Origin of the sequence: Streptomyces sp. NPDC091371, from assembly GCF_040684275.1 — a bacterium.
Classification (GTDB): Bacteria; Actinomycetota; Actinomycetes; order Streptomycetales; family Streptomycetaceae; genus Streptomyces.
Genome location: NZ_JBFBFP010000026.1, coordinates 62,369 through 116,315, shown reverse-complemented (window position 1 = coordinate 116,315; position 53,947 = coordinate 62,369). Strand labels below are relative to the sequence as shown.

Annotated in this window: 25 protein-coding genes (1 of these 25 only partly in view); 18 read left to right on the top strand and 7 right to left on the bottom strand. The window is 74.6% G+C overall.

Annotated elements, in window-relative coordinates:
* Positions 1-194: 194 nt before the first annotated feature.
* The 3 genes from AB0O21_RS25630 (at position 195) to AB0O21_RS25620 (ending at position 3,865) form a co-directional block, all read left to right on the top strand.
* On the top strand, positions 195-1,202 hold the full coding sequence (locus AB0O21_RS25630; RefSeq protein WP_365174391.1) for an ArsR family transcriptional regulator: 1,008 nt from the start codon (positions 195-197) through the stop codon (positions 1,200-1,202).
* A gap of 59 nt (positions 1,203-1,261) precedes the next feature.
* Positions 1,262-2,194, top strand: a complete 933-nt coding sequence (locus tag AB0O21_RS25625) for an oxidoreductase (RefSeq protein ID WP_365174389.1) — start codon at positions 1,262-1,264, stop codon at positions 2,192-2,194.
* A gap of 264 nt (positions 2,195-2,458) precedes the next feature.
* Positions 2,459-3,865 (top strand): FAD-dependent monooxygenase, encoded by a 1,407-nt coding sequence (locus AB0O21_RS25620; protein ID WP_365174386.1) that lies wholly within the window; start codon positions 2,459-2,461, stop codon positions 3,863-3,865.
* Here the strand turns inward: AB0O21_RS25620 and AB0O21_RS25615 are convergent.
* On the bottom strand, positions 3,862-4,377 hold the full coding sequence (locus AB0O21_RS25615) for a proline dehydrogenase (RefSeq protein WP_365174385.1): 516 nt from the start codon (positions 4,375-4,377) through the stop codon (positions 3,862-3,864). The two genes, AB0O21_RS25620 and AB0O21_RS25615, sit on opposite strands and share 4 nt — an antisense overlap.
* A gap of 51 nt (positions 4,378-4,428) precedes the next feature.
* Positions 4,429-5,403: a serine protease gene (locus AB0O21_RS25610; protein WP_365174382.1), complete on the bottom strand. Its 975-nt coding sequence runs from the start codon at positions 5,401-5,403 to the stop codon at positions 4,429-4,431.
* Between the two features lie 194 nt (positions 5,404-5,597).
* Between AB0O21_RS25610 and AB0O21_RS25605 the strand changes: the two genes are divergently transcribed.
* The 6 genes from AB0O21_RS25605 to AB0O21_RS25580 all read left to right on the top strand — a co-directional run bounded on the left by AB0O21_RS25605 (position 5,598) and on the right by AB0O21_RS25580 (position 15,288).
* The gene (locus AB0O21_RS25605) at positions 5,598-6,194 is read left to right on the top strand and encodes a TetR-like C-terminal domain-containing protein (protein WP_365174380.1); all 597 of its coding nucleotides are present in this window, start codon (positions 5,598-5,600) and stop codon (positions 6,192-6,194) included.
* Positions 6,194-7,036 carry an alpha/beta hydrolase gene (locus AB0O21_RS25600; protein WP_365174378.1) on the top strand — a complete coding sequence of 281 codons (843 nt, stop codon included), beginning with the start codon at positions 6,194-6,196 and terminating at the stop codon, positions 7,034-7,036. Before AB0O21_RS25605 ends, AB0O21_RS25600 begins: the two co-directional genes overlap by 1 nt.
* A 91-nt stretch (positions 7,037-7,127) precedes the next feature.
* Positions 7,128-8,366: a hypothetical protein gene (locus AB0O21_RS25595; protein WP_365174375.1), complete on the top strand. Its 1,239-nt coding sequence runs from the start codon at positions 7,128-7,130 to the stop codon at positions 8,364-8,366.
* Positions 8,363-10,510 carry a hypothetical protein gene (locus AB0O21_RS25590; protein ID WP_365174373.1) on the top strand — a complete coding sequence of 716 codons (2,148 nt, stop codon included), beginning with the start codon at positions 8,363-8,365 and terminating at the stop codon, positions 10,508-10,510. Before AB0O21_RS25595 ends, AB0O21_RS25590 begins: the two co-directional genes overlap by 4 nt.
* Positions 10,511-10,576: 66 nt before the next feature.
* Positions 10,577-11,668: a MoxR family ATPase gene (locus AB0O21_RS25585; protein WP_365174370.1), complete on the top strand. Its 1,092-nt coding sequence runs from the start codon at positions 10,577-10,579 to the stop codon at positions 11,666-11,668.
* Positions 11,665-15,288, top strand: coding sequence for a pentapeptide repeat-containing protein (locus AB0O21_RS25580; RefSeq protein ID WP_365174368.1), 3,624 nt, complete (start codon positions 11,665-11,667; stop codon positions 15,286-15,288). The genes AB0O21_RS25585 and AB0O21_RS25580 overlap by 4 nt, the downstream gene beginning before the upstream one ends.
* On the opposite strand, the gene AB0O21_RS25575 is transcribed toward AB0O21_RS25580, so the two are convergent.
* Entirely contained in the window at positions 15,271-16,179 is a 909-nt protein-coding gene (locus AB0O21_RS25575; protein WP_365174366.1) for an ion transporter, read from the bottom strand. The two genes, AB0O21_RS25580 and AB0O21_RS25575, sit on opposite strands and share 18 nt — an antisense overlap.
* A 207-nt stretch (positions 16,180-16,386) precedes the next feature.
* Here AB0O21_RS25575 and pqqA point away from each other — a divergent pair, with 207 nt between their 5' ends.
* The 5 genes from pqqA to pqqB are packed head-to-tail and all read left to right on the top strand — an operon-like array spanning position 16,387 to position 19,553.
* Entirely contained in the window at positions 16,387-16,494 is a 108-nt protein-coding gene (pqqA, locus tag AB0O21_RS25570; RefSeq protein ID WP_329377791.1) for a pyrroloquinoline quinone precursor peptide PqqA, read from the top strand.
* Positions 16,495-16,552: 58 nt separating this feature from the next.
* Positions 16,553-17,272 (top strand): pyrroloquinoline-quinone synthase PqqC, encoded by a 720-nt coding sequence (gene pqqC, locus AB0O21_RS25565; RefSeq protein ID WP_365174364.1) that lies wholly within the window; start codon positions 16,553-16,555, stop codon positions 17,270-17,272.
* A gap of 30 nt (positions 17,273-17,302) precedes the next feature.
* Positions 17,303-17,557, top strand: a complete 255-nt coding sequence (gene pqqD, locus AB0O21_RS25560; RefSeq protein ID WP_365174362.1) for a pyrroloquinoline quinone biosynthesis peptide chaperone PqqD — start codon at positions 17,303-17,305, stop codon at positions 17,555-17,557.
* Positions 17,548-18,660: a pyrroloquinoline quinone biosynthesis protein PqqE gene (gene pqqE, locus AB0O21_RS25555; protein ID WP_365174360.1), complete on the top strand. Its 1,113-nt coding sequence runs from the start codon at positions 17,548-17,550 to the stop codon at positions 18,658-18,660. The genes pqqD and pqqE overlap by 10 nt, the downstream gene beginning before the upstream one ends.
* Positions 18,657-19,553, top strand: a complete 897-nt coding sequence (gene pqqB, locus AB0O21_RS25550; RefSeq protein WP_365174358.1) for a pyrroloquinoline quinone biosynthesis protein PqqB — start codon at positions 18,657-18,659, stop codon at positions 19,551-19,553. Before pqqE ends, pqqB begins: the two co-directional genes overlap by 4 nt.
* Here the strand turns inward: pqqB and AB0O21_RS25545 are convergent.
* The gene (locus AB0O21_RS25545; RefSeq protein WP_365174393.1) at positions 19,543-20,325 is read right to left on the bottom strand and encodes a helix-turn-helix domain-containing protein; all 783 of its coding nucleotides are present in this window, start codon (positions 20,323-20,325) and stop codon (positions 19,543-19,545) included. The genes pqqB and AB0O21_RS25545 overlap by 11 nt on opposite strands.
* Positions 20,326-20,717: 392 nt before the next feature.
* Between AB0O21_RS25545 and AB0O21_RS25540 the strand changes: the two genes are divergently transcribed.
* Positions 20,718-22,592: a hypothetical protein gene (locus tag AB0O21_RS25540; RefSeq protein WP_365174356.1), complete on the top strand. Its 1,875-nt coding sequence runs from the start codon at positions 20,718-20,720 to the stop codon at positions 22,590-22,592.
* A gap of 52 nt (positions 22,593-22,644) precedes the next feature.
* On the opposite strand, the gene AB0O21_RS25535 is transcribed toward AB0O21_RS25540, so the two are convergent.
* From AB0O21_RS25535 to AB0O21_RS25525, 3 genes are read right to left on the bottom strand one after another with little or no spacing between them, the layout of a single operon-like run.
* A complete protein-coding gene (locus AB0O21_RS25535) occupies positions 22,645-23,403 on the bottom strand; it encodes an alpha/beta fold hydrolase (protein WP_365174354.1) in 759 nt (252 codons plus the stop codon).
* A 28-nt stretch (positions 23,404-23,431) separates the two neighbouring features.
* Positions 23,432-23,629 carry an acyl-CoA carboxylase epsilon subunit gene (locus AB0O21_RS25530; RefSeq protein ID WP_365174351.1) on the bottom strand — a complete coding sequence of 66 codons (198 nt, stop codon included), beginning with the start codon at positions 23,627-23,629 and terminating at the stop codon, positions 23,432-23,434.
* Positions 23,630-23,660: 31 nt separating this feature from the next.
* The gene (locus AB0O21_RS25525; RefSeq protein WP_365174349.1) at positions 23,661-25,220 is read right to left on the bottom strand and encodes an acyl-CoA carboxylase subunit beta; all 1,560 of its coding nucleotides are present in this window, start codon (positions 25,218-25,220) and stop codon (positions 23,661-23,663) included.
* A 413-nt stretch (positions 25,221-25,633) separates the two neighbouring features.
* Here AB0O21_RS25525 and AB0O21_RS25520 point away from each other — a divergent pair, with 413 nt between their 5' ends.
* The 3 genes from AB0O21_RS25520 to AB0O21_RS25510 form a co-directional block, all read left to right on the top strand.
* Positions 25,634-42,169 carry a type I polyketide synthase gene (locus AB0O21_RS25520; protein WP_365174346.1) on the top strand — a complete coding sequence of 5,512 codons (16,536 nt, stop codon included), beginning with the start codon at positions 25,634-25,636 and terminating at the stop codon, positions 42,167-42,169.
* Positions 42,170-42,194: 25 nt separating this feature from the next.
* Entirely contained in the window at positions 42,195-52,559 is a 10,365-nt protein-coding gene (locus AB0O21_RS25515; RefSeq protein WP_365174344.1) for an SDR family NAD(P)-dependent oxidoreductase, read from the top strand.
* 238 nt (positions 52,560-52,797) lie between these two features.
* Positions 52,798-53,947 carry the 5' end (the start) of a type I polyketide synthase gene (locus AB0O21_RS25510; RefSeq protein WP_365174342.1) on the top strand. Its footprint extends 2,168 nt past the window's final position, so 1,150 of the gene's 3,318 nt are visible here — the first part of the coding sequence; it begins with the start codon at positions 52,798-52,800; the stop codon falls past the right edge of the window.

Sequence of the window (53,947 nt, the reverse complement as noted above, 5' to 3'; positions counted from 1 at the left end):
CGCCTGGTCCGCCGGGGCTGGGGGGGGGGGGGTGTCGGGGTGGGGGCGCGCGGCCCGGGCCCCGCCCCAACACGCCCGGCGGGGGTTGTTTTTCGGGGGGGGGGGGGGGGGGGGGTCAGGGATTCGGGGCTCTGTCCCGGGGCCCGCGCGTCAAGCGTGGGCGACGGTCGGGTGGCCCGAACGGGGAGGCAGGCGTGGGGTACTGGCGGATTGATGCCGACGCTCTCGCGGGGAGCCGGTTCGTGGTGTCCGCGCTCGCCGAGACCACGGCCGCGCTGATGGCGCTGGATCGGCGGACCGCCCCGCATCCGGGCGATCGGGCCTGGCTCGCCGACCGGCTCCCGCACTACCGGGCGTACCTCGCCGCCGAACCGCTCTCCGCGGCGCTCGTACGGGCGGCCCTCGGCCGGCTGTGGATCGCCGGCTTCCTCACCCCGCCCCCGGACGGGCGCCCCTTCGAGGAGGAGCTGGCCGTCGTGCGCGCCACCCCGGACGCGGTGGTCCGCACCGACCTGCGCGCCGCGTCGGCACTCCCCGACGGGCTGGCCCGGGCCCGGGGGCTCGGGCCGCGGGCCGCGGACCTGCTGGAGTGGGTCTGGGCGGAGGCCGTGCGACCGGACTGGGAGCGCCGCCGCCGGGTCATCGAGGCCGATGTCCTGGTCCGTACCCGGCAGTTGAGCCTGGGCGGGTGGTCGGCCGCGCTGTCCGGGATGCGGCCGGGAATGGCCTGGCTCGGCGAGGGGCGGCTGCGGATCAACCTCCAGCAGCGGCCGCCGCGCGAGCTGTCGGGCCGGGCCGGGCTGGTCTTCGTACCCGTGACGCCGGGGCACGGGTGGGTCGCCTGGTCCGGACCGCACCGGCACGCGCTGGTCTATCCCTGCGAGGGGCAGCTCGCACAGTCCGGCGGCGCGGGGGCGGGCGCGGGGGCGGGGGCCGGGGCGGTCGCGGGCGCCGAGGCACCGCCCGCGCTGGTCCGGCTGCTGGGCCCGGTCCGGGCGCGGGTGCTGGTGCTGCTGGAGAGCCCGAAGTCCACGACCCAGCTGGTGGCGCTGACGGGCCTCAGCCTGGGGGCGGTGGCCGGGCAGTTGAAGGTGCTGCTCGGTGCCGGGCTGGTCCTGCGGCGCCGCACGGGCCGCAGTGTCCTCTACAGCCGGGTCGCGGCCGGGGACGTACTGGTGTCGGCGGCGACCGGGTCCGAGTAGGGTGGCTGGTATTACCGCAGGTAACACTGGGAGTCCACCCGTGTCGCGAAGGAGCTGACATGCCCGGCTGGAACGCCACGCACATCCCCGACCAGCGCGGCCGGACCGCGGTCGTGACCGGGGGGAACAGCGGGATCGGCTACATCACCGCCCGCGAGCTCGCCCGGCGCGGGGCCGTGGTGGTGCTGGCCTGCCGCAGCGCCGCGCGGGGGCGGGCCGCCGTGATCCGGCTGCGCACCGAAGTGCCGGGCGCGGAGGTGGAGTTCGCCGAGCTCGACCTCGCCGAGCTGGCGTCCGTACGGGAGTTCGCCACGGCGTACGGGAAGCGGCACGGGTGCCTGGACCTGCTGGTCAACAACGCCGGAGTGATGGCACTGCCGTTCGGGCGCACCGCCGACGGGTTCGAGACCCAGTTCGGGGTCAACCACCTCGGCCACTTCGCCCTGACCGGGCTGCTGCTGCCGAAGCTGCGGGCCGCGCCGCCCGGTGCCCGGATCGTCAACGTGTCCAGCGGCTTCCACGCGCTCTCCGACATAGCCCTCGACGACCTGGGCGACGAGCACGGCTACCGGCGCTGGGTCGCCTACGGCCGCTCCAAGACCGCCAACCTGATCTTCACCCACGAGCTGGCCCGGCGCTTCACCGCCGCCGGTTCCACGATCACCGCCGCCGCGTCCCACCCCGGCTACGCCTCCAGCAACCTGCACTCCGGCGCCTCGAAGCTGGAGGGCCCGAGCCTCATGTCGCGGATGTCGGCCGTCGGCAACGCCGTCATCGCGCAGCCCACCGCCTCCGGGGCGCTGCCCACCCTCTACGCGGCCACCGCGCCCGGGGTGCGCTCCGACGACTTCATCGGCCCGCGGTTCGGCTGGCGCGGGGCGCCGATGCGGTCCTGGCGGGCGAAGTGGACCCTCGACAACGCGTCCGGCGAAGTGCTCTGGGCCGCCTCCGAGAAGCTGACGGGAGTCTCGTACGCATCCCTACCGCGCTGAACCTCCGGGGGTCAACTTGCTCCCCACCGGTTGCTACCGGTAGGTCACTTGCTCAGGCCGTGGAGTCGCAGCCCCTAGGAGAGCCATGCGTCGAGCCGCTCCGCCCGTGCCCCTGCGCCTGCGCCTGCCCCTGAGCGCCGCCGGCCGAGGGCGTCCGCGCACACGCCCGGGCGCCCCGCCGTGATCCCGTCCGCCCCCGGGGCGCCCCCGGGCGCCCCGGGCGGCGCCTGACCTGCCCGCCCCCTCCCAAGGAGACTCTGCGGCATGAGCGACGACGACACGGACAACCACCCAGAAGCCCACGACCACGCGGTGGTCCTCGGGGCGGGCATCGCCGGGATGCTGGCGGCGCGGGTCCTCGCGGAACGGTTCGCCCGGGTGACCCTGGTCGAACGGGACGAACTGGCCGAGGCGGCCCCGGCCTTCCGGCCGGGCGTCCCGCAGTCCCGGCACGTGCACGTGCTGTGGTCCCGGGGTGTGCGGCTGATCGAGGAACTGCTGCCCGGGATCACGGAGAAGCTGCGGGCCCGCGGAGCCGCCCTGCTGAACAGCCCCAGGGACTTCCTCTGGCTGAGCCCCGCCGACTGGTTCCACCAGGTGCACGGCTCGGAGATCCTCCTCGCCAGCCGGGAGCTGCTCGACTGGACCGTGCGCCGCGAGGTGCTGCGGCACGAACGGATCCGGCTGCGCGCCGGCAGCCAGGCCACCGGGCTCGTCGGCGGACCGGACGGCCGCTCGGTGACCGGCGTGGAGTTCCGCGACGGTGACCCGCTGGCCGCGCGGTTCGTGGTCGACGCGACCGGGCGCACCTCCAGGGCCCCGGCCTGGCTGGCCGCGCTCGGCCATCCGACCCCCGCGGTCACCCGCTACGACTCCCACCTCGGCTACTCCAGCCGGTACTTCGACCTCCCGCCGGACCCGGCACGGCGCTGGCGCGGCCTGTACGTCCAGGGCCGCCCGGACGTCCCGCGCGGGGCCGTGCTCATCCCGCAGGACGGCGAGGAGCGGTGGCTGGCGACCCTCATCGGCAACGGCGAGCACGCCCCGCCCACCAAGGACGACGAGTTCCTCGAGTTCGCCCGCAGCCTGCGCAGTCCGGCGCTCTACGACGCCCTGCGCGAGGCGAAGCCGCTGTCCTCGGCGACCGCGTTCCGCTCCACCGCGAACGAATGGCGCCACTACGAGCGGCTGGACCGCTGGCCGGCCGGATTCGTCGTGCTCGGCGACGCGGCCTGCCGGTTCAACCCGGTGTACGGGCACGGGATGACGGTGGCGGCGCTGGCGGCGGACGCGCTGCGCAGGGAGATCGCGCCGCTGGGCCCGCGGGACATCCCGGCGGCCGCCCGCCGGATCCAGCGCCGGACGGTGGCCGAGGCGGAGGTGGCCTGGCAGATCGCCACCAGCGAGGACCTGCGCTACCCCGGTACGGAGGGACCGCCGGCGGACCGGGCCACCAAGTTCCTGCAGGGCTACATGGCGCGGGTGATGGCCGGCGCCAACTCCGACCCGGCCATCGCGGACCGGTTCTTCGGGGTGCTTTCCCTGTCGGCCCCGCCGAACACCCTGCTCAGCCCGGGCACGGTGGTCCGCGTCCTGTCCAAGTGGCGCCTGCCGACCTCCCCGACGGCCACCCCGTACCCACCGCACCACGCCCCGCCGGACACCCCCTAGCCGCGGCCGAGGGTCCTGCCCGCGGTCCGGCGGAAGCCGTTCACCGCCTGGTACAGCAGGTGCTCCCGCTCGGCGGCGAGGGCGGTGTCGGCCGCCTTGCCGGTGGTGTCTCCCGCGTGAGCGCGTTCGACCATCCGCCGCATGACCTCGGAGAGGCCCTCGGAGGCGAGGGCCACGTCGTCGGCCGCCGCAACGGCGGCCGGCGGCCCTTCGAGATGGACGATCTCGGCGGCCCGGTGGACCCCGCGGGCCAACGCGACGAAGCGTTCCACCTTTTCGTCGAGGTCGTGCAGGTCCGGGCTCTGCGGCCGCAGGGCGGCCAGTACGGCGTCCATCGCCACGTCGCGGTCGTGGAGGGCACCCAGGTAGTTCGCGTACGCGTCTCGGCGGTGCTGTCTGCGCCACTGTTCGTGCTGGGTGCGTGCCGTCGTGCGCCCGGTGAGCAACGCCGTGCCGAGGGTGGTGAGCGAGCCTACGGCGGCGCCGAGCAGCGCGGTGAGTCCTGCGTCCATGGGGTGATTCTCTCCGGCGCCCCGCGGGGACTGCCCTGGCCGGCGCCGGGCCTACGGCTTGGTGGCGCGTTCGTACAGGGCGCGGACGCCGTCGCCGAAGTAGCTGCTGTACGAGGTCTCCTCGTCGCCGCCGCCGTCGCGGCCGCCGATCACCCCGATGAGGGTGGTGCCGTCGGTCAGCACCGGGCCGCCGCTCGTTCCGTTCGGGACGTCCGCGCAGTCCAGCCGCAGCTGCGTCGGCCCGGACGCGACCGCCGTGTTGCGGCAGTCCAGCGGCTCCTCGGAGTCGTTCGGATACCCCACGACGCGTGCGGGGGCGGGGAGCGCGGGCCGGAAGGCGATGGTTTCGGCGCCGGTGACGTCCTCCAGCCGCTGGCCGGGGTAGCCGGGGCGGCGCAGCCGGAGGAAGGCCACGTCGAGGTCCGGGTCCCGGTCGTCGATCCACCGCGGGTCCACGTCGATGCGCGTCGGAACCCAGATGCCGTACGGGGCCACGCCGTCGCGGTATCCGGGGGCGAAGGCCAGGTTCGTACGGAAGCCGGCCATGTACACGCAGTGGGCGGCGGTGACGATCAGGTCGCCGCCGGGGGAGTGGACCACCGCGCCCGAGCAGTGGTGGTCGGGGTCGCCGTCGTCACCGGGCGAGAACAGCGCGCCGATCTCCGGCTCGGCCGCGGCCGGCCGGGCCTCCAGCGGCTCGGAGGGCCGCCAGCCCCCGGACCGCCAGCTCACGAGCGGGCCGCCGCCACCGCCGAAGGCCTTGCCGTCCATGGGCGGCTCCGGGGCCTCCCGGACGATCCCGTCGAGGGTGTCGGACGCCGTCCGGTCCGCGCGCTCGGGGTCCTGCTGGTACACGCCCCGCACCGGATCGCCGTCCGCGAGGTGGCCGGCGATGGCGCGCAGCTCCCAGACGTACCAGCCGCCCGCGAGGAGCAGCGAGCACAGGACGGCGAGGAGCGCGGAGCCCCGTACGAGCCGCGCGCGCCGCGCCTGGTGCTCCTGGTGCGCGTGAACACTGCTGGACATCCCGTACTCCCACCCCGCAGACACAATCGACTCTCCGTCAGATGGGGCGGCACCGGCTCGGGTTCCGCGTCCGGGACGTGTTCGTTCTCACAGCCGGGGCCCGTCCGGGCGGCCCCGCCGTCGCGCCGCTCCACCTGTTTCCTAGGCGTGCTAGGTTTCTTCCTAGAGGGTCTAGGAACGGGAGTTGATGACACATGGCCGGGCGTGCGGGGCTGACGGCGGAGCGGATCGCGCTGGCCGCGGCCGATCTCGCCGACGAGGCCGGCTTCGACCACATCACCGTGTCCGCGCTCGCGCGCGGCTTCGGAGTCAAGGACGCGAGCCTGTACTCGCACATCAAGAACGTCCAGGACCTGCGCGCCCGCGTCGCGGTGCTCGCCACCGCCGAGCTGGCCGACCGGATCGGCGCCGCCGTCGCCGGCCGCTCCGGGAAGGCGGCCCTGTCCGCCTTCGCGGACGCCTACCGGAACTTCGCGCTGAGCCGCCCCGGGCGGTACGCGGCCACCCAGATCCAGCTCGACCCCGAGCGGGTCGCCGCGTCCCCCGGGCACCTGCGGAGCGTGGAGCTGACGTACGGGATGCTGCGCGGCTACGGCCTCGCCGAACCCGACCTCACGGACGCGGTCCGGCTGCTGCGCAGCACGTTCCACGGCTACAGCAGCCTCGAAGCCGCCGACGGGTTCGGGCACTCACGGGACCTCGACGCCTCCTGGGCGCGGGTCGTCGACGCCCTGCACGTCGCCCTCAGCGCATGGCCCGACAGCGAACGAAGCGAAGGAGACGCACAGTGATGAAGACCGGAACCCTTCCGGTGCCCGGAGCGAGCCTGTACTACGAGACGCGCGGCCAGGGCCCCGTCCTGCTGCTGCTCCCGGGCGGCGGCGGCGACGCCGGCGTCTTCGACGGCATCGCCGACGCGCTCGCCGAGCGGTTCACCGTCGTGGCCTTCGACCCCCGCGGCTACTCCCGCAGCCGCCTCGACACCCCCGGTCCGGTCGACCAGCGGGTCGAGGTGCAGAGCGAGGACGCCCGGCTCCTCCTCGAGCACCTCGCGCAACCCGGCGAAGCCGCGTACGCCTTCGGCAGCAGCTCGGGCGCGCTCGTCGCGCTCGACCTGCTCGCCCGCCACCCCGGGCGGCTGCGGCTGGCGGTCGCGCACGAGCCCCCGTGCTTCGGGATCCTGCCGGACGCCGCCGAACAGCGGGCGTTCATCACCGAGGTCCACCGGCTCTCCCGCGCGGAAGGGCTCGGCGCGGCGGCCGCGCACTTCATGGCCGGCGTCGGCGGCACCCTGAAACCCCTGCCGGACCCGGCCGGACTGCCGCCGCGCGCGGCCGGGACGATCGGCCGGCTCGGCGCGAACTTCCCGCTCTTCATGGAGCACGAACTGCGCCAGTTCACCGCGTACGCACCGGACGTCGCCGCGCTGGCCGCCGTACGGGACCGCGTCCGCCTGGCGGCGGGCCGGGAGTCCCGGAGCCACCTCCCGTACCGCCCGGCCGCCACCCTCGCGGAGCGACTGGGCACCGAGCTCGTGGAGTTCCCCGGCGGACACAGCGGATACACCGACGCCCCGGAGGAGTTCGGCCGCCGGCTGGCGGAGCTGCTGGGATCCCACCCGTCACCCCGCTAGCGGATTCCCGAACCCGCCGATTCCTGCCCCCGGTTGGCCGCTCGGCGCTATGGTGCCGGGCGGGGGCGACCGGTCGAGGGGCGGGGTGGGGATGCGGTTTCTCTTCGTGCACGGTACGGGGGTGCGGCGGGAGCGGCACGATGCGCTGTTCGCGCTGGTGCGGGAGCGGCTGGTGGAGCGGTTCCCCGGGGCGGGCGTCGACTCCTGCTACTGGGGAGACCGCTTCGGCGCGAGCCTCGGTGCGGGCGGACGGTCCGTGCCCGGGCTGCGGATCGCGGCGGACGCCGTGCCCGATCCCGTCGACGCCGAGACGGCCGAGTGGGGGCTGCTGCTCGCCGACCCCCTGTGCGAGGTGCGGGTGCTCGCCGAGGCCGGATGGGACGGCCACGGCGACGGCGACGACGGGTTCGGGATGCCCGGCGTACGGTCCGAAGGGGACCGGGTGCTCGCTCTGCTGGCCGGCCTGCCGGAGGTGCCCGAGGACGCCGACGAGCTCGCCGGGCTGCTGCGCGGCACCGGGCTCGCCGCGCACTACGCCGCCGCCCTGCGATCCGTGGCCGGTTCGCAGGAGGCCGCGCGGGCCGGGGCGCGGGCCGACGAGATCGCGCGGGCGCGGGAGCTGGCCACCGCCCTCGCGCGGGCCGTGACCGCCGCCGCGCTCGCCTCCGCCGGAGCCGAGGCCGACTGCACCGGCACCGAACGCGACCGGCTCGTCGAGCTGCTCACCGCCCGCCTCGGCGGGGACGCCCGGGTGCCCGGCGCCCGCGCGGCCGCCGTACTGGGCCGGCTCGCGATGCGCGTCACCACCCAGCCGCTGCTCAACGCCTGGCGCGGCTCCCTCACCGTCGGCGCCACCCCCGCACTCGGCGACATCCTGCGCTACCAGGCCCGCGGCCACGAACTGCGCGCGTTCCTGCACGCCGGGATCGCCGCCGGGCCGGGCCCGACCGTACTGATCGGCCACAGCCTCGGCGGGATCGCCCTCGTCGACCTCCTCGCCCTCGCCGCCGCCCGCGGCGAACCGGTCCCCGGCGCCGAACTCCTGGTCACCGTCGGCTCCCAGGCCCCCTTCCTCTACGAACTCGGCGCGCTGACCGCCCTGGAGCCCGGCGCGAAACTCCCGCACGGCTTCCCGCCCTGGCTCAACGTGTACGACCGCCAGGACGTGCTCTCGTACCTCGCGGGCCCCGTCTTTCCCGGCGACACCCGCATCAGCGACCACGAGGTGGGCAGCCGGCAGCCCTTCCCGGCCTGCCACAGCGCGTACTGGAAGCAGGACACCCTCTACGAGCGCATCGAACGGGCGGTGGCCGAGGCGGGGATCGGGTGACCACCGCCGAGCGGACGGGGTCCGGCTTCCTGCCGCCGGACCTCGAACCCCGGCGCACCTTCGCGCTGGTCGCCGGGGTCGAGCGCTACGACATCAACCGCCGCTGGAACCTGCGCGGCCCGGCCCGCGACGCCCTGCGCTTCGCCCGCTGGCTGACCGGGCCCGCCCAGGTGCCGGCCGGCAACGTGCGGCTGCTGCTCTCCCCGATCGACGCGCCGGACACCCTCGACTGGTCGGGCCCCCCGGCCATGGCCGCCCTGCGCACCGCGCACCGGCCCGCCACCGAGCACAACGTGAAATCGGCCCTGCTCAAGGAACTCCCGCAGTGCGACGGCGACCTGCTGTGGATCTTCTGGGCCGGACACGGCTACCTCGGGCCCCGCGGCGAGCTGATGCTCCCCTACACCGACGCCCACCCCGGCGAGATCCGCCACCTCAACCTCGACTCCGCGCTGCGCTGGTGGCGCACCGACCTCGTCGCCCACCGCCGGTTCCCGCTCCAGGCCGCACTCGTCGACGCCTGCCGGGTCGACGCGCCCCGGGACACCCGCTGGAACTTCACCAGCATCGACTACGGCGGCGGGAGTTCGGTCCCCGGCCGGCGCCAGTTCCGGCTCTACGCCTCCAGCGAGGGCGAGACCGCCGAGAACAACGCCGAACGCGAGGCCGGCCGCTTCACCGAAGCCCTGCTCACGGAACTCGGCCAGCGGTCCGTACGGGAGGGCGTCGCCGGGCTCGCCGCCTCCGCGCGCACCATCCAGCGCACCTTCCGGGAGCAGCGGGAGCGCGGCGAGGGCTCGCAGCTGCCGCAGTTCCTCGTCGACCGGGACTGGGACGCCTGCTCCTTCCTCGACGAGGACCTGCCCGGAGCCGCCCCGCCCCGGCCCGCCCCGCCCCGGGCGACCCGCCTCGACCAGGCCGCGTGGGACGGGCTCGGCGCCCTCTTCGCGGGCCGGAGCCTGCCGCGCCACGCCTACGAGGCCTACGCGTGGGCGTTCAAAGCGGGCGGCTGCACCACCCCCGTCGGCGGCGGCCTGCCCGGGGACGGCCTGCTCGACGTGGCCCAGGACCTCGACGAGCGCCAGGGCGGCAGCACCGGCATGCCGCTGGCCGTGCCCTTCGTACGGTTCCTCGCCGACCGGGCCGCGGCGCGCGACGAGGCGTGGGCGGCCGCGCTGCTGGACTGGGTGCGCGAGACCCGCGCGCGCCTGGCCCTGCCCGTGCTGCCGCCGCCCCCGAGCCCGGCACCCCGGACCGCCCTGGACGTCCGGCTGGACGTGCCGCCGGGCGGCGAGGACGGGTTCCTGGTGCGGATGTGGCTGCGCGGGGACGGGACGCGGCAGGTGTGGGAGTCGCAGGGCCGGCCGGTCGGGCTGGACGCCGTACGCGGGGAACTCGTCCGGCAGCTCGCCCTGCTCGGCGCGGCGCGCGCGGGCGACCCCGCGGCCGGGCAGCCGTACGTGGCGGTGGACCGGATCGAGTTCCACGTCCCGTACGAGCTGCTGGACGCCGACTTCGACCAGTGGCCGGTGCCGCGCGGCCCGGCGGGGCGCCGCCGGGCCCTCGGCCTGCTCTACCAGGTCGTGGTGCGCTGCCCGGAGGAACGGGCCGACACCCGGGCCGAGTGGCACGCCAAGTGGCGCCGGCTGTGCATCCGCGGCGGCCGGGACCCCGAAGCCGTCCGCGTGGTGGGGGACGCCGAGGCGGCCTCGGACACGCTCGGACTCGAACTGGCGGCGGGCCCGGCGCCCGCCTGCGTCCTCGCGCACACCACGGCCGCCCCGCACGACGGACTGCTGGAGGCCGTGCTCGAAGGGGGCGTCCCGGTGGCCGTCTGGCGGCGCGGCGGCGGGACACCGGCGCCCGCACTCCTCGGCCTGCTCGCCCCCGCCGGGCCCGACGGCGGCCCCGACGCCGGGGCGCTCGACGTGCTCGACCTGCCCGCGCGGATACGGGACGTGCGCCGGGCGGCCGCCGGAGTGGGCGGGGGAGCGGCCGGGGCAGCGGCCGGGGCAGCGGTCCAACGGGGCGCACACCCCGGACAACGGGCGCCAGGGGGAGACCAGTTGGTTCTCTTGTGGGACGATCCCGACGACGTGCCGGGCCTCCGGCCGCTGGCCTGCCCGCCTGACGCCGACCCCTGAGTCCTGACCCCTGACCTCGAATCCCCCGACCCCTACCCCGACCACGGACAGACGGCGACACCGACGATGGAGGCAGAGGCAGTGGTGAAGGACTGGTGGCTGTACCACGGGACCGGTGAGGGCGCGGACCGGCGTGCCCGCCTGGAGGCCGGATCCCCGCCGCCCTGGCGGAACTTCACCGGCGTCCCGGACCCGCACTACGTGCCGCCCGGCTGCGCGGGGCCGGCCTGGGAGCGGACCCGGGGGCGCGGGGAGGGCTACGTGCCCGACGGACCCGAGAAGGACGTCGTCAACACGGCACTGCACCTGCGCAGGCCCCTGCTCATCACCGGGAAGCCGGGCGTCGGCAAGTCCACGCTCGCCTACAGCATCGCCACCGACCTGGGTCTGGGGCCCGTACTCCACTGGCCGATCACCAGCCGGACCGTGCTGCGCGACGGGCTGTACCTGTACGACGCCATCGGACGGCTCCAAGAGGCCGGACTGGAACAGCTCCGCCCGCCGGGCACCGCCGAGGTCGCCGACGTCCCCGGGGCCGCTCCCGCCACCGCCCCCGCCACCGCCCCCTCCATCTCCCGCTACCTGCGCCTCGGCCCGCTCGGCACCGCGCTGCTGCCACAGGACCGGCCCCGCGTGCTGCTCGTCGACGAGATCGACAAGAGCGACATCGACCTCCCAGGCGACCTCCTCACCGTCTTCGAGGACGGAGGCTTCGTCATCCCCGAACTCGCCCGCCTCAAGAAGCAGGAGCCCGCCGTTGTCATCGGCACCGACGACGAGGGCGACGACTCCGCCGTACGCGTCACGGCGGGCCGCGTCCAGTGCCGCTACTTCCCCGTGGTCGTCCTCACCAGCAACGGCGAACGCGACTTCCCGCCCGCCTTCCTGCGCCGCTGCGTCCGCCTGCACCTGGACGCGCCCGGACCGGACAAACTCGCCCGCATCGTGCGCCGCCGCCTCGGTGTCGACATCGAGGGCAACGAGGAGTACCGCGAACTCGTCCGGTCCTTCCTCGACCGCGCCGAGGACGGCGACCTGGCCACCGACCAGCTCCTCAACGCCATCCAGCTCCGGCTCGCCGGAGCCTGGTCGGCCCCCGACGACCGCGACCGCTTCCTCGCCACCGTCATGCAGCACCTGACCGGGCCGACGGCGTGATCGAGAGGCTGCTCGCCGCCTTCGCCGAGGGCGCGGCCGACGGCGGGGGCACCGGTCCGCGCCCGGGCGCCGGCGTCGAGGAGATCGCCGACATCCTGTGGCTGGCCGCCCGGGTCGACCCGGCGGGCGCCCGCCCGCCCGGCGCGCCCGCGGCCGAACCCGGAGACGGGCAGCCGCCGGCCGCCGAACCCGCGCCGCCCGAGGAGGCCCCGCCGGACCCCGTCGGCGGCCCTGCCGCGGCGGACCCGGGCGTGCAGCTCTACCCGGCCGCCGTCCCGGTCCGCGCGGGGACCGCGAAGCCCGCCGACGCGGCCACGGGCCGGCGCGGCACGCCCCTGCGGCTGCCCCGGGCCGGCTCCCTCGACGACCCGCTCGGCCTGATGCGCTCCCTGCGCCCCGTCGGCCGGCGCTCCATCGGCGGGCCGGGGGAGGAACTGGACGAGCAGCTCAGTGTGGAAACCAGCATCGAGCGGATGGTGCCCACCCCGGTCCTGCGGCCCGCCGAGAGCCGCTGGCTGGACCTGGCCCTGGTCGTCGACACCCACCACTCGATGCTGCTCTGGGCGGACCTCGTGGACGAGCTGCGCCGCGTCCTGACCCGCAGCGGGGTCTTCCGCGACGTGCGCACCTGGCAGCTGACCGGCACCGGCTCCGGCGCCACCCCGATGGTCACCCGCGGCCGCGGCGGCCCGCCCCGCAACCCCCTCGAACTGGCCGACCCGGCGGGCCGCCGCCTGCTCCTCGTGCTCTCCGACACGGTGGCCGGCGGCTGGTGCGAAGCCCCGCTCCAGGCGGTGCTGCGGCAGTGGAGCGCGCACAACGCCGTGGCCGTGCTGAACGTGCTGCCCGAGCGGCTCTGGAGCCGCGGCGCCGTCCGGCCCGCCCCCTACGCCGTCCGCGCGGACCGGCCGGCCGCCGCCACCCGCAGCTGGCAGCGGCTACCGGCCGCCCGGCGCGCCCGGCGCCGGCGCGCCTCCAGAAGCATCGTCCCCGTCGTCGGCCTCGCCTCCGCGAGCCTGGCCCGGCTGCTGCGCGTGGTGTCCGGGGACGGCCGGTGGCGGCGGCTGGCCTGCCTGAGCCTGGACGCGCAACCCGGTGTCCCGGCGCCGCCGGACGATCCCGCTCCGCCCGTGGTCGGCCTGGAGGCCGTGGAACGCTTCCGCGCGAACGCCTCCCCGACCGCCCAGCAGCTCGCCGCCCACCTGGCCGCCGTACCGCTGACCCTGCCGGTGATGACCCTCGTACGGCGCTCCCTGCTGCGCGACTCGGAACACGGCCACCTGGCGGAGGTCGCCCTCGGCGGTCTCCTGGCCCCCTGGGACCGGGAACGGGCCGCCGACGAGGTGGAGTTCGAGTTCCTGCCCGGCGTACGGGAGGCCCTCCTCGGCTCCCAGCTGCGCGGGGAGGTGGCCGCGGTACGGGAACTCGTGCGCCGCCGCGTCTGGGAGTACATGTCCCGCAACCGGGGCCCCGGACCGGACTTCTCCGCGACCCGCGTCACGAACGGGCGGGAGGGGCGCCGCCCGGTGCCGGACGACGCGCTGCCGTTCGCGGCGCGGCCGGGGGCGGGGTTGCCGGAGCCGGGGCTGGCCGACCGGGTGGTCCGGGTCCGGTACGACACGATGGTGGAGCCGCAGGAGGTCGGCACGCTGCTGACGCCCCGGCTGGTGCTGACGGTCGGGGACGCGCTGCTTCCGTGGGGCACGGTCGTCTGGGTCCGGGCAGGTGGCCGGGAGGTGCCGTGCCGCCCGGTGTGGTCGGAGGGGGCACTGCCCCGGGTCTACCTGCTGCTGGCCGACGAGGACGTCGTGGATCCGGCAGTCCTCGCCGAGCGCCTGCCCTGGGCGCAGGCGGAGGCGGGTCCCGGACGCGTCCGCGTGGACGGCCTCACCGACCAGGGGGAGCGGGTCGCACTGACGGGCGAGGTGCTCCCGTCCGGCGGCGCCGCCAACGCCGAGCTCGTCCGGCTCTCCACCGAACCGGAGAGCTGGACGCACTACCGCGGCGGCCCGGTCTCCCGCGACGGAGAGCTGATCGGTGTCGTCCACGGGATCTGGCCGGACCGCATGGTGTTCCTGTCGGGCCAGGCGCTGTTGGAACAGCCCGGCTTCCAGGGCGTGATGACGGCGAGCCACTCGCGGGGTCGCTCCGGGGCGGCCGGGGACCCGGACGCGACGGTGTGCCTGGCGGTGGGATTCCGTGCCTCCCGGCCCCAGCGCGGGAACGCCGGCAGCCCCTACGATGCCGTGGCAGAAGTAGCCGGCCTGCTGGGGGAGTTGTCGCGTGACATCGGGGCCGCGGGTCGGCTGATCGAGAGCCCCGGAGGCGTCCTGCTCCTGGTGCTGGAAGGGCCGGGCGCCCTCGTCAAAGCCGGTCGGATACTGACCGCGCTGCCCGCCAGGGCTCGTTGGTTCCTCGACAGCCACGCGCCGTGGATCGCGGGTCTCGACGTGGCGGCAAGCACGGGGGAGCACGCCTTTGAGGACGGACAGGCTGCCGTGGCGGCCGTCCGCCGGCGCCGGGAGCCGCTGATCTTCGCCTTGTCCCAACCCCTGAACGAGGAGCTCGGCTCGCTGCTCGGTCCGGTCCTGCCGCCCAGTCTCTATCCGCGCAATCTCGCACCGCTCGGGGGCGAGTCGGAAGGCAAGCGCTACACGGGTGACCTGAGCGCCCTGGGCTACGCGATGGTCGAGGCCGGCGAGACCAGGAGCGGCGGCCTCGGCTGGCAGCACTGCGGTGTCGCCGCGGGCGAGGGCGACAGGCTGGGGTGCATCGGCATCCGGCTGCCCGGATACGACCGGTGCCTGGCCCATCTGGCGCGCGATGACCGGGACGCCTACCTCCGCGCTCTGGGGCCGCGGTCACCTGTGGACTTCCGTGGCACGGTATTCGACAACGGCCTGATCCAGCAGTTGTTGCGGGCCGTGCAGGAGCCGGGGACGCAAAGCGCCGAGCTGGGCCCCGCGGCCTTCGACCGCGCGCACTTCGTGGGCGACTGGAGCAGCTCGATCGGGATCGTCTTCTCGGGCCGCGCGTCCTTCGACCGCGCCGTCTTCTCGGGGCGAGCGCGATTCACCGGAGCCAGTTTCACGGGACCGGTCTCCTTCGACGGCGCCGTCTTCAGGCGTGAGACGATCTTCGTGCACAGCCACTTCCAGAGGTCGGCAGCGTTTCGCCGTGCGGTGTTCAGCGACATCGGATTCGGGGGGGCCACCTTCAGAGACGAAGTCTCCTTCGAACGCGCGGTGTTCGAGGAGCCGTCGGAGATGAGCGAGGTCAAGTTCGCGGGGCCGGCCGATTTCACCGGCACGATCTTCCGCGATGTGATCGGGATGCACGGCACCGTCTTCTCCGGTCCCGCGTTCTTCTCACAAGCTGTGTGGGAACGCGGGCTGTTGTCGACCGGCGCGGAATTCAAAGGGCCGGCGGCCTTCGACTACGCGGAGTTCCAGGGCCCTGTCCGCTTCGAGAGAGTGCGCTTCGATGCGAACACGGAAGCCGAACTGCCTTTCTCCGGCGAGCCGGACCGCTGGATCGCCGCACGGCACCCGGACGGCTCCTGGGACATCCGCCTGCTCGGCCCCGAGGCCGAAGAAGAGGGCTCAGGATCCGGAGCGTGAGCGCTCCAGCCGCCGCTCCGGCAGGCCGGCCCCCTCGGCGGGCAGGCTCGCCTCGATCTCGTCCAGCGCGCGGCGGGCCGTGGCGATGCGCTCCTTGAGGTCGGTTCCGCCCGTGTCGGGGCGGGCCGAGGCGCGGTTGTTCTCCTCCTCGATCTCGCGTGCCTCGTCCAGGGAGTTGAGGACGACCCCGATCAGGACGTTCACCAGCACGAAGGAGGCGAAGAGGGCGTACGAGGCGTAGTAGACGATGCTCAGCCGGGAGATCTGCAGCCCCGCGCGCACGGCGTCCGTGAGTCCGTCGAGGGTGGTCAGCAGGAACAGGGTGAGCATCGCCCGGCCGACCGATCCGTAGTGCTGGGGGTCGGCCCCTGCGAAGCAGAGCCAGCCGATCATCGCGTACACGTACACCACCAGCGCCCCGATGAACAGGAAGCTGGCAGTGCCCGGCAGGCTGCGGCCCACCGCGATCAGCAGGATGCGCAGGTGGGGGAGGAAGCGGGCGGTGCGCAGGACGCGGGCCAGGCGCAGCAGGCGGAGCAGCGTGGCGTTCTCGCGGACGAACGGCAGGAAGGCGCTGGCCACGACCGCGAGGTCGAAGAGGTTCCACGGGTCGCGGAAGAATGCTTTCGGCTGGTCCGCGTGCGCGCCCAGCCGGAGCAGGATCTCCAGCGTGAACAGGGTCAGGCAGCATTCCTCCGCGCTGCCCAGCAGCACCCGGTACTCCCGGGCGAGACCGCTGTACGTCTCCAGGCCCATCAGCGCCGCGTTGAACAGGATCGCGCAGAAGACGACGATCCCGAAGGCGGGGGCTTCGGTGACCAGCCGGCATCTGGCGGCCAGCTTCATCCGGCCGCGTCCGGCGGGCATCGGGTTGGGCGTCTTGCTGGTCATCGTGCTCCTCGTACGTTCGACTGCGTCGCGGGCGATCGGTCGGCTGCCCATGGCTCTAACGCGTTACAGCCGGTGGGGTTTCACCGGTTCGCACGGCCTCCGAAGGGGTGGACGGGCGCGGTTAGGGGCGGTTAGGGGATCTGCGGCGCGCCGGACGGGCCGTAGGTTCCTCGCGGAACGACGGGCACCGAGCGAAGGAGCATGGCCATGGCCGAGGTCACCGAGACCACCACCGAGATGTGGACCACCCCGGACTTCGTCGCGTACGAGACGGCTTTCGAGGTCACCGCGTACGCCGCGCGACTGGAGAAGTGAAACGACGGTCGGCGGGCGGGAGTCCGGGCGACGGACTCCCGCCGTGGCGGGAGACGACATGACGGCAACGGCAACGGCAACCGAAAGGGCGGGCGTGCTGGACGAGGCCGGGTTCATCGGCGTCCTGCGCGGGCTCTCCTCCTCCTACTGGGGCTCCCACCCCTTCCACCGCCGGCTCCACGACGGCGGGCTCGACCGGCGGGCGCTCGGCCTGTGGGCCGCCAACCGGTGGTACTACCAGCGGATGCTGCCGCAGAAGGACGCGGCGATCATCAGCAACTGCCCGCTGCCCGAGATCCGGCGGGCCTGGGTGGACCGCCTCGCCTACCACGACGGGACCGCCGACGACGAGGGCGGGATCGAGCGCTGGCTGCGGCTGTGCGAGGCCGTCGGGCTGAGCCGCGAAGAGGTGCTCGACGAGCGGCACGTGGTGCCGGGCGTGCGCTTCGCGGTCGACGCGTACGTGACCTTCGCCCGCACCCGGACCTGGGTCGAGGCCATCGCCTCCGGGCTCACGGAGATGTTCGCCGGGCACCTGATGACCCGCCGGGTCAGCGACATGCTCGCCCACTACGACTGGATCCGCCCCGAGCACCTGGCCTACTTCACGGACCGGATCGAGGCCGTGTCCGGCGAGGGCAAGGGCACCTTGGACATCGTCGTCCGGTACTGCGTGACACGCGAGCAGCAGGACGCGGCCGTCGCCGCGCTCCGCTTCAAGACCGAAGTGCTGTGGCAGATGCTCGACGCGATCGAGCGCGCCGCAGCACAGCCGTAGAGCCCGCAGGACTCGTACGAAGGAGTGGCCGTGGACAGGCCCGTGCTCGGCCGCGGAGTGCGGCTCATCTACGACAGGACGCGGCAGACCCATGTCGTGCTCCACCCCGAGGGGGTGCTGGTGCCCAACCGCACCGCCGTCTCGGTGCTCGAACTCTGCGACGGGGCCGCGACGGTTCCGCAGATCGCGCTGGCGCTGGGCAGCACGTACGCCGGGGTGCGCGAGGAGGAGGTCGGGACCGTGCTGGACCGGCTGACCGAGAGCGGGGTCGTGCGATGGATCTGACGCCTGGTCAGGCGGCCGTGGCGCCGCCGCTCGGACTGCTCGCCGAACTCACGCACCGCTGCCCGCTGCACTGCGCCTACTGCTCCAACCCGCTCGAACTCATCGAGCGCGAGAAGGAGTTGAGCGCCGAGCAGTGGAAGCGGGTGTTCACGGAGGCGCGGGAGATCGGTGTGCTCCAGGTGCACCTGTCCGGCGGCGAGCCGCTGGCCCGCCCCGATCTGCCCGAGCTCGTCTCGCACGTCAGCGGCCTCGGCTGCTACGTCAACCTCGTCACCAGCGGCCTCGGCCTCACCGAAGCCCGGCTCGCGGACCTCGTCGAGCGCGGGCTGGACAACGTACAGCTGTCCGTGCAGGGAGCCGACGCGGCGCGGGCGGACCTCCTCGCGGGGGCCAGGGCCCACCACCACAAGATCGCCGCGGCCCGGCTGATCCGCGCGCAGGGCCTGCCGCTGACCGTCAACGCCGTACTGCACCGCGCCAACCACGACCAGCTCGCGGGCCTCATCGAGCTGGCCGAAACCATGGGCGCGGACCGGCTGGAGCTCGCCAACACCCAGTACTACGGCTGGGCGCTGCGCAACCGGGCGGCCCTGATGCCCACCCCCGAACAGCTCGCGGCGGCCGAACCGATCGTCCGCGCCGCCATGGAGCGGCTCAAGGGCACCATGGAGATCGTGTACGTGCTCGCCGACTACTACGAGCCCTACCCCAAGCCGTGCATGCACGGCTGGGGCGCACTCCAGCTCACCGTCGCCCCCGACGGGACCGTACTGCCCTGCCCGGCGGCCGGCGCGATCACCACCCTCGACCTCGACAACGTCGCCCAGCGGCCGCTCACCGAGATCTGGTACGAGTCCAGCTCCTTCAACGCCTACCGCGGCGAGGAGTGGATGCCCGACCCGTGCCGCAGCTGCGACCGGCGCTCCGTCGACCACGGCGGCTGCCGCTGCCAGGCCTTCCTGCTGACCGGCGACGCGGCCGCCACCGACCCCGTCTGCTCCAAGTCCGGCCAACGGGGAGTGGTGGACCTGCTGTTGGCGAAACCGGGAGCCGAGTCGCCGGCGCTGGTGATGCGCGGACCGGTGGCGGCGGCGCGCCGATGAGGATCGTGCTGCTCGGCACCGCCGCCGGCGGCGGCTGCCCGCAATGGAACTGCGCCTGCCCGGTCTGCGCCTCGGGTGCGCCCGCCCGCACCCAGGACGGGGTCGCGGTCAGCGCCGACGGTGCGCACTGGTATCTGGTCAACGCCTCGCCCGACATCCGCGCGCAGATCCTCGCCACCCCCGAGCTGGCGGCCGGCCCCGGACCGCGCGAGACCCCGGTGCGCGGCGTGCTGCTGACCGACGCCGAACTCGACCACACACTGGGCCTGATGATGCTCCGGGAAGGGGCGGGGCTGCGGGTGTGGGCGCCCGGGGCGGTGCTCGGGGCGCTGGACGCGGGGTTCCCCGTACGGGGGATCCTCGGCGGCTACAGCGGGTGGGAGTGGTCCGGGACCTCGGCCGCGCAGGACGTGGGCGGGCTGCGGGTCACCCCCTTCGCGGTCGGCGACAAGCGGCCCAAGTACGCCCGTTCACTGCCCGGGGCGAGCGGCCCCTGGGTGGTCGCGTACCGCTTCGAGGACCCGGCGACCGGCGGGGCCTTCGTGTACGCGCCGTGCCTGGCCTCCTGGCCGCCCGGCTTCGACGCATTCACGGCCGGCGCGGGCTACGTGCTGCTCGACGGGACCTTCCACTCGGCCGCGGAGTTCGGCGGGGCCACGGGCGCGGCCGGCGCGGGCGCCGCACAGGCGGCGATGGGCCACCTCCCGGTGACCGGGCCGGGCGGCAGCCTGGAGCACGTCCGGCGGCTGCGGGACGAGCGGCCGGGTACGAGGTGGGCGTACACGCACCTCAACAACACCAATCCGATGGCGGATCCGCGCTCGGACGCCCACCGCGAGGTCTGCGCGCAGGGCGCGGAGATCCCGGCCGACGGGACGCGCGTCACGCTCTGAGCCGGCTTTCGCCCGCCCCTTTGTGCTTCGGGAGAACCGGGTCCGCGGGGGTGTAGAAGGTGAGGTTGATGCGGGCTCCGGGGGCTGCGACCGGTTCGGCCAGGCAGGTCGTGAGCAGGCCGGGTCCGTGAAGCGCGTGGCGGACGGGAAGCTCGGAGCCGTCGAAGTAGGGGATGGGCACCGCGGCGTGCTCCTGGTAGAGCGGTCCGGTCACCGGGTCGTTGAGGACGTCGTACGCGAGACGGCGGAGCGCCGGATTCTCCGGGCGCAGCTCCACGCTGTGCTTCAGCTGGGGCATCATGGCCGGCACCCAGTGGGTCTCCCAGTGCATCATGACGTCGGTGCGGGCCTCGGGGTCCAGGAGCAGCCAGCGCATGATGTTGGCGGGGGTTTCTCCGCGAGGGAAGAAGCGTCGGAACTCCTCGTTGTGGACCACGACGTTGAACTCGGCGTCGCTGACGTACACCAGCGCACCGTGGATGTGGTCGGCGACCCGCTGCCACGCCGAGGCTATGGACGTCCCCGCGCTGCCGTGCAGGGCATGAGGGGGGCTCTCCTTGCGGGTGATCAGCCACAGGAACGCCCACTCCTGCTCGTCCAGCCGCAGCGTCCTGGCGACCGCGGTGAGGAGATCGGCACCGGGCGCGCCGATCTGGCCGTTCTCGAACCGGTTGTACGTGCCCGGGGTGCGCGTGAGCAGCACGTCCATCTGCTCCTGGCTCAGACCGGCGGCCCGCCGGCCGGGACCGGGCCCTCGTTTGGGGAACCCCATGCTCACGGGATCGATCGCTGCTCGGCGCGCCTGAAGGACTTCCTTGAGGCGGCCCCGGTCACTGGCCGACGGCTTCATCCGGCACCTTCCACTCGGGCTGCGCCCCGGCAGCAGCCGGGGCCGCCCAATTATCTGCACTCGCCGACCCTGGAAAAGACGATCACACACCGCAAGACTCGCTTTCGGAGCCGTGCGCTGCCCACGCCGTGGAGTGCATTGCCCAGAACGGCGGTTCGGGCCGCCCGGACCATGCGGGGCCCGAAGACCCGGTCGGCACGACGTCCGCCGCGCTGGTGCCCGGCCCCCAGAACACGTCCACCGTCCCCGAGCGCCCGCGCCCTGACCAGCACGTGCCGAGGGGCCGACAGACACACCTCGTGGAGATCACCTTCATGCATCCGATACCACTCCGACGACGCGTGCTCGCCGCCGTTTCCGTGCTCTTGCTCGGCGCGCTCCTGGGGCCGGCGGCGACGGCGAGCGCCTCCCCCAGAGCCCCCGAGACTCCGGAGCCTCCCCGGATCAACCTCGTCCTCGACCTGTCCGGGTCGATGAACGATAACGACGCCGGCGGCCAGACCCGCCTCGCCGCCGCCAAGCAGTCCGTCACCCGGATCATCGACACCGCCCCCGAACAGGCCCCGCTGGGACTGCGCGTCTACGGCGCCACGTATCCCGGAGAGGACAAGGCGCAAGGCTGCGCCGACACGCAGCAGGTACTGCCGGTCACCGTGATGGACCCGGCGGCGCGCGCCGCTGCCAAGAAGCAGGTCGCGGGCTTCAAGGCGGTCGGGTTCACGCCGATCGGCGTCTCGCTCCGGGAAGCCGCCAAGGACCTCGGCTCGACCGGCAAGCGCCGCATCATCCTGGTCTCGGACGGTGACGACACCTGTGCGCCGCCGCCTCCGTGCGAGGTGGCCCGCGAACTCAAGGCGCAGGGCATCGACCTCGCCGTGGACGTCGTCGGGTTCCGAGCGCCCGCCCCGGCGCGCGCGCAGCTGAAGTGCATCGCCGACGCGACCAGCGGCTCGTACACGGAAGCCGCCGACGCCGACTCGCTGACCGCCAATCTGGGCGCCCTGTTCCGCAAGGCGTGGCGGACCTACCACGCCACCGGAAAGCCGGTCGCCGGCTCCCTCAACGGCTGCCAGGACGCTCCGCTGGTCACGCCCGGCCAGTACCTGGACAAGTTCACCGGGGGACGCGACCTCTACTACAAGGTCAAGAAGCGGCCGGACCAGCGGCTCCAGGTGAGCGCCACCGCCGTTGCCGAGGAGGGGTACTCGCGCGGTTCCATCATCACCGTCGCGGCCGGGCCCGCGAGCGACGGCAAACCTTACCGCTGGCTGCGGGAGTTCGAGCAGTCGATGGGGTGGGCGAACATCATCTCCGCCGGAGGCCGCAGCAAGCCCGGATCGGGCAACGAGTCTCCCGCCCCGGACGACACCGGCTGCATCTTCATCGAGAACAACGTGACCAAGTCCGGCGACAAGCCGATGCCGGTCGAGCTTCTCGTCGGGATCGCCGACAGCACGACCCAGGGGGCCGGGGCGCGGACCCCGCAGCCACGCACCGGAGCCGACGCCGAGGGCGGCTTCTCCTTCAACAGCGCCACCCCGATCGGACCGGGCACCCACCGGCAGTCCATCGCCGTCGGTGAGGCCCCCTTCTGGCGGGTGGAGCTGAAGGCGGGCCAGAAGCTGACGGTCAAGGGCGGTGTGGACATCCCGAGCGACTTCCCCAACGAGGTCACCACCGGGTGGAGCGTCACCGTCTACAACGCCCAGCGCAACCCGACGCTGTGCAACAAGGACCTCAACTCGACCGAGCTCTTCACGGGCAAGACCGGGCACTTCGAGCGGGTCTGCGGGCCCTGGGACATCACCGAGCAGGACGACGCGAAGAGCCCCGACTCCAATGGGTACGACGTGCCCGGCACCTACTACATCCAGGCGCAGGTTGCCGAGCCGAAGGACAAGGCGAAGGGCATCGTCGTACCGATCTCGCTGACTGTGGACGTCTCCGGTACACCGCGTTCCGGGAGCAGCCCGGTGTTCTTCTTCGGCGACGAAGCCGATCAGGGTCCCGCGCCGTCCGGTGCACCAGGGAACAACGGCGAACAGGGCGCGACCGGCAGTGCTTCGGCCGCGGGGAAGGACGAGGACTCGCTCGTGGGCAAGCTCGCGCTCCCGGTGGGGATCGGCGCCGGCGTCCTCCTGATCGGCGGCATCGCCTTCTACGCCCTCAGGCGCCGCAGGGCGGCCTGACACCGGTCCGGCCGCCCCATGGGGCGGCCGGACCTTCCGCGTCCGCCGCCCGCTACGCGATCCGCTCGCGCACCAGCTCGATCACCTCGGCGACGTGCTCGTTGAGGTAGAAGTGCCCGCCGGGGAAGGTGCGGAAGGAGCAGGGGCCGCCGGTGTGCTCGGTCCACCCCTCGGCCTCCTCGGCGGTCACCTCCGGGTCGCTGTCCCCGTTGAGGACCACGACCGGGCAGGCCAGCGCCGGGCCCGGACGGTAGCGGTAGGTCTCCGCGGCCTTGTAGTCGCCGCGGATCGCCGGGAGCACCGAGCGCAGCAGTTCCTCGTCGGCCATCACCGCCGGGTCGGTGCCGCTCATCTTCTGGATGGTGGCCAGCAGGCGTTCGTCGGAGGCCAGGTGGACCTGCTCGTTCTCCCGGTGCCGGGACGGGGCCCGGCGCCCCGACGCGAACAGGGCCACCGGGGTGATGCCGGCCGCCTCCAGCCGCAGCGCCACCTCGAAGCCCAGCGTCGCGCCCAGACTGTGCCCGAACAGCGCCACCGGCCGGTCGCACCAGGGGCGCAGCTCGGCCACGACGAGGTCCGCGAGCCGGCGTACGTCGTCCACGCACGGTTCGCCGCGCCGGTCCTGGCGGCCCGGGTACTGCACGGCCACCACGTCGGCGGCCGGGGACAGGGCCCGGGAGACGGGGAAGTAGTAGCTGGCCGAGCCGCCCGCGTGCGGGAAGCAGAACAGGCGCACCGCCGCCTCCTCGGCGGGGTGGAAGCGGCGCAGCCAGGCACTGGGCGCCCGCACGGTCGTGGTCGTACCGTTCATGTCCGGTCGGTGTCCTTACGTAGGGGGTTCACTGGGCGGTCCAGGTGCCCGGCGGGCGCCAGCCGCGCGCCGGACCCCAGGCGGCCCCGGGCCGGGGAGTGGATTGCGCTCCGGCGTCCTCGCGGCCCCGGGCGGTGGCGAGCAGTACGAGGAGGACGGCGGCGAGTTCCGTGCTGTCCGGGGCGCCGCGCACGATCTTCAGCGATGGTTCGGCCCGCTCGCTCATCGGGCGTGCTCCTTTGCGGTGGTCGGACGTGTCAGAACGGCGGGTTGCCGTGCTTGCGTTCGGGCAGCGGCACGTGCTTGGCCCGCAGCACGTCCAGGGCGTCCACCAGCACCTGCCGGGTCGTGGCCGGGTCGATGACGTCGTCGACGAGGCCGCGCTCGGCTGCGTAGTACGGGTGCATGAGCTCCTGGCGGTACTGCTTGACGCGCTGCGCGCGCGCCGCCTCCGGGTCGTCCGCCGCGGCGATCTCCCGGCGGAAGACGACGTTGGCCGCGCCCTCCGCGCCCATCACCGCGATCTCGTTGGTGGGCCACGCGAAGGACAGGTCCGCGCCGATCGAGCGGGAGTCCATGACGATGTAGGCGCCGCCGTAGGCCTTGCGCAGGATCACCTGCACCCGGGGCACGGTGGCCGCGCAGTAGGCGTAGAGCAGCTTGGCGCCGTGCCGGATGACCCCGCTGTGCTCCTGGTCGCTGCCCGGCAGGAAACCCGGCACGTCCACCAGCGTCACCAGCGGGATGCTGAAGGCGTCGCAGGTCTGCACGAACCGCGCCGCCTTTTCCGCCGCGTGGATGTCCAGGACCCCGGCGAGCGAGGCGGGCTGGTTGGCGACGATGCCCACCACGTGGCCGTCCAGCCGGGCCAGACCGCAGATGATGTTCGTCGCCCAGTTGGCGTGGACCTCGAACAGATCGGCGTCGTCGACGATCTCCTCGATCACGGCCCGCATGTCGTACGACCGGTTCGGGTCGGCCGGCACCAGCTGGGACAGGGCGTCACCGCGCCGGTCCGCCGGGTCCTCGCAGGGCACGACGGGCGGCAGCTCGCGGTTGTTGGACGGCAGCAGCGACAGCAGGTGCCGGACCTCCTCGAGGCACTCCTCCTCGGTGTCGTACAGGAACGCGCTCGCCCCCGAGACCGAGGAGTGCACCTGCGCGCCGCCCAGGTCGTTGTGCGTGATCTTCTCGCCGGTCACCGCCTGCACCACGTCGGGGCCGGTGATGTACATCTGCGAGATGTCCCGCACCATGAACACGTAGTCCGTCAGGGCGGGGGAGTACGTCGCCCCGCCCGCGCACGGCCCGAGCATCACGCTGATCTGCGGGATCACCCCGGACGCGGCCACGTTGCGGCGGAAGATGCCGCCGTACCCGGCGAGCGCGGTGACGCCCTCCTGGATACGGGCCCCCGCGCCGTCGCTGAGCGACACCAGCGGGGCGCCCGCCGCCACCGCGAGGTCCATCACCTTGTGGATCTTCTGCGCGTGCGCCTCGCCGAGCGAGCCGCCGAAGATCCGGAAGTCGTGCGCGTACACGAACACCTTCCGGCCGTCGACCTGGCCCCAGCCCGTCACCACACCGTCGGTGTGCGGCCTGCGGTCCTCCAGGCCGAACCCCGAGGCCCGGTGCCGGCGCAGCTGCTCGATCTCCCGGAAGGTACCCGGATCGAACAGCAGGTCCAGCCGCTCGCGCACCGTCAGCTTGCCGCGCGCGTGCTGCGCCTCGGAAGCGCTCTGGGACGGGCCCAGCTCCACGGACTCCTTGATCGCCGCGAGTTCGGCCACTCTGACACTGACATCGGCAACTGTCATGCTCCACCCGTCTCTTCGGCCATCGGGCCCGCCGATGGCGGCGCCCTGGGCAGTGCGTGCCATTGAAGGCGTCCGGGGAGCGTGCGGAGAACACCGACCACCCCCCTGAACGCTCCGGGGCCCCGCGGCACCCCGGCCCAGCAGGCATCACGCCGCGCGCGGCTGCCGCGCCGGGCGGACCGGGCGGGGCGCGGGCGGGCGGCGGGCAGGGTCAACACCTGGGGGGATAGGGGTGTCGCGGCCGTTCCGGCCCGACCTAGCGTGCGATCACCCCGTGGCCGGAACCGACCCGGGGCAATCGATACCGAGCTGGGAGCGTGCAGATGTCCGCGGGCTTCGATCCTGTCGCTGATGACTCGTCCGGCGCGGAGGTCCGCCCGGAGGACCGCCGAGAAGAGCGCCCGGGAGGCCCGGTGGCGGCGCTGGCCGACCGGCTGGCCGGACTTCCCGGGAGCGAGCAGACCAGGCTCCTGACCGACCTGGTCTGCTCGCAGGCCGCCGACTGCCTGCGCAAGGCCCGGCCTGACACCGAACCGGTGGTCACCGCCGGAACCTCCTTCAAGGAACTCGGCCTCGACTCCATCGCCCTGGTCGACCTGCACGCGCGGATCAACGCGGCGACCGGGCTCTCCCTCCCGGTGACCGCCGCCTTCGACCACCCGAGCCCCGAACTGCTGGCCGCCTGCGTCCGTACGGAACTGCTCGGCGTCCCCGCCGAACCGGTGGCGGCCGCCACCGGCCCCGCCGCCGACGCCGCCCCCGCCTTCGACGGCGAGCCCATCGCCGTCGTCGGCATCAGCGGGCGCTTCCCCGGCGGCATCCGCTCGGCCGAGGAACTGTGGGACCTCGTCGAGAGCGGCGGCAGCGCCGTCGGCCCCTTCCCCGACGACCGCGGCTGGGACCTCGACGCCCTGTTCGACGACGACCCCACCGTGCCCGGCACCTGCTACACGCGCACCGGCGGGTTCCTGCACGACGCCGCCGAGTTCGACGCCGAGTTCTTCGGCATCAGCCCGCGCGAGGCCCTCGCCATGGACCCGCAGCAGCGGCTGCTGCTGGAGACCGCCTGGGAGGCCCTCGAACGCACCGGGATCGACCCGACGTCGCTGCGCGGCAGCCGTACCGGCGTGTTCATCGGCGCCGGCCCCTCCGAGTACGGGCCGCGCGTCCAGGACGCCCCCGAGAGCCTCACCGGGTACCTCGTCACGGGCGGCGCCCTCAGCGTCACCTCGGGGCGCGTCGCCTACGCGCTGGGCCTGGAGGGTCCCGCGCTCACCGTCGACACCGCCTGCTCCGGATCGCTGGTCTCCCTGCACCTGGCCGTCCAGTCGCTGCGCCGCGGCGAGTGCTCCATGGCGCTCGCGGGCGGTGTCACCGTCCTGAGCACCCCCGGCCTGTTCACCGAGTTCAGCCGGCAGCGCGGGCTCGCGCCCGACGGGCAGATCAAGGCCTTCGCGGCGGGCGCCGACGGCACCTCCTTCGCGGAGGGCGTCGGCCTGCTGGTGGTGGAGCGGCTGTCGGACGCGCGGCGCAACGGACACGAGGTGCTCGCCGTCATCCGCGGCTCCGCCGTCAACCAGGACGGCGCGAGCAACGGCCTCACCGCGCCCAGCGGCACCGCCCAGCAGCGCGTCATCCTCCAGGCCCTCGCCGACGCCGGGCTCTCGGCGGGTGACGTCGACGCCGTCGAGGCGCACGGCACCGGCACGACCCTGGGCGACCCGATCGAGGCGCGGGCGCTGATCGCCACGTACGGGCGGGACCGGCCCGAGGACCGGCCGCTGTGGCTGGGCTCGGTGAAGTCCAACCTCGGGCACACGCAGGCAGCCGCCGGGGTGGCCGGCCTGATGAAGATGATCATGGCGATGCGGAACGGGGTGCTCCCGCGCACGCTGCACGTGGACGCCCCCAGTGGGAACGTCGACTGGTCCGCGGGCACCGTACGCCTGCTCACCGACCCGGTCCCGTGGCGGGAAACCGAGGACCGCCCGCGCCGCGCGGGCGTCTCCGGCTTCGGCATCAGCGGCACGAACGCCCACGTGATCCTGGAGGAACCCCCGACCGGTTCCCTGGCCGGGGGCGCAACCGGGTCCCTGGCCGGGCGCGTAGCCGGGGCCGCCCCTGGCGGCGTCGCGGCTGCCGGCGGGGACGCCGCTCCGCTGGGCGCGGGCACCGCAGGGCCGCTCGGCGGCGGGGCCGCACCGTCCGGCGGACCCGTCCCCGCCGAGTCCCCTGCCGGGGGCGCAGCCGGGTCCCGTGCCGGCTCCCCTGCGGGGGGCGCTGCCGGGTCCCGTGCCGGCTCCCCTGCGGGGGGCGCTGCCGGGTCCCGTGCCGGGGGCGCCGCGTCTGCCGACCGGGACTTCGCTCCGCTGGGCGCGGGCACCGCAGGGCCGCTCGGCGGCGAGGCCGCACCGTCCGGCGGACCCGTCCCCGCCGAGCCGGCGTTGGTGCCCGTTTCGGGGCGGTCCGAGGAGGGGCTGCGGGCGCAGGCCGCGCGGCTCGCGGAGTTCGTCGCCGGGCGGGCCGGCCTCGGCCCCCGCGACCTCGGCCACGCCCTCGGCACCGGCCGGGCCGCACTCGAACACCGGGCCACCGTCCTCGCCGCCGACCGCGACGAGCTGCTGGCCGGGCTGACCGCCCTCGCCGCCGGCGAAGCCGCCCCCGGCACCCGTACCGGCGCGCTGCCCGCCGGGCGCCTCGCCTTCCTCTTCACCGGACAGGGCAGCCAGCGCCTCGCCATGGGCCGCAGCCTCTACGACGCCCACCCGGTCTTCGCCGACGCCCTCGCCGACGCCATCGGCTGGCTCGACCTCCAGCTCGACACCTCCCTGTGGGACGTGCTGTTCGCCGAACCCGGCTCCGAGGACGCCGCCCGCCTCGACGAGACCCGCTACGCGCAGACCGCCCTGTTCGCCGTCGAGGTCGCCCTCTTCCGGCTCGTCGAATCCTGGGGCATCCGCCCCGACTTCCTGGCCGGCCACTCCATCGGCGAGATCGCGGCCGCGCACGTCGCCGGCGTACTGAACCTGGAGGACGCGGCCACCCTCGTCGCCGCCCGCGGCCGGCTGATGCAGGAACTCCCCGCCGGCGGCGCCATGACCGCCGTCCAGGCCACCGAGGAGGAGGTCCTCCCCTTCCTCGGCGAGCAGGTGGCCGTCGCCGCCCTCAACGGCCCCGACTCCCTCGTGCTCTCCGGCGCGGAAGGCGCCGTCGCCGAGCTCGCGGACCGCTTCGCCGCGCAGGGCCGCAAGACCAAGCGGCTCCAGGTCAGCCACGCCTTCCACTCCCCGCTCATGGAACCGATGCTGGAGGAGTTCCGGCGGATCGCCGGCATCCTGACCTACTCCGCACCCCGCATCCCCCTCGTCTCCACCGTCACCGGCCGCCTCGCGACCTCCGAGGAACTGCGCTCGCCCGACTACTGGACCGGCCACGTCCGCCAGGCCGTCCGCTTCGCCGACGCCATGGACTGGCTCCTCGCCGACGGCGGCGTCCGCACCTTCCTCGAACTCGGGCCCGACGGAGTGCTCAGCGCCCTCGGCCAGAACTGCCTGCCCGAGGAGCGCGAGGCCGACACCGTCTTCGCCCCCCTGCTGCGCGCCGGCAAGGACGAGGTCCGCGAGGCGCTCGGCGCCGCCGGCCTCGCCCACGCCCGCGGCGCCCACCTCGACTGGCAGGCCCTCTACGCCGGCCGCCCCACCCGCCGCGTCGACGGGCTGCCCACGTACGCCTTCCGCACCCGCCGCTACTGGCTCGCCCCCGAGCGCTCCGCAGGCGACCCCTCCGGCCTCGGCCAGCTCGCCGCCCAGCACCCCCTCCTGGGCTCGGTCGTCGACCTCGCGGGCGCCGGCGCCACCGTGCTGACGGGCCGCCTGTCACTGCGCACCCACCCGTGGATCGCCGACCACACCATCGCCGGGGTCACCCTGCTCCCCGGCACCGCCTTCGTCGAACTCGCCCTGCGCGCCGGGGCGGAGACCGGCTGCGCCCTCGTCGAGGAGCTGACCCTCCAGTCCCCGCTGGTGCTGCCCGAGTCGGGCGGGGTCGCGCTCCAGGTCGTCGTCGCCCCCGCCGACGCCTCGGGCCGCCGCACCGTCGAGTGCTACTCGCGGCCGGACACCTCCGAGGCCGCCGAGCCGGACGAGGCCGCCGAGGACGGCTGGGTGCGCCACGCCACCGGCCTCCTCGCCCCCGCCGCCCCAGAAGCGGACACCGCCGCCCTCACCGGGCCGTGGCCCCCCGCCGGAGCCGTCCCGCTCGACGTCAGCACCCTGTACGCCGACATGGCCGGCGAGGGCTACGGCTACGGCACCGCCTTCCACGGCGTCCGCGCCGCCTGGCTGCACGACGGCCAGGTCTACGCCGAGGTCGAACCCCCGCAGCCCACCCGCGCCGACGCCGCCGCGTACGGACTGCACCCGGCCCTCCTCGACGCCGCCCTGCACCCCGCCGACCACGCCCTCACCGCGGCCGGCAACCGCCCCGAGGGGACCTGGATCCCCTTCTCCTGGAACGGCGTCGCGCTGTACGCGGCGGGCGCCTCCGCCGTCCGCGTACGGATCACCGCGCGCGGCCGCGAGGAGCTCGACGTGACGGTCGCCGACGCGTCCGGCGCCCCCGTGGCCCGCGTCGCATCGCTGCAGCTGCGCGCCGTCACCGCGGACCAGCTCGCCGGGGACCGCTCCGACCCGCTGCTCGCCGTCCGCTGGAACCCCATCGAACTCCCCGCAGAAGCCGCCGAGTTCACGGATCTGGCCGAGACTGCCGACGGCCCCGTGTCGCCCTTCGTCGTGTACCGGGCCCTCCCGACCCCGGCCGGCGACGACGTGCCCGGCGCCGTCCGCGCCGTCACCGCCGACGCGCTGGCCGCCGTACAGGACTTCCTGGCCGACGAGCGGTACGCCGACTCCCGCCTCGCCGTCGTCACCCGTGCCGGGGCAGCCGTGCCCGGCACCGACGTCGACCTCGCGCAGGCACCCGTCTGGGGCCTCGTACGCTCGGCCGAGGCGGAGAACCCGGGCCGTTTCACGCTCGTCGACACCGACGAAGCCGGCCTCGCCCACCTCGGCCGCGCCCTGGCCGCCACCTCGGAACCCGAACTGGCCCTGCGCGGCGCCGAGGCGTACGTCCCGAGGCTGGCCGCCGTACCGGCCCCCGACGAGGAGCGCCCCGCGCCCTGGGACGCGGCCGGCACCGTACTGATCACCGGCGGCACCGGCGGCGTGGGCGCCGAACTCGCCCGCCACCTGGTCCGCGAGCACGGCGTACGGCACCTGCTGCTCACCAGCCGGCGCGGCCCGGACGCCCCCGGCGCGCGGGAACTCCTCGCGGACCTCGCGGGCTTGGGGGCCGAAGCCACCGTCAGCGCCACCGACGTCGCCGACCGCGCCGAACTGGCCGCGCTGCTCGCCGGGATCCCGGCCGCGCACCCGCTGCGGGCCGTGGTGCACGCGGCCGGCGTCATCGACGACGGGCTCGTCGGCTCCCTCACCGCCGATCGGCTCGACACCGTCCTGCGGCCCAAGGTGGACGCCGCCTGGAACCTGCACGAGCTGACGGCCGGCCAAGACCTCGCCGCCTTCGTCCTGTTCTCCTCCGCATCGACCGTCCTCGATGGCGCCGGCCAGGGCAACTACGCCGCTGCCAACCTGTTCCTCGACGCCCTCGCCGCCCGCCGCGCGGCCGCCGGGCAGGTCGTCACCTCGCTCGCCTGGGGCCTGTGGGCCGGCGGGGGCGGCATGGGCGCGAGCCTCGACGCGGCCGCCCTCACCCGCATCGAGCGGCTCGGCCTGGACTCCCTGTCCTTCGAGGAGAACCTCGCCCAGCTCGACAAGGCCCTCACCGCCCACGAGCCGGCCGTGGTGCCCGTACGCGTCAACCAGCGCGCGGTACGGGCCCGTACGGACGGCACGCCCACCCTGCTGCGCGCCCTCGTCCGCACCCCCGTACGCCGCTCCGCCGCCGGGACCGCCCCCGCCGCCGTTAGCGCCGCCGCGGCCGCCGGACCGGCTCCCCTCGCGGCCCGTCTCGCGGAACTCGGCGCGGCCGACCGCCTCGCCACCGTGCTGCGGCTGGTCCGCACCGAGGCCGCGGCCGTGCTCGGCTACCAGAGCGCCGAGGAGGTCACCGCGACCCGGGCGTTCACCGAGACGGGCTTCGACTCCCTCGCCGCCGTGGAACTGCGCAACCGCCTCGCCACCGCGACCGGGCTGCGCCTGAGCGCGACCCTGACCTTCGACTACCCCACGGCGACGGCCCTCGCCGAACACCTGGTGACCAAGCTCGTCGGCGCGGCCGCGCCCGCGGCCGCCCCCGCACCCGAGACCCGTACGAACGCGGCGGACGCCACCGCCGACCCGATCGTCATCGTCGGCATGGCCTGCCGCTACCCGGGCGGGGTGACCTCCCCCGAGGAGCTGTGGCAGCTCGTCGCCGAAGGCTCCGACGCCATCGGCCCCTTCCCCACCGACCGCGGCTGGGACGGCGACCTGTACGACCCGGAGATCGGCAAGCCCGGCAAGACCTACTCCACCGAGGGCGCCTTCCTCTACGACGCCGCCCAGTTCGACCCGGCGTTCTTCGGCATCAGCCCGCGCGAGGCCCAGGCCATGGACCCGCAGCAGCGACTCCTGCTGGAGGTCGCCTGGGAGACCTTCGAACGCGCCGGGATCGACCCCCGGTCCGTGAAGGGCAGCTCCACCGGGGTCTTCGCCGGCGTGATGTACCACGACTGGGGACTGCGCCTCGGCCCGCTCCCCGAGGACGTGGCCGGCTACCACGGCAACGGCAGCCTCGCCAGCGTGGTCTCCGGGCGGGTCTCCTACGCGCTCGGCCTCGAAGGCCCCGCCGTCAGCGTCGACACCGCCTGCTCCTCCTCCCTGGTCGCCCTGCACATGGCCGCCCGCTCGCTGCGGGCGGGGGAATGCTCGCTCGCCCTGGCCGGCGGCGTCACGATCATGTCCACCCCCGACACCTTCCTCGACATGGCCCGCCAGCGCGGCCTCGCCTCCGACGGCCGCTGCAAGTCCTTCGGCGCTGGCGCGGACGGCACCGGCTGGGGCGAGGGCGCGGGCGTGCTGCTCCTGGAGCGGCTCTCCGACGCCCGCCGCAACGGGCACCGGGTGCTGGCCGTGGTCCGGGGCTCGGCCCTCAACCAGGACGGTGCCAGCAACGGCCTCACCGCCCCCAACGGGCCCGCGCAGCAGCGGGTCATCCGCCAGGCCCTCGCCGACGCGGGCCTGAGCGCCGCCGAGGTCGACGTGGTCGAGGCGCACGGCACCGGCACGAAGCTGGGCGACCCGATCGAGGCGCAGGCCCTGCTGGAGACCTACGGGCAGGAACGGCCCGCGGGCCGGCCGCTGTGGCTGGGCTCCATCAAGTCCAACATGGGCCACACGCAGGCCGCCGCGGGCGTCGCCGGCATCATCAAGATGGTCCAGGCGATGCACCACGGCGTGCTCCCGCGGACCCTGTACGCCGAGACCCCCTCCGACCAGGTGGACTGGTCGGCGGGCGAGGTGGAACTGCTCACCGAGGCCCGCGCGTGGCAGACGCCCGGCGGGGTGCGGCGGGCCGGCGTGTCCTCCTTCGGGATCAGCGGCACCAACGCCCACGTGATCATCGAGCAGGCCCCCGAACAACCCGAGAAGGCCACCGCCGCGCCCGAACTCCCCGCCCTCCCCTGGACGGTCTCCGGCGCCACCCCCGAAGCCCTGCGCGCCCAGGCCGACCGGCTGCGCGCGCGGCTCGCGGAACTCGACGACGAGGAACTGGCCCCCGCCGCCCTCACCCTCGCCACCGGCCGGGCCGCCCTGGAACACCGCGCCGTCGCCCTCGGCGCCGACCGCGAGGAACTCGCCCGCGCGCTGGACCGGCTCGCGGACGCCGACACCGCCCAGGACGCCAAGACCGCCTTCCTGTTCACCGGCCAGGGCGCCCAGCGCCTCGGCATGGGCCGCGGGCTGTACGAGGCCTTCCCGGCCTTCGCGGCGGCCTTCGACGCCGCCTGCGCGGAGATCGACCCGCACCTCGGGCAGTCGCTGCGCGCCGTCGTGTGGGGCGAGGACGCCGACGCGCTGAACGCGACCGCGCTCGCCCAGCCCGCCCTGTTCGCCTTCGAAGTGGCCCTGTTCCGGCTGGTCGAGGCCTGGGGCCTGACCCCCGACCTGGTCGTCGGCCACTCCATCGGCGAGCTGGCCGCCGCCCACGCCGCGGGCGTGCTCTCCCTCGCCGACGCGGCCCGGCTCGTCGTCGCCCGCGGCCGGCTGATGCAGGCGCTCCCGGCCGGCGGCGCGATGGTGGCCGTACAGGCGACCGAGGAGGAGGTGCTGCCGCTGCTCACCGACGGAGTGGGCATCGCGGCGGTCAACGGCCCGCGCTCGGTGGTGGTCTCGGGCACCGAGGCGGCCGCCCTGGCCCTCGGCGCACACTTCGCCGCCGCCGACCGCAAGACCAGCCGGCTCGCCGTCTCGCACGCCTTCCACTCGGCCCTCATGGACCCGATGCTCGACGCGTTCCGGGCCGTCGTCGCCGAGTTGACCTTCGCCGAGCCGCGGCTCGGCGCGGTCTCCACCGTCAGTGGAGACCTGTCCACGCAGTGGCAGTCCCCGGACTACTGGGTCCGGCAGGTCCGCGAACCCGTCCGGTTCGCCGACGCCGTACGCCGCACCGAGGAGCTCGGCGCCCGCACCTTCCTGGAGATCGGCCCCGATGCGGTCCTGACCGCGCTCGGCATCGGCTCCGCCGTCGACGAGACGACCGCTTTCCTGCCCCTGCTGCGCCGCGACCACGACGAGGCCCGCCAGGCCCTGTCGGGCATCGGCTGCGCCTGGGCGCGCGGAGCCGGCGTCGACTGGACCGCCGTCCTCGGCGCGCAGGGGCGGACCCCGCTCGTCGACCTGCCCACCTACGCCTTCCAGCGCAAGCGGTACTGGCTCGACGTACCCGCCAAGGCCGGCGACGTCACCTCGGCCGGACTCGACGCCGTCGACCACCCCGTCCTCAGCGCGGCCGTCCTGTCACCCGACTCCGGATCCGTCGTCCTCACCGGCCGGCTCTCCACCACCGGCCACCCCTGGGTCGCCGACCACGGCGTGCACGGCGCGGTGCTCCTCCCCGGCACCGGCTTCGTCGAGCTCGCCGTCCGCCTCGGCGACCAGGTCGGCTGCGACCTCCTGGAAGAGCTCACCCTGGAGGCGCCGCTGGTCCTGCCCGCGACCGGCGGCGCGGCCCTGCGCGTCGCCGCCGGCGCCTCCGACCCCTCCGGCCGCCGCCCGCTGACCATCCACTCCCGCCTCGACGGAGCCCCCGAGGACTCCTGGACCCGGCACGCCACCGGCTTCCTCGCCACCGGCGCACCCCCGCAGGTCGACGCCGACCTCACCCAGTGGCCGCCGCGCGGCGCCACCCCCGTGGACGTCGACGGGGCCTACGAGCGGCTGCGCGAGCGCGGCTACGGCTACGGCCCCGCCTTCCAGGGCCTGACGGCGGCCTGGCGGCGCGGCGACGAACTGTTCGCCGAGGTCGCCCTGCCCGACTCCGTACGCGCCGAAGCCGCCGGCTACGGGCTGCACCCGGCGCTCCTGGACACCGCCATGCACGTCGACGTCCTCGTCGACCAGGGCGAGGGCGGCACCGAAGCCCTCCTGCCCTTCGCCTGGAGCGGAGTGTCCCTGCACGCCACCGGAGCGGCCGCACTGCGCGTGTACGTACGCCGCATCAAGGGCGCGGAGGAGTCGGCGATGGTCGTCGCCGACGAGACCGGCAGCCCCGTGATGACCGTGTCCTCCCTGATCTGCCGCCCCGTCTCCGCCGACCAGCTCGAACCGGCGAACGGCACCCTCTCCGACGCCCTGCACCACATCGAGTGGACTCCGCTGCCCGAACCCGCCGAACCCCTCCCGTCCTCCACCGTCGTCCTCGACGAATACGGGCTGGCCATCCTCGGCGACCCCTCGGCCGTCGTCCTGGCCTGCTGCCCCACCCCCGTGGGCCGGCCCGCACTCGAAGCGACCCGCACCATCACCTCGTACGTCCTCGGACTCCTCCAGTCCTGGCTGACCGACGAGCGCTTCGAGTTCACCACCCTGGTCGTCGTCACCCGCGGCGCCGTCGCCACCGGCCCGGACACCGCCCCCGACCTGACGCAGGCACCCGTCTGGGGCATCGTCCGCGCCGCCCAGGCCGAGAACCCCGGCCGGATCGTGCTGCTCGACACCGACCCCGACGTCGACCCGGCGGACTTCCCGGCCATCGCGGCCGCCGCCCTCGCCCAGGGAGAACCCGAACTCGCCCTGCGCGACGGCCGGCTGCTCATCCCACGGCTGGTACGCACCCCCGTACCCGACGCCGACGCCCCCTGGAACGGCGACGACACCGTCCTGATCACCGGCGGCACCGGCGGCCTCGGCGCCCGCATCGCCCACCACCTCGTCGAACGGCACGGCGTACGCCACCTGCTGCTCACCAGCCGCCGGGGCCCCGAAGCCCCCGGCGCCACCGAACTGCGCGACCGGCTCCTCACCGCCGGAGCCCTCGACGTCCGGATCGCCGCCTGCGACGCCGCCGACCGGGACGCCCTGGCCGGGGCCCTCGCCGGGATCCCCGCCGAGCACCCGCTCACGGGCGTCGTCCACGCCGCCGGAGTCGTCGACCCCGGCCTGATCGGCACCCTCACCCCCGAACGCCTCGACACCGTCCTGCGGCCCAAGGCGGACGCCGCCTGGCACCTGCACGAACTCACCGCCGAACTCGACCTGTCGGCCTTCGTGATGTTCTCCTCGGCCGGCGGGCTCGTCCTGCCCGCCGGACAGGGCAACTACGCGGCCGCCAACGTGTTCCTCGACGCCCTGGCCGCCCACCGGCGCACCGCCGGCCTGCCCGCCACCTCCCTCGCGTACGGACTGTGGGCCGTCAACACCGGGCTCGGCGGCGAGCTCACCGACGCCGACGTCGAGAAGATGAACCGGCTGGGGCTGCCCGCCCTGCCCGCCGCCCGCGGCATCGAGCTCTTCGACGAAGCCCTGCGCACCCGCCACGCCCTCCTCGCCCCCCTCCTCGTCGACCCCGCCGCCCTGCACGCCCGCGGCGCCGACGTCCCGCCGCTGCTGCGCGCGGCCGCCGCCACCGCCCGGCCCGCGACCCGGCGCGCCGCGGCGGGCACCGCCCCCGTCGGCGACACCCTCGCCCGCCGCCTCGCCCCCCTCACCGCCGCCGAACGCCGCCGGGCCCTCCTCGACCTGGTCGCCGGCCAGGTCGCGGCCGTCCTCGGCCACGAGTCCGCGGACACCGTCGGCGCCGACAGCGCCTTCAAGGAACTCGGCTTCGACTCCCTGGCCGCCGTGGAACTGCGCAACGCGCTCAACTCCGCGACCGGCCTGCGGCTCCCCGTCACCCTCGTCTTCGACTACCCCACCACCCGAGCCGTCGCCGACTACCTCGACACCGAACTCGGCGGCAGCGGAACCGAACCGGAGGCCGGGCAGCCCGAGACGGCCCCCGTGACCCTCTCGGACGACGAACCCATCGCCATCGTCGGTATCAGCTGCCGCTTCCCCGGCGGGGTCCGCTCCGCCGAAGACCTGTGGGACCTCGTCGCCGAAGGCCGCGACGCCATCGCCGACTTCCCCGCCGACCGCGGCTGGGACACCGACGCCATCTACGACCCCGAGCCGGGCCTGCACGGCAAGACGTACGCCCGCGAAGGCGGATTCCTCTACGACGCCGCCGAGTTCGACCCCGCCTTCTTCGGCATCAGCCCCCGCGAAGCCATCGCCATGGACCCGCAGCAGCGGCTGCTGCTCCAGGCCGCCTGGGAGGCCTTCGAACGCGCCGGCATCGACCCGACGGCCATGCGCGGCAGCCAGACCGGCGTCTACGCCGGCGTGATGTACCACGACTACGGCTCCCGCCTCCAGCACATCCCCGACGACGTCGCCGGCTACCTCGGCAACGGCACCGCCGCCTCCATCCTCACCGGCCGCGTCGCCTACACCCTCGGCCTCGAAGGACCCGCCGTCAGCGTCGACACCGCCTGCTCCTCCTCCCTCGTCGCCCTCCACATGGCCTGCCAGGCACTGCGGCGCGGCGAGGTCGGCATGGCCCTCGCCGGCGGCGTCACCGTCATGTCGACCCCCGAGATCTACGTCGAGTTCGCCCAGCAGCGCGGCCTGTCCGCCGACGGCCGCTGCAAGGCCTTCGCGGGCGGCGCCGACGGCACCGGCTGGGCCGAAGGCGTCGGCCTGCTCCTCATCGAGCGGCTCTCCGACGCGCAGCGCCTCGGCCACGAGGTCCTCGCCGTGATCCGCGGCTCCGCCATCAACCAGGACGGCGCCAGCAACGGACTCACCGCCCCCAACGGCCCCTCCCAGCAGCGGGTCATCCAGCGCGCACTGGCCGCGAGCGGCCTCACCACCGCCGACGTCGACCTCGTCGAGGGCCACGGCACCGGCACCCGGCTCGGCGACCCGATCGAAGCCCAGGCCCTCCTCGCGACCTACGGGCAGGGGCGGCCCGCCGACGACCCGGTGTGGCTCGGCTCCGTCAAGTCCAACATCGGCCACGCCCAGGCGGCGGCCGGCGTCAGCGGAGTCATCAAGTCCGTCATGGCGCTGCGCAACGGCCTCATGCCCAGGACCCTCCATGTGGACGAGCCCTCGCCCGAGGTCGACTGGGAGGCCGGCAGCGTACGCCTGCTCACCGAGGCCAGGCCCTGGCCCCGGCGGGCGGACCGGCCGCGCCGCGCCACCGTCTCCTCCTTCGGCCTCAGCGGCACCAACGCCCACTTGATCGTCGAGGAAGCCCCGCAAGGCGCGGCGGCCGTGCAGCCACGGCCCGAGGCCCGGATCCCGCTGCCACTGCTGCTGTCCGGCTCCGACGCCGGAGCCCCCGCACGCCAGGCCCTGGCCCTGCGCGCCCGCCTGCTCGACGACCCGGCGCTGGACCTCCGCGACATCGCCTACACCCTGGCCACAGGCCGGGCGGCCCTGGAACACCGCGGGGTGGTCCTCGCCGCGGACACGGACAGCGCACTGCACGAGCTGGAGGCCTTCGCCGCCGGCGAGGGCGTGCGGGGCTGCGCGCGGGCCGTCGGAAGGACGGCGTTCCTGTTCACGGGGCAGGGTGCGCAGCGGCTCGGTATGGGCCGGGAGCTGTACAAGTCCTTCCCGGTGTTCGCGGAGGCCTTCGACGCGGTGTGCGCGGAGGTCGACGTACACCTCGGGCGGTCGTTGCGCGAGGTGGTGTGGGGTGAGGACGCGGAGGCGCTGAACGCGACCGCGATCACCCAGCCCGCGCTGTTCGCCTTCGAGGTGGCCCTGTTCCGGCTGGTCGAGGCCTGGGGGGTCACTCCTGATGTGGTCGCCGGGCACTCGATCGGAGAGCTGGCGGCCGCGCATGCCGCCGGGGTGCTGTCCCTTCCGGACGCGGCGCGGCTGGTCGTGGCGCGGGGCCGGCTGATGCAGGCCCTCCCGGTGGGTGGCGCGATGCTCGCGGTCCAGGCCACCGAGGAGGAGATCCTGCCGCTGCTCGCCGACGGCGTGGGCATCGCGGCGGTCAACGGGCCCCGGTCGGTGGTGGTTTCGGGTGTGGAGGCCGCCGTTCTGGCGGTGGGCGAGCACTTCGCCGCCGCCGGTCGGAAGACCAGTCGGCTGGCCGTCTCGCACGCCTTCCACTCGGCGCTCATGGACCCGATGCTCGACGAGTTCCGTTCCGTTGCGGCGGGGTTGACGTTCGGCGAGCCGCGCATCCCCGCCGTCTCCACCGTCACCGCTCAGGCTTCGGCTGACTGGCAGTCCCCGGACTACTGGGTCGGCCAGGTCCGCGAGGCCGTCCGCTTCGCCGACGCCGTGCGCACGCTCGAAGGCCAGGGCGTCACCCGCTTCCTGGAGATCGGCCCCGACGGGATCCTCACCGGCCTCGCCGCCCAGACGCTCGACGACGCCTTGCTCGCCGCGACTGTCCGCAAGGACCGCCCCGAGCCGGAGACCCTCGTCGCCGCCCTCGCTCAGCTGCACACCACAGGGGTCCCCGTCGACTGGGAAGCGTTCTACGCCCCCACTGGCGCCCGCCGCGCGGACCTCCCCACCTATGCGTTCCTGCGCACCCGCTACTGGCTCGACGCCCCCGCAGCCGTCGGCGACGCCGCCGGACTCGGGCAGCTGCCCGCCGGGCACCCGCTGCTCAGCGCCGTGGTCGTCTCCCCGGAAACCGGAGCCCCCGTCCTCACCGGCCGGATCTCCGTCGCCACGCACCCCTGGCTCGCCGACCACGCCGTCCACGGCAGTGTGCTGCTGCCCGGCACCGCATACGTGGAGATGGCGCTCCGGGCCGGCCACGAGGCGGGCTGTGCCCAGCTGGAGGAGCTGACCCAGGAGACCCCGCTGCTGCTGCCGGCCAAGGCCGGGGTCGCCGTACAGGTGGTCGTGGGCGAGGCGGACGGGTCCGGGCGGCGTGACGTCACGGTGTACTCGCGCGCCGAGGACCTGGCCGCCGACGCCCCCTGGACCCGCAACGCCCGCGGTGTCCTCGCCGCGGAGCCCGCTCCCGTCGTCCCGGACCTGGAGGAGTGGCCCCCGGCCGGCGCCCAGCCCGTCGACGTGAGCGGCATGTACGAGGACCTCGCGGGCCTCGGCTACGGGTACGGCCCGGTCTTCCAGGGCCTGACGGCGGCCTGGCGGCGCGGCGACGAGCTCTTCGCCGAGATCAACCTCCCCGAGCACGCCCGCACCGACGCCGCCGCGTTCGCCCTGCACCCCGCCCTGCTCGACGCCGCCCTGCACGCGGAGCGGATCTTCGACGCGGATCACGAAGGCCCCGTCCGGGCCGCCCTGCCCTTCGTGTGGAACGGCGTCACCCTGCACGCCGTCGGCTCCGCCGCCCTTCGCGTACGGCTGACCAAGCCGGGGCCCGACGCCGTCGCCCTGCGGATCACCGCGCCGACGGGCGAGCCGGTGGCCACGGTGGAGTCGCTGGTGGTGCGCGAGGTGTCCGCCGAGCAGCTGGCGGGCGACGGGGACGGCCGGGGAGCCGCCCTGTTCCGCGTCGACTGGCAGGCCCACCCGTCCCCGGCCGCGCCCGTCGCGGCGGACGACCTGGTCGTCATCGGTACCGCACTGCCCGGCTTCCGGTCGGTCTCCTCGCTCGCCGAACTCACCGCGGAGCCCCGGATCCCCGGCACGGTCGTGCTGACCGCACCGGACATCTCCGACGTCTTCGGCACCACCGGCGGCGTGCCCGAGCAGGTCCGCACCTCCGTGGGGCGGCTCCTCGACACCCTCGGCCAGTGGCTCGCCGACGAGCGGTTCGCCGATTCCCGCATGGTGCTCGCCACCCGGAACGCCGTGGACGCGGGCGACGGGAGCGACGAGGGCGACGCGGACGGCGTGGACTGCGTACAGGCCCCGCTGTGGGGCGTGATGCGCGCCGCGCAGGCCGAGAACCCGGGCCGCTTCACCGTCGTCGACCTCGACACGGCCCCCGCCTCGGTGGCGGCCCTGCCCGCCGCCGCGGCCTCGGCCGAGCCGGAGATCGCCGTCCGCCAGGGCGAGGTGCTGGTACCCCGCTACGTCGCCACGAGCGGCGGCGCCGAGACCCTCGCCTGGGACCCGGACGGCACCGTGCTGATCACCGGCGGCACCGGGCTGCTCGGTTCGGTCCTCGCCCGGCACCTGGTCGCCGAGCGGGGAGTACGCCACCTCGTACTCACCAGCCGCCGGGGCGCCGAAGCCCCCGGCGCGAAGGAACTGAGCGCGGAACTGCGCGAGTTGGGTGCGGCCACCGTGCGGATCGTCGCCGTCGACGCGGCCGACCGGTACGCACTCGCCGCGCTGCTGGACGAGATCCCCGCCGAGCACCCGCTGACCGGGGTCGTGCACGCCGCCGGAGTCATGGACAACGCCCTGGTCGGCGCCGTCACCACCGAGCAGGTCGGCAAGGTACTGCGGCCCAAGGTGGACGCCGCCTGGCACCTGCACGAACTTACCCGGGACCTGAACCTGGCGGCGTTCGTGCTGTACTCCTCGGCCGGCGGCCAGATCCTCTCCGCCGGGCAGGCCACCTACGCCGCGGCCAACGTCTTCCTCGACGCCCTGGCCGCCGAGCGCCGCGCCGCCGGGCTCGCCGCCACCTCCCTGGCCTGGGGCCTGTGGGAGGGCACGGTCGGCGAGGGCCCGGAGCTGGGCCAGGCCGACCTGCGCCGGATGGGCCGCTCCGGGGTGCTGGAGCTGTCCTTCGCCGACGGGCTCGCGCTGTTCGACGCGGCCACGGGCCTGGACGAGGCCCTGCTGGCCCCCGTCCGGCTCGACCGCGCCGCGCTGCGCGAGCGGGCCGACGAGATCCCCGCCCTGCTGCGCGCCCTCGCCGGTCCGCCCGCCCGCAAGGGCCCCAAGCCCACCGCCGTCCCGGCCGCGGGCTCCGGCGACACCGGCGGCTCCCTGGTACGGGCCAAGCTCGCCGGTCTGCCCGCCGGACCGGAACAGGCGCGCTACCTGGAGGAGCTCGTACGGGGCCACGCGGCAGCCGTACTCGGCCACGGCGACACCGCCGGCGTGGCGGCCGACCGGGGCTTCACCGAACTCGGCCTGGACTCCCTCGGGGCCATCGAACTGCGCAACCGGCTCCAGAAGGCGACCGGACTCCGGCTGCCCGCCACCCTGATGTTCGACTACCCCAACTCGGCGGCCCTGGCCGGGTTCCTGCTGGAGGAACTGGAGCCCGAGCCGGCCGCCGCCGCGCCCGGAGCACCCCTGGACGAGGACGGCATCAGGCGGGCCCTGCTGTCGATCCCGGCCGCGCGCCTGCGCGAAGCCGGCCTCCTCGACGCACTGCTCGGCCTGGCGCAGAACGCTCCCGCCGAGCCCGGCGAACCGTCGGACGCACAGGGCCCGGCCATCGAGGAGATGGACGTGGACGACCTCGTACGCGCCGCCATGGCCGGCGGCGAACTCAGCTGACCCCGACCTGGATGATGAGGACGAAGTGAGCAGCACATCGGTGGAACAGGTCGTAGCAGCACTGCGCAAATCGCTCACGGACAACGAGCGGCTGCGCGAGGAGAACGCGCGGCTCACCGCAGCCGGCAACGACCCGATCGCGATCGTGGCCATGGCGTGCCGCTACCCCGGAGGGGCCGGCACGCCGGAGGACCTGTGGCGGCTGGTGGCCGAAGGCACCGACGCGGTGTCCGGCTTCCCGGCCGACCGGGGCTGGGACCCCGGCGTCTACGACCCCGAGCCGGGCGTCCCCGGCAAGTCCTACGCACGCGACGGCGCGTTCCTCTACGACGCGGCCGAGTTCGACCCGGCGTTCTTCGGGATCTCCCCGCGCGAGGCGCTGGCCATGGACCCCCAGCAGCGGCTGCTGCTGGAGATCTCCTGGGAGGCCATCGAGCGGGCCGGAGTCGACCCGACCACCCTCAAAGGCAGCCGCACCGGCGTGTACGCCGGCGTGATGTACCACGACTACGCCGACGGCAGCGCGGGCAGCTTCGTCTCCGGCCGCACCGCCTACACGCTGGGCCTGGAGGGCCCGGCGGTCACCGTCGACACCGCGTGCTCCTCCTCGCTGGTCGCCCTGCACATGGCGGCCCAGGCCCTGCGCTCCGGGGAGTGCTCCCTCGCGCTGGCGGGCGGTGTGACGGTCATGTCCACCCCCGACATGCTCGTCTACTTCAGCGAGCAGCGCGGACTCGCCCCCGACGGCCGCTGCAAGCCGTTCGCGGCCGCCGCCGACGGCACCGGCTGGGGCGAGGGCGCCGGCGTACTCCTGCTGGAACGCCTCTCCGACGCCCGCCGCAACGGCCACCCGGTGCTGGCGCTCGTCAGCGGGTCGGCGGTCAACCAGGACGGCGCGTCCAGCGCGATGACCGTGCCCAACGGCCCCGCGCAGCAGCGCGTGATCCGCCAGGCCCTCGCCGACGCCGGGCTGACGGCCGCAGAGGTCGACGCGGTCGAAGCGCACGGTACGGGCACGAAGCTCGGCGACCCGATCGAGGCGCAGGCACTGCTGGCCACGTACGGGAAGAAGCGCCCGGCGGGGCAGCCGCTGTGGCTGGGCTCGGTCAAGTCGAACTTCGGACACACGCAGGCCGCCGCCGGCGTCGCGGGCATCATCAAGATGGTGATGGCGATGCGGGCCGGAGTCCTGCCGCGCACCCTCCACGTGGACGCCCCGTCGGACCAGGTGGACTGGTCGGTGGGGAACGTGGAGCTGCTCACCGAGGCCCGGCCCTGGCAGGCAGAGGGCCGCCCGCGCCGCGCAGGGGTCTCCTCGTTCGGGCTGAGCGGCACGAACGCGCACGTGATCGTCGAGCAGGCGCCGCAGGAACCGGCGGAGGGCGAGACAGCGGGGGCCGAACTGCCGGTGACCCCATGGGTGTTGTCGGCGAAGTCCGCCGGGGCGCTGGCCGGTCAGGCGGAACGCCTCCTGACGGCAGCCGAGGAGGCCGGTCCCGAGGACATCGGGTACTCCCTGGTGACGTCCAGGTCCCTGTTCGAGCACCGTGCGGTGGTGCTCGGTGACTGGGCCGGCGCCCTGTCGGCGCTCGCGGCGGGTGAGGAACACCCGGGCCTGATCGCCGGCCAGGCCCGGAGCGGAGGCCGGACGGCGTTCCTGTTCACGGGTCAGGGTGCGCAGCGGCTGGGGATGGGGCGGGAGTTGTACGCCGCGTTCCCGCTGTTCGCGGCGGCTTTCGACGCGGTGTGCGCGGAGGTCGACGTACACCTCGGGCGGTCGTTGCGCGAGGTGGTGTGGGGTGAGGATGCGGAGGCGCTGAACGCGACCGCGATCACGCAGCCCGCGCTGTTCGCGCTGGAAGTCGCCCTGTACCGGCTTGTTGAGGCGTGGGGCGTCCGGCCGGATGTGGTGGCGGGGCATTCGATCGGTGAGCTGGCCGCCGCGCATGTGGCCGGGGTGCTGTCGCTGGCGGATGCGGCCGGGTTGGTGGTGGCGCGTGGTCGGTTGATGCAGGCGCTGCCGGCCGGGGGCGCGATGCTCGCCGTACAGGCCACGGAGGAGGAGGTCCTGCCGCTGCTGACCGACGAGGTGGGCATCGCGGCGGTCAACGGGCCCCGGTCGGTGGTCGTTTCCGGTGTGGAGGCCGCCGTCCTGGCGGTGGGCGAGCACTTCGCCGCCGCCGGCCGGAAGACGAGCCGGCTCGCCGTCTCGCACGCCTTCCACTCGGCGCTCATGGACCCGATGCTCGACGAATTCCGGGCCTTGGCCGCCGGGTTGACGTTCAACGAGCCGTCCGTATCCGTGGTGTCGACCGTGACGGGTGAGGTTTCGGCGGGCTGGCAGTCGCCGGAGTACTGGGTCGGCCAGGTCCGGGAGGCCGTCCGGTTCGCCGATGCGGTGCGCACGCTGGAGCGGCAGGGCGTGACCCGCTTCCTGGAGATCGGCCCGGACGGCATCCTCACCGGCCTCGCCGCACAGACCCTCGACGACGCCGTGCTCGCCGCGACGGTGCGCAGGAACCGCCCCGAGGCGGAGACCCTGGTCGCCGCCCTCGCCCGGCTCCACGTGTCCGGCGTGGCCGTCGACTGGGAGGCCTTCTACGCACCCACCGGCGCCCGCCGCGTCGACCTCCCCACCTACTCCTTCCAGCGCACCCGCTTCTGGATCGACGCGGTCAAGCCGGGGAGCACCACCCACGCGCACCCCCTCCTCGGTTCCGTCGTCGCTCTGGCCGACTCCGGCGGCGCCGTGCTCACCGGGCGGCTCGCCGTCACCGCGCAGCCCTGGCTCGCCGACCACGTCGTACGGGACGCGATCCTGTTCCCCGGCGCCGGGTTCGTGGAACTGGCCGTCCGTGCGGGCGACCACACCGGGTGTGACGTACTGGAGGAGCTCGCGCTCCACGCACCGCTCCTCCTCCCCGAAGGCGGCGCAGCCGCCGTGCAGGTCGTGGTCGGTGCCGCCGACGAGTCGGGCCGGCGGAGCGTCGGGGTGTACGCGCGGGACGAGAGCCTCGGCGACCCGGACTGGACCCTGCACGCGGAAGGCGTGCTCGCCGAGGGCGCGGACGGCCCCGGTTTCGACCTGACCGCGTGGCCCCCGCCGGGCGCGGTCCCGATGCCCCTCGACGGCGCGTACGAGACCCTGCGCGAGCACGGCCTCGCGTACGGGCCGGCCTTCCAGGGGCTGACGGCCGCCTGGCGGCTCGACGGGGAGGTCTACGCCGAGGTCGCGCTGGACCAGGACGTGCGGGCGGACGCCTACGGGCTGCATCCGGCGCTGCTGGACGCCTCGATGCACGCCGCGCTCGTGGACGGCGCCGAGGGGCACGACGGCGGCACCGTGCTGCCGTTCGTGTGGCAGGACGTACGGCTGTTCGCGGTCGGCACCGAAGCCGCCCGCGTGCGGATCTCCCGGCCGACCCCGCAGAGCATCGCCCTGGAGATCGCGGACGCCGGCGGCGCCCCGGTCGCCTCGGTCGGCGGTGTCGTCGGCCGCGCACTGGAGGAATCCGGGACGGTCGCCGCAGCCGCCGATCCGCTCTACCGGGTCGTCTGGCAGCCCGCCGACCACTCCGCCCAGCCGGGGGAGTGGCTGCGCTGGGAGGACGTGCCGGCCGAGGGTCCGGTGGACGGCACGGTCGTCCTTGACTGCGTGGCGGGCGACGAGGACGTGCCGTCCGCGGTGCACGCCGTGGCCGAACGGGTCCTGGACGTGCTGCAGCAGTGGCTCGCGGACCAGCGGTTCGCCGCCGCCTCCCTCGTGGTCCTCACGCGCGGTGCCGTCTCGGTGGACGACGGGGATCCGGTCGACGTACGGCAGGCCCCGGTGTGGGGTCTGGTGCGCGCGGCGCAGGCGGAGAACCCCGGCCGCTTCGTGCTCCTCGACACGGACGGTTCCGAGGACCTGGGACTCGTACGGGCCGGGGACGAGCCGGAGTCGGCGGTCCGCGAGGGCCGGACGCTGGCCCCGAGGCTGGCCCGGATCAGCGCCCCCGCCGCCGGTCCCGAGGAAGTGTGGGACCCGTCCGGGACGGTGCTGATCACGGGCGGTACGGGGGGTCTGGGCGCGCTCGTGGCCCGCCACCTCGTCGCCGAACACGGCGTACGGCACCTGCTGCTCGTGGGCCGGCGCGGCGCGGAGGCGCCCGGTGCGGCGGAACTCCGGGCGGAGCTGGCGGAGTTGGGGGCGGCCGTCGCTTTCGCCGCGTGTGATGTGGCCGACCGTGACGCCCTGGCCGCGCTGCTGGCCGGAGTGGACCCGGCGCGCCCGCTGCGCGGGATCGTCCACGCGGCGGGCGTGCTCGACGACGCGGTGGTCACCTCGCTGACGCCCGAGCGGCTGCGCGGCGTCCTCGCGCCCAAGGCGGACGCCGCCTGGCACCTCCATGAGCTGACCCGGGACCTCGGCCTCACCGCCTTCGTCCTCTTCTCCTCCGTCGCCGGCACCCTCGGCTCCACGGGCCAGGCCAACTACGCCGCCGCGAACGCCTTCCTCGACGCCCTCGCCGCCCACCGCCGGGCAGCCGGACTGCCGGCCGCGTCCCTCGCCTTCGGCCTGTGGGACACCGCCGGCGGCATGGGCACCCGGCTCGGCGCGGCCGAACTGGAGCGGATGCGGCAGGCCGGCACCCCCGCCGTCCCCGCCGACCGCGGGCTCGCGCTCTTCGACGCCGCGCTCCGCTCGGGCGCGGCGGCCACCGTCCCCGTGCGCCTGGACCTCGCGGTGCTCCGCACACATGCCGACGAAACCCCCGCCCTGCTGCGCGGTCTCGTCCGGACCCCCGGTCGCCGCACGGCCCGTACCGGCTCCCCGGCCCTGCGCACCAGGCTCGCCGGCCTGACCGGCGCCGACCGGGCCGGCGCCGTCCTCGACCTGGTCCGTACGAAGATCGCGGCGGTCCTCGGGCACGCCTCGGGCGAGGCCGTCGAACCCCGGCGCGCCTTCGACGAGTTGGGCTTCGACTCGCTCACCGCCGTCGAACTGCGCAACCGGCTCGACGCGGACACCGGACTGCGCCTCCCCGCCACCCTGATCTTCGACTACCCGACGGCCGAGGCAGTCGCCGGGTACGTCCTGGAACTCCTCGACGGCACCCCGGACCCGGCCCCCGAAGCGGCATCGGCCGCCGCCGTCCGGGCGGGCGGCGAGGACCCGATCGTGATCGTGGGCATGGCCTGCCGCTACCCGGGCGGGGTGACCTCCCCCGACGGCCTGTGGCGGCTGGTCGCCGACGGGGTCGACGCGATCGCCCCGCTGCCCGACGACCGGGGCTGGGACCCGGGCGTCTACGACCCGGAACCCGGCGTGCCCGGCAAGTCCTACGCCCGGGACGGGGGCTTCCTGTACGACGCGGCCGAGTTCGACCCGGCGTTCTTCGGGATCTCCCCGCGCGAGGCGCTGACCATGGACCCCCAGCAGCGGCTGCTGCTGGAGATCTCCTGGGAGGCCATCGAGCGGGCCGGAGTCGACCCGGAAGCGCTCAAGGGCAGCCGGACGGGCGTGTACACGGGCGTGATGTACCACGACTACGCGGGCGGCACGGCCGGGAGCCTGGTCTCCGGCCGGGTCGCGTACACGCTGGGCCTGGAGGGCCCGGCGGTCACCGTCGACACCGCGTGCTCCTCCTCGCTGGTCGCCCTGCACATGGCGGCCCAGGCCCTGCGCTCCGGGGAGTGCTCCCTCGCGCTGGCGGGCGGTGTGACGGTCATGTCCACCCCCGACATGCTCGTCTACTTCAGCGAGCAGCGCGGACTGTCCCCGGACGGCCGTTGCAAGTCCTTCGGCGCGGGCGCGGACGGCACCGGCTGGGGCGAGGGCGCGGGCGTGCTCCTGCTGGAGCGGCTCTCCGACGCCCGTCGCAACGGCCACCCCGTACTGGCCGTGGTCCGCGGGTCGGCCCTCAACCAGGACGGTGCCAGCAACGGCCTCACCGCCCCGAACGGGCCCGCGCAGCAGCGGGTGATCCGCCAGGCCCTCGCCGACGCGGGCCTCACTGCCGCAGAGGTCGACGCGGTCGAAGCGCACGGTACGGGCACGAAGCTCGGCGACCCGATCGAGGCGCAGGCCCTGCTGGCCACGTACGGCCAGGGCAGGGCCGAGGGGCAGCCGCTGTGGCTGGGCTCGGTCAAGTCGAACTTCGGACACACGCAGGCCGCCGCGGGCGTCGCCGGCATCATCAAGATGGTGATGGCGATGCGCCACGGCGTGCTGCCGCCCTCCCTGCACGCGGAGGAGCGCTCGGACCAGATCGACTGGTCGGCCGGTGACGTGGAACTGCTCACCAAGGCCAGGGAATGGGACGGCGCCGACCGGCCGCGCCGGGCGGGCATCTCCTCCTTCGGGCTGAGCGGCACCAACGCCCACGTCATCGTCGAGCAGGCCCCGGAGGAGCCGGCGGCCGACGGGGCGGCGAGGGCCGAACTGCCCGTGACCCCTTGGGTGTTGTCGGCGAAGTCCGCCGAGGCTTTGGCCGAGCAGGCGGAACGCCTCCTGGCCGTGGCCGGGGTCACGGAGCACGCCCCCGGGGACATCGGGTACAGCCTGGCCACGTCGCGCGGTGTCATGGAGCACCGGGCGGTGGTGGTGGGCGACCGGAAGACCGGCCTCGCCGCACTGGCCGGGGGAGAAGCGCATCCGGGCGTGGTGCGGGGCGTCGCGGGCAAGGGGTCCACGGCGTTCCTGTTCACGGGGCAGGGTGCGCAGCGCCTCGGTATGGGACGTGAGTTGTACGGGGCCTTCCCGGTCTTCGCGGAGGCCTTCGACGCGGTGTGCGCGGAGGTCGACGTACACCTCGGGCGGTCGTTGCGCGAGGTGGTGTGGGGTGAGGACGCGGAGGCGCTGAACGCGACCGCGATCACCCAGCCCGCACTGTTCGCCTTCGAAGTGGCCCTCCACCGGCTGGTCGAGGCCTGGGGCGTGCGGCCGGACGTGGTGGTCGGGCACTCGATCGGCGAGCTGGCCGCCGCACACGTGGCCGGAGTCCTTTCCCTCACGGACGCGGCCAGGCTCGTCGTGGCCCGCGGCCGGCTGATGCAGGCGCTCCCGGCCGGCGGCGCGATGCTCGCCGTACAGGCCACCGAGGACGAAGTCCTGCCGCTGCTCGCCGACGCGGTGGGCGTCGCCGCCGTCAACGGACCCAGGTCCGTGGTCGTCTCGGGCGTGGAGGCCGACGTCCTGGCCGTGGGCGAGCACTTCACGGCCCTCGGCCGGAAGACCAGCAGGCTCTCCGTCTCGCACGCCTTCCACTCGGCCCTCATGGACCCGATGCTCGACGAGTTCCGGGCCGTCGCGCAGCAGCTCTCGTACGCCGAACCCGCCGTGGGCTTCGTCTCGACGGTGACCGGCCGCCCGGGCGCGGACTGGCAGTCGCCGGAGTACTGGGTCGGCCAGGTCCGCGAGGCCGTCCGCTTCGCCGACGCCGTCGACGCGCTGGCGCAGATGGGGGTGACCCGCTTCCTGGAGATCGGCCCCGACGGGATCCTCACCGGCCTCGCCGCCCAGACGCTGGACGACGCCGTGGTCGACGCGACCGTCCGCAAGGACCGCCCCGAACCGGAGACCCTGGTCACCGCGCTCGCGCACCTCCACGTCTCCGGCGCGCGCGTCGACTGGCAGGCCTGCTACCCGGCCACCGGAGCCCGGCTCGTCGAACTCCCCACCTATCCCTTCCAGCGTTCCCGCTACTGGATGACCGCGCCCGCCACCGGCGGTGGCACCGCCGACTCCGGGCAGATCGCCCTCGACCACCCCGTGCTCCGCGCGGCCGTCGTCCTTCCCGACGACGCGGGAACCGTCCTCACCGGCCGGCTGACCGCCGGCACGCACGGCTGGATCACCGACCACGACGTTCTCGGGAGCATCCTGCTCCCGGGCACGGGCTTCGTCGAGCTGGCGATCCAGGCCGGCGAGCGGCTCGGCTGCGGGCTCCTGGAGGAGCTCACCCTGCAGTCCCCGCTGATCCTCCCGGCGCGCGGCGGGACCGCCGTCCAGGTCGCGGTCGGGGCGGCGGACGACACCGGACGCCGGACCGTGACCATCCACTCCCGCGCCGACGAGCAGCCGGACCTGCCGTGGACCCGCCACGCCGAGGGCGTACTGTGCCCGGCGGCCGGACCGGACGCGGCGGAAGGGCTGACGGACTGGCCGCCGACCGGGGCCGAGGAACTGGCCGTCACCGACGCCTACCCCGACCTCGCGGCCGCCGGCTACCACTACGGGCCCGTGTTCCAGGGCCTCACGGCGGCCTGGCGGCGCGGCGACGCGCTCTACGCCGAGGTCCGCCTGCCGGAAGGGGCTCACGAGGACGCGGCCCGCTTCGGCCTGCACCCCGCCCTCCTCGACGCCGCGATGCACGTCGGACTGCTCGACATCCCGGGCCGCGAGGGCGGCGGGCAGACCCTGCTGCCCTTCGCGTGGAACGGAGTGGCACTGCACGCACCCGGGGCCCGGGCCCTGCGCGTACGGATCACCCCGGTGGCGCAGCAGGACGGGCTCTCGCTGACGGTCGCCGACGAACACGGCAACCCCGTGCTGTCGGTGGAGTCCCTGCTCTCCCGGCCCGTGTCGGCGCAGCAGCTCGGCACGGGAGCGGGCGACGCCCTGCTCCGCGTGGGCTGGCAGTCCGTCCCGGGGACCGGCCAGGCCGCCGACGCGCCCGCGAACGTCGTCTTCGACTGCGTCGGCGTGCCGCGGACCGACGACGTACTCGCCGACGTGCGCACGACCGTGCGGTCGGCCCTGGAGGCGGTGCAGGACTGGCTGTCCGTGGAGCGGCCGGAGGGTGCGCTGCTGGCGGTGGTCACGCGTGGTGCGGTGGCTGTCGTGGACGGTGAGCCGGTGGACGTGCGACAGGCCCCGGTGTGGGGTCTGGTGCGGGCGGCGCAGGCGGAGAACCCGGGCCGCTTCGTGCTCGTCGACACAGACGGCTCGATGCCCCTGATGAAGCTACTGGCCATGGGCGAGCCCGAGTTGGCGGTGCGCGCCGGAGAGGTGTCGGTGCCGCGGCTGGCCCCGGCATCCGTCGACGAAGGCGCGGAGCCGGTCTGGGACGCGGCGGGTACCGTGCTGGTCACGGGTGGTACGGGCGGTCTGGGCGCGCTGGTGGCCCGCCACCTGGTCGCCGAGCACGGCGTACGCCACCTGCTGCTCCTCGGGCGGCGTGGTGCGGAAGCACCCGGCGTTACCGAACTCCGGGCCGATCTCGGGGAGTTGGGTGCTTCGGTCGTGGTCGAGGCGTGTGACGTGGCGGACCGGGAGGCCCTGGCGGCCGTCCTCGCGGGCATCGACCCGGCCCACCCGCTGTCGGGTGTGGTCCATGTGGCGGGTGTCGCCGACAACGGTGTGATCGGTGCGCTGACCGCCGAGCGGATGGACGCGGTGTTGCGTCCGAAGGCGGACGCGGCGTGGCATCTGCACGAGCTGACCGCTGGAATGGACCTGTCGGCGTTCGTGATGTTCTCCTCGGCCGGCGGTCTGGTGCTGGCGGCGGGGCAGGGCAATTACGCGGCCGCGAACGTGTTCCTGGACGCGCTCGCCGCCCACCGGCATGCCGAAGGACTCCCGGCCACCTCCATGGCCTTCGGCCTCTGGGCCGTCGACACCGGAATGGCTTCCCACCTCACCGACGCCGACCTGGAGCGCATGCGCCGAGCGGGCACCCCCGCCCTCTCCCAGGCCGAGGCGCTCGCCCTGTTCGACTCCGCGCTCGCCTCGGGACTGGCGGTCACCGTGCCGCTGCGGGTGGACGCGGGCGCGCTGCGCACCCGTACCGACGAACTGCCCGCCCTGCTACGGGCGATGGCCCCGGCGCCGGCGCGCAAGCGGGTCACCGCGCCGAAGGGCGCCTCGCTCGCCGAGCGGATCGCCGGCCGGGACGAGGAGGAGCGGACCCGGATCATCGTGGACGTCGTACGGGCCCACGCGGCGGCCGTCCTCGGCCACGCGTCCGGCGACGCGATCGAACCGGACCGCGCGTTCGGGGAGCTGGGCTTCGACTCGCTCGGCTCGGTCGAGCTGCGCAACCAGCTCACGGCGGCCAGCGGACTACGGCTCCCGGCCACGCTGATCTTCGACTACCCGAGCGCGGCGGACGTCGCCGCGTACATCGCCGCACGGCTCGTCCCGGCCGCGCCCGTATCCGGCGCGGAGTCCGGCCTGAAGAAGCTGGAGGCCCTGCTGACGGCCGAAGCCCCGCCGGCCGGCCCCGAGCGCACACGACTGGCCGAGCGGCTGCGGGAGCTGGCCGGCCGGCTCGACGGACCACAGATCGACGACCAGGGGTACGCCACGCCGGAGATCCCGGAACCTGGCCAGGACCTCGACGAGGTCACCGCGGACGAGCTGTTCGACATCCTCGACAACGAGCTCGGCTCCTCCCCGACCCCCTGACCGGCCGCACCGCCTGACCAGGCGCATCGGCCACCCGGCCGGGGTGCGTGACGCTGAACCACAGCCGTCACGCACCCCGGCCTTCCGCATGTTTTCCCCCTCCCGGCCGGTGCCCGCGGCAGGGGTGGGCTAAGGGTAGGCCGCCCCTCGGCGCCCTCAGTAGCGTTCAAATCCGATCAACGTTGGACGTCCCGCGAGTGAGTCGCCACGGATCGTCGACCAGAGGGAGTAGGTCTCGGTGAGCAACGAGGAGCGACTTCTCGAATACCTGAAGCGGGCCACGACCGACCTGCGCGAGGCCCGCCGCCGGCTCGCGGAGGCCGAACGGCGCGCCGGCACCGCCTCCGGCCGTCCCGGACACCACGACGACCCGATCGCGATCGTCGGCATGGGCTGCCGCTACCCGGGCGGGGTCACCACCCCCGAGGAGCTGTGGCAGCTCGTCGCGGACGGCGTCGACGCCATCGGCGGCTTCCCGGCCGACCGCGGCTGGGACCCGGAGGTCTACGACCCGGAGCCGGGCACGCCCGGCCGCACCTACGCCAGAGAAGGCGGATTCCTCTACGACGCCGCCGACTTCGACCCCGTCTTCTTCGGGATCAGCCCCAACGAAGCCCTCATGACGGACCCGCAGCAGCGGCTGCTGCTGGAGGTGTCCTGGGAGGCCATCGAACGCGCCGGCATCGACCCGACGACCCTCAAGGGCACCTCGGCCGGAGTGTTCGCCGGGGTCATGTACCACGACTACGCCCTCGGCCGGGAACCCGGGAGCACGACCGCGGGCAGCGTGGTCTCCGGCCGCGTCGCCTACACCCTCGGCCTCGAAGGCCCGGCGGTGAGCGTCGACACGGCCTGCTCGTCCTCCCTCGTGGCCCTCCACCTGGCCGCCCGGTCCCTGCGCTCGGGAGAATGCGACCTGGCCCTGGCCGGCGGCGTGACCGTCATGTCGACCCCGGACATGTTCGTCTACTTCAGCACCCAGCAGGGCCTCGCCTCCGACGGCCGCTCGAAGTCCTTCTCCGCGTCCGCCGACGGCGTCGCCTGCTCGGAAGGCGCCGGAGTGCTCCTCCTGGAGCGGCTCTCCGACGCCCGGCGGGGCGGCCACCCGGTCCTCGCCGTGCTCCGCGGGTCCGCCCTCAACCAGGACGGCGCCAGCAACGGCCTCACGGCCCCGAACGGCCCCGCACAGCAGAAGGTCATCCGCCGGGCCCTGGCGGACGCCGGTCTGTCGGCGGCCGAGGTCGACGCCGTCGAGGCGCACGGCACCGGCACGACGCTCGGCGACCCCATCGAAGCGCAGGCGCTGCTGGAGACGTACGGGCAGGACCGGCCCGAGGACCGGCCCCTGTGGCTCGGGTCGATCAAGTCCAACATGGGCCACAGCCAGG

Excerpts from the sequence above, each read along its gene's own strand:
- AB0O21_RS25605 (WP_365174380.1), top strand. The coding sequence starts at position 5,598 with ATGGCCGGGCGTGCGGGGCTGACGGCGGAGCGGATCGCGCTGGCCGCG.
- pqqA (WP_329377791.1), top strand. The coding sequence starts at position 16,387 with ATGGCCGAGGTCACCGAGACCACCACCGAGATGTGGACCACCCCGGAC.
- AB0O21_RS25530 (WP_365174351.1), bottom strand. The coding sequence starts at position 23,629 with ATGAGCGAGCGGGCCGAACCATCGCTGAAGATCGTGCGCGGCGCCCCG.
- AB0O21_RS25600 (WP_365174378.1), top strand. The coding sequence starts at position 6,194 with ATGAAGACCGGAACCCTTCCGGTGCCCGGAGCGAGCCTGTACTACGAG.
- pqqC (WP_365174364.1), top strand. The coding sequence starts at position 16,553 with ATGACGGCAACGGCAACGGCAACCGAAAGGGCGGGCGTGCTGGACGAG.
- AB0O21_RS25545 (WP_365174393.1), bottom strand. The coding sequence starts at position 20,325 with ATGGGGTTCCCCAAACGAGGGCCCGGTCCCGGCCGGCGGGCCGCCGGT.
- AB0O21_RS25625 (WP_365174389.1), top strand. The coding sequence starts at position 1,262 with ATGCCCGGCTGGAACGCCACGCACATCCCCGACCAGCGCGGCCGGACC.
- pqqB (WP_365174358.1), top strand. The coding sequence starts at position 18,657 with ATGAGGATCGTGCTGCTCGGCACCGCCGCCGGCGGCGGCTGCCCGCAA.
- AB0O21_RS25535 (WP_365174354.1), bottom strand. The coding sequence starts at position 23,403 with ATGAACGGTACGACCACGACCGTGCGGGCGCCCAGTGCCTGGCTGCGC.
- AB0O21_RS25540 (WP_365174356.1), top strand. The coding sequence starts at position 20,718 with ATGCATCCGATACCACTCCGACGACGCGTGCTCGCCGCCGTTTCCGTG.
- AB0O21_RS25585 (WP_365174370.1), top strand. The coding sequence starts at position 10,577 with ATGGAGGCAGAGGCAGTGGTGAAGGACTGGTGGCTGTACCACGGGACC.
- AB0O21_RS25620 (WP_365174386.1), top strand. The coding sequence starts at position 2,459 with ATGAGCGACGACGACACGGACAACCACCCAGAAGCCCACGACCACGCG.
- AB0O21_RS25525 (WP_365174349.1), bottom strand. The coding sequence starts at position 25,220 with ATGACAGTTGCCGATGTCAGTGTCAGAGTGGCCGAACTCGCGGCGATC.
- AB0O21_RS25610 (WP_365174382.1), bottom strand. The coding sequence starts at position 5,403 with ATGTCCAGCAGTGTTCACGCGCACCAGGAGCACCAGGCGCGGCGCGCG.
- AB0O21_RS25575 (WP_365174366.1), bottom strand. The coding sequence starts at position 16,179 with ATGACCAGCAAGACGCCCAACCCGATGCCCGCCGGACGCGGCCGGATG.
- AB0O21_RS25615 (WP_365174385.1), bottom strand. The coding sequence starts at position 4,377 with ATGGACGCAGGACTCACCGCGCTGCTCGGCGCCGCCGTAGGCTCGCTC.
- AB0O21_RS25595 (WP_365174375.1), top strand. The coding sequence starts at position 7,128 with ATGCGGTTTCTCTTCGTGCACGGTACGGGGGTGCGGCGGGAGCGGCAC.
- pqqE (WP_365174360.1), top strand. The coding sequence starts at position 17,548 with ATGGATCTGACGCCTGGTCAGGCGGCCGTGGCGCCGCCGCTCGGACTG.